This is a genomic window from Dorea acetigenes, assembly GCF_025567385.1.
Lineage (GTDB): Bacteria > Bacillota > Clostridia > Lachnospirales > Lachnospiraceae > Claveliimonas > Claveliimonas acetigenes.
Window position 1 is genome coordinate 1 of sequence record NZ_JAOQJU010000012.1, and the last position, 57,671, is coordinate 57,671.

The window sequence follows — 57,671 nt, forward strand, 5'->3', positions numbered from 1 at the left end:
AACTTACGTTTCTTTTAGACCGTAGGTCTATTAAGGTTACCCTTTTCCAAAAAAATCTTTTTCATTTTCCTCTTGACATATCACCAAATTGCTTTCCGGTTAATATAGCGTATACCTCATCCACATCACCCTTTGCAAGGCGTTCCGCCACTGTGTCATCCAACATTTTCTCAGCAATGATAGAGAGGATTTCCAGATGTTCTTCACCGACGCCTGCGATTCCGATCACTACATTGACCGTACTTCCTTCCCAGTCAACCCCTTCCGGAAATGTCATAACTGCAATCCCGGAAGCCTTGATGTCCTTCTTGGCAGCTTCTACGCCATGAGGAAGCGCAAGACCATTTCCCATAAAGGTAGAAAAGGATTTTTCTCTTTCCACCATTGCATCTACATAAGGTTCATCCACATATCCGGACTTTACCAGCATCTCACCTACCTGACGAATAACCTCCTCTTTGGATGCTGATTTACAATTTACACGGATATTTTCACGGTATAATAATTCTTTTTTTTCTTCTTTCTTTTTGTTCTTAAAAAACATAATCCCATCCTCCTTAAATTGATTTTTTGTCCCGGGTTTTTTATAAGTTTTGATTACTTATCTTCTTTCTGACTTTATTATAAAGCCAGAAAACCAAGGTTTTCAATTCAAAGAAGATGGGATTTGGCATCATCAGATAGCGCCAAAACTACGCACCTTTTTCTTCATTTTTCAGCCGGACAACCGGATATTATCCTGACAGCCCGGACAAATATTTATTGAAATATTTCTTCAGATATCGTGAAAGGCAGTCTTTAATCTCCTCTTTCCTCCCTCCGGATACCACATCCATAAATTCATACTCTTCTATCAGAAGGCTGCTGATATACCCTAATATATCATTATTCACCTTCAGATTCTCATCCTCCGGAACCAGCATAACGAACACAACCTTAATGCCTTTCAGATACGGATCCTGGAACGCTTCCAGATTCTTCGTCATGCACACGCTGAAGCTTGGACGGATTACGCCCTTTGTACGTGTATGCAGAAGGGCGAAGCCGAACTCTGCAAAAACCTGGCTGGCAATCTGCTCCCTGCGCATAATATCTTCCCTTATCATTTCCTGGCGGTCCGAATAGGGAGACAGCTTCTCTCCAATGGCAATCAAAAGTTCTTCAAAGGTAATCCGGTTATCTACTTTAAAAAATTCCATATACTTAATTACTTGGTTAATCTGTGCCGCGACCAGATTAATCTCCTCTAGCTGCACCGAAAATTCATCTGCTTCTTTATTCTTTTCCGGCGTACGCTCATATTGATATACCTTTCTGCGGATTTCCTCCATATCCGAATCATTCAGCAAGGGATTGACGAATACCACCGGTGTTTCCATCTGTTCCAACGGAATACTGGAAACAAAGAAGTCCGTCTTCCCCATAACATAGGGAGTCACATCATTCTTCCCATAAGCGGTAAGCTGCACCCGGTCCCGAAATACCTTCTGAAGCTTGGACGCCATCAGCCGGGAGATTCCGATGCCGCTGGAGCAGACGACACCCACATGAACCTTTCTGATTTCTTCATTCCGGTTTTCCAGGCGGACAAGTGCTGCACCAAAATGCACCGTAAGGAATCCCGTCTCTTCCTCGGGAACTTTCTTCCCTGTATAGGCTTCCAGAACCCCGGCGACATGTCCGCACTTCTCATAAATATCCGCATAATTCTTCTTTATGTCGGAAAGCACCGGATTCTGTATCTGCATCCTGTGAATCAAGCGGATCAGCGTAGGCTGCAGATGGGCTAAAAGCCCCTGGATAAATTCATCGTCCTGCCGCAGCAAGTAAGCGCTGTCCTTATCGAATGCATCAATCATTGCATTCACGAGGCGCTGCATCTCCTGACTCTCTGCCTTCAGCACCGTCTTGCCGTCCCATTGGATTTTCTCATGTTTTGCTCCCTTGATGTGCAGACAGATATAGGAAATCTCTACCTTCGGAATCTGAATTTCAAATTCTTCTTCCAATTCTCTTACGATAGCACAGGCCAAATGATAATCTTCATCCTCCTCTATCTTCTCCTGCCATCCGCCATCCGGCTCAATCACTTCCCCCTTCAGGATTCTGTTAATAGCAATAGACGTGTGGATAATAAGACCTACATAAGAGTTCTCCGTCAATGTCAATACCCTCGTATTCCCCATCCCGGTAATGCAGTCCATTACCCGACGCATAATATCATCATTCAGTATCTTGCCTATATTCCCTCGTTTCAGCACCTCATACCCGGCGCCATTTTCCGGTTCTTCATAAGCCTCTCTCACCACCTGCGTGTCCATATTTTCATTAATGAACGCACGAATTGCTTTCCGGTAATTTTCCTCACTTCCCTCAATCACCGTGCCGCTGCCGGGCTTGCGTCTGACAAAAAGGCCATATTTATTCAGCCATTCCTCAATAGCTTCCAGGTCCGTACTCACCGTCGCTTCACTGACACCAAACTGACTGCTGTAATAAAAAAGTTTCTTTAGACCTTTTTCTTTTAATATTTCCAGAATCAGACGCTTGCGTCTCTCTTCCCGGTTTCCCGCATCGTAGTCTTCTCCCTGTCCGATATCCGCAAACAGCCGTTCTCTTTCTTCTTCACTTCCGGTCAGCCAGACTCCCACTCCGGTTCTGGAATGAAATTGGATGTCATAATCCTTTAAAGAGCCGCTCACATATTCCAGCTCCCGCTGTACCGTACGCTTGCTGACTCCTACCTTTTCTGCCAGGCTTTTCACAGAAATTGCCGTTTTCTCCTGAAGCAGCACTTGAAAAATCTGTTTCATACGCGGTGTAAATTTCATCATCTTCCCTCATTCCTTCTCTGAAGTTGTTCTATCAGTTCCTCATATCCACCTGCACTAACCAGGTTCTCAACGGTATAGACTTCCCTCTCCTGGAATTTCTTCGGCAGCATTACAAAATAATCCCTCTGACAGACAATTAAATCTATCTCCTCCGGAATCAGATCCGAAGCATATGCTTTCACACAGACATCTTCCATTCCTCTTGCTGCAAGCATTCTACGGAAAATCGCCGCGCCCATCGCACTGGACCCCACACCGCCGTCACACACAAATCCGATGTGCCCGATTCTTTTTTCCTCTTTTCCTTCCATCTCTTTTTCTTCCTTTTTTCCTTTCTCTTCTCTATCTTCCTGTTCGGTCTTTTTCCGTTCTTTCAATCGAAGAATCAAAAGGCTTCCTCCAAAAGACACTGCTACGGACACGAAAATCCCGGCCAGTACAGGAATCACCATCCCCCTCCCTGCCATAAGCAGGATAATGAAAATGCTGCCCGGCGACACCATTCCCTTTAAACCGGCATCTAATAAGACAAAGGTAAAATTCCCTGCCATACCTCCCAAAATTAAAGGCGCCAAAAGTCTCAGATCCGACCAGACAAAAGGAAAATAAACCTCATGGATTCCTCCTGCCAGCTCTGCAGCAATTGCCGAAAGATATTCATTCCTACGCTCCTTCTTCACGACAAAAAGCGCCGCAAGCATTCCAAGCCCCGGTCCCGGATTCGTTTCCAGTAAAAATAACACAGAACTCCCGGTCTCCTGCAGCTGCTCCATCCCCAGTGGAACCAAAATGGCAAGATTCACCACATTATTCATAAAAAAGACCTTAAGCGGCTCAATAATAACACTAAGAAGCCCGATTGCACGATACGTAATCAACAGATTCATCATCCTGCCTGCCAACCCTGTCGCCATCGCCAGCACCGGACTTACCAGATAATAAGAAAACACAGCCAGAACGCTTCCGGTAATCCCCATCGCCAGATTCTTTCCCAACATCTGAAATCCTGCTCCGGCATACTTCTCAATCAGGGGTTCTTCTTTCCTCCACAAAAATCCCGCTGCCGGTCCAAGAACCATCGCTCCCAGAATTCCGACAGAACTTTCTGCCGTCAAAAGCCCCGCTGTGGCGAGAACAGCCAATATGCCGCCTCCTGTCTCCCCTACTTTCCGTCCTCCCTCAAATGCAAGTAAAGCAGGAAGCACAACTTCATAGACCAACTGCGAAATGGCATACATATTCTCATTGGGAAACCATCCCTGGTCATGAAAGACCACAAACAGAATCCCTATGAAAATAAATATGCCAATATGTTTCATAATAATCCGGGTATAAAACTTCCCTAGTTTATTTAACTTTTCCATATAATTTCCTCACACTGTTTTGAGAAAATTATATCATCTTTTCTTTAAATTCTCCACTAATTCTTCGTATTGAGGAGCTGCAAGGAAATTCGTAATCAGAATCAGTTCTGCGTTCGGATTACTGTGTGCCGCACGCTCTCCCAGTTCTTCATGGGTCACTACAATCTGCACATCCGCCGGAATAGATGAAACCGGAGTATGGATAACTTCTATCCCTTCTATTCCTGCCGCTGCAATCTTTTTCTTCAGAACGGTTGCTCCCATTGCACTGGAACCCATGCCTGCGTCACAGGCAAATGCGATCTTATGGATCTTACCCGCCGTTCCTTCTATTCCCTTTGCCTGCCGTTTCATGGCATCTTTCTTCTGCTGTGCCTCTTCAAGAGACGTATCCTTACCCATGAATTTCAGAATCGGCACCGCAATCAGGAAAGCAACCGCCGCCGATACTGCAACTCCGATAAATAATCCCAGATAGCAATGGCGCTCTGCCATCATAGTCAATGCGATAATACTTCCCGGCGAAGCAGTAGATGTAAGCCCCACATCAAACAAACTAAAGCAGAATACCCCACTTGCGCCTCCTGCAATAACTGCCAGCAATAAAAATGGATTCATCAGTATATACGGGAAGTAGATTTCATGGATTCCTCCAAAGAAATGGATAATCACTGCTCCCGGCGCCGAACTTTTCGCACTGCCTTTACCTGCGATACAATAAGCAAGAAGAACTCCAAGTCCCGGTCCCGGATTCGATTCCAGCAGGAAGAAAATAGATTTCCCAGCTTCCTCTACCTGCTGTATCCCCATTGGTGAAAAAATACCATGGTTCAACGCATTATTTAAGAACAGCACTTTAGCCGGTTCGATAAAAATACTGGTCAGCGGAAGCAATCCATGATCTACGAAGAATCCTACTCCGGCGCTCATAATACTATTCAGGAGATTCACCAGCGGCGTAATCCCTACCATTGCCAAAAGTGCCAGAATCGCACCGATAATTCCTAATGAAAAATTATTAACCAGCATCTCAAAACCTGGCTTGATATGATTCTTCAGCATTTTATCAAACTTCTTGATGATCCATGCAGACAGCGGTCCTACAATCATGGCTCCGATAAACATCGGCACGTCAGATCCTACAATCACACCCATAGCCGCAATCGTACCAATTACACCGCCTCGTTTTCCGGCTACCGCCTCACCGCCCGTATAGGCAATCAGCAGTGGAAGCAGCATGGATGACATAGGCCCTACCAACTGCGCAAATTTTTCATTCGGAAGCCATCCAGTATCGATAAACAATGCCGCGATAATCCCCCATGCGATAAAAGCGCCGATATTAGGCATTACCATACCACTTAAGAATCTTCCGAATACTTGAACTTTCTCTTTCATTGATTTCACACCTCTTCACTTTCTCTTTTTTATTCTGAGGTATGATTGGCCAATCAATCTCTTCTTTCTATGATTATTATAAGGAAAAAAGCACAAGACTTTCAAGCAATAGAAAAAGAGATTTGGCACTACCGGATAGTGCCAAATCTCACAAAATACATTCTTCTTTAATTTACGGTTCTCTTCACATAGGTCGTATGCAGCGTCTCATGTGCCTTATGGCTTCCCGGTTCGCCCAGATACTCCTCATAGAGTTTCTTAATTGCCGGATTCTCATGGGACTTACGAATCGCTTTTGCCGCGTCATTCCGGTACAGCACACCCGCACGGATTCCCTGCACATCCTTGAAGTTACGCACATCGCCGGATACCTGCGGCTGTCCGCCGCCGTTTACACAGCCTCCCGGGCATCCCATAATCTCAATAAAGTGATAATTAGCCTCACCGGACTTCACTTTGTTCAGCAGGTTTCTCGCATTGTTAAGACCGGAAGCCACCGCAACCTTCACTTCCATGCCCGCCACATTGTATGACGCTTCTTTCACACCTTCCGTTCCGCGGACATCTGTAAATTCCAGACTGGTAAGTTCTTCTCCTGTCAGTACTTCTACCGCCGTACGCAGAGCCGCCTCCATAACGCCTCCGGTAGCGCCGAAAATTACGCCCGCTCCAGTAGATTCTCCCATCGGATCATCAAATCCTTCGTCCGGCAGAGCCGTAAAGTCGATGCCGCAGCGCTTAATCAGCCTTGCCAGCTCTCTGGTTGTAATGGCAATGTCCACGTCCGGTACACCCGCCGCGCTCTGATCGTCTCTTCCGATTTCAAATTTCTTCGCCGTGCAGGGCATAACGCTGACAGACACAATCTTCTTCGGATCAATTCCTTCTTTCTCCGCAAAATAAGTCTTAAGCATTGCGCCGAACATCTGCTGCGGAGACTTGCAGCTTGACAGGTTCTCTGTCATATCTGGGAAATAATGCTCACAATACTTAATCCATCCCGGTGAACAGGAGGTAATCATAGGAAGGACGCCGCCGTTCTTAATGCGATCCAGAAGCTCTGTCGCTTCTTCCATAATCGTAAGGTCTGCCGCCCAATCTGTATCAAACACTTTGTCAAATCCAATTCTTCTGAGGGCTGCTGCCATCTGCCCTTCCACATCCGTTCCCATAGGATAACCAAATTCTTCACCCAGGCCGGCTCTCACAGATGGAGCCGTCTGCACAACCACATATTTTTCCGGGTCTGCAATGGCTTCGATAATCTGATCCGTACAGTCCTTCTCATATAACGCACCGGTAGGACAGACTGCAATACACTGTCCACAGGATACACAACTGGTCTCTCCAAGCCCCATATCAAAAGCAGATCCGATAAATGTATCAAAACCACGGTTATTCGGTCCAATCACGCCAATCCCCTGAGTCTTCTCACAGGCTGCCACACAGCGGCGGCACAGGATACATTTATTATTATCACGCACCATATGGACAGCAGAGTCATCCAGCTCATAGTGGTTACTCTCGCCTTCATAATAATTCTCGTCATCCACACCATATTCCCGGCAGAGCTGCTGCAATTCACAATTCCCGCTTCTTACACAGGAAAGACATTTCTTATCATGGTTGGACAAAAGGAGCTGCAGCGTCCGCTTTCTGGACTGAATCAGCTTCGGCGTGTTGGTGTAAACCTCCATTCCTTCATTTACAGGATGCACGCAGGCTGCCACCAGGTTTCTCGCACCCTTTACTTCTACCACGCACATACGGCAGGCGCCGATCTCATTGATTTCTTTCAAATAACATAAGGTCGGAATCCGGATTCCCGCCAGATGTGCCGCTTCAAGGATAGTAGAACCTGCAGGGGCGGATACATTAAGTCCGTTAATTTTAAGATTAATATTTTCCATATTCTCCATCCTCCATTACTCTTTGTAAATAGCGCCGAAACGACATTTTTCCATACAGGCGCCACATTTCACACATTTATCCTGATTAATCATATGCGGCTCTTTTACCTTGCCGATGATCGCGTCATTCGGGCAAGTTCTTGCACAGAGCGTACAGCCCTTACATTTATCAGCATCAATCTTATACTGAAGCAGGTCTTTACAGACGCCTGCCGGACATTTCTTGTCAACAATATGGGCAATATATTCATCCTTAAAATAGCGAAGCGTTGAAAGAACCGGGTTTGGCGCCGTCTGTCCCAATGCGCACAGAGAGTTGGATTTCAAATGATCCGCCAGCTCTTCCAGCCGGTCTAAATCTTCCATCGTTCCCTGTCCTTTGGTAATCTTATCCAGGATTTCCAGCATACGCCTGGTTCCCACACGGCATGGCGTACATTTACCACAGGATTCATCTACCGTAAATTCCAGGAAGAACTTGGCAATATCTACCATACAGGTATCTTCATCCATAACGATCAAACCGCCGGAGCCCATCATGGAACCAATTGCAATCAGGTTATCATAGTCAATCGGCACGTCAAAGTGCTCTGCAGGGATACATCCGCCGGAAGGTCCGCCTGTCTGTGCAGCCTTGAATTTCTTTCCATTTGGAATACCGCCGCCGATTTCTTCTACGATTTCCCGGAGCGTTGTTCCCATAGGGATTTCTACCAGTCCCGTGTTATTTACCTTACCACCGAGAGCAAATACTTTCGTTCCTTTGGACTTTTCCGTTCCCATGGACGCGAACCACTCGGCCCCGTTCAGGATAATCTGCGGAATATTTGCATAAGTCTCTACATTATTTAAAATTGTCGGCTTCTGGAACAGACCCTTTAACGCCGGGAACGGCGGACGCGGACGCGGCTCGCCTCTGTTTCCTTCAATAGAAGTCATAAGGGCTGTCTCCTCACCGCATACGAAAGCTCCTGCTCCTAATCTGAGTTCAATATCAAAATCAAATCCAGTTCCGAAAATATCTTTACCCAAAAGACCGTACTCTCTTGCCTGTCCAATTGCAATATTCAGACGCTCTACCGCAATCGGATACTCAGCACGCACATAGATATATCCCTGAGAAGCTCCAATTGCATACCCGGCAATCGCCATTGCTTCCAATACTACGTGAGGATCGCCTTCCAATACGGAACGATCCATAAATGCTCCTGGATCGCCTTCATCGGCGTTACAACAGACATACTTCTGATCTGCTGCATTGGCAGCCGCAAATTTCCACTTCAATCCGGTGGGGAATCCCGCACCGCCACGGCCGCGCAGCCCGCTGTCCAGAATGGTCTGGATAACCTCCTCCGGCTTCATCTCCGTCAGCACCTTGCCCAACGCCTCATAACCACGGGTTCCTATGTATTCCTCAATATTCTCCGGGCTGATGACGCCGCAGTTGCGCAGTGCAACTCTGTGCTGCTTCTTATAAAACTTCGTCTCTTGCAGCGGAAGCACCTCATTGCCTCTTACCGTCTCATCATACAGAAGACGGGTAACTACCTTTCCATTTACCAGGTGTTCTTCCACGATTTCCGGAATATCTTCCTCTTTCACCATGGAATAGAATGCTCCTTCCGGATACACAATCATAATCGGTCCCAAGGCACACAGACCAAAGCACCCTGTCTTTATCACATTTACATCATTTTCAATTCCCTGTTTTGCAAGCTCTTCCGCCAACTTCTCACGGATTCTCTGACTTCCCGAAGAAGTACATCCGGTACCTCCGCACACCAGAACATGATAACGATACTTTGTATCAAACTGAAGCTCTTCTGCCTTCTTTAGGCCCTTTATCAATTCCTCGTGTTCAGAACGGAACGCCACTTCTCCCTGCATTTTCTCTCTAATTACACGTAATTCTTCCAGAGATTTCATACTGTCCCTCCATTCAAATATTATTCGTATTTTGCCAGGATATCATCAATATCCTCTACCTTCAACCGTCCATAGACTTCATCATTAATTGTCATAACCGGCGCCAGGCCGCACGCTCCGATACAGCGGCAGGCGTCCAGGGAAAACTTGCCATCAGGGGTACATTCTCCGCCAACGATGCCAAGCTTCTCCATCAGCTTATTATAAATATCTCCGGAACCTTTTACGTAACATGCCGTACCAAGACAGACAGATATTTTGTATTTGCCCTTTGGATTCAGATTGAACTGAGAATAGAATGTAACAACTCCATATATCTTCTCCAATGGTATTCCCGTCTCATCAGAAATAATTTTCTGCACTTCAATCGGGAGATAACCGTAGATGTCCTGAGCCTTCTGCAGGATTGGCATAAGGGCGCCTTTCTCATCCTTCAGCTCGTGAATCACGCCAAGCAGTGCTTTTTCTTGTTCTTCGGTTCCCCGAAATTGAACAGTTGTTTTCTTAGAAAGCATTTTTTAACCTCCTTAAAATATAGTATTCACTTTCCGCTTACTCGCGCTTTAGTACCAGTATATTCTAACATAGAAGTTTCAGAATTACCATGATATTATCTCCTCTTTTCCTTTATTTTTTTACATTTTACAAAAAGATCCCACAATACACTGTGAGATCTCTCTGTCTTTATGAAAGAATCATAAAACTTATACTCCGCGGGAAAATCAAAAGCCAACCACCGAATCAATGGGTAATGACATTACAATCCCTTTAGCATCGCTATGCATCCCGCACTTTTCACCGATACTCTGCATAAGCTTCATCTTATTTTCCGTCTCTGAAAGTATCATTACGATTTCTTTCTCCTTCTGCACGCTAAGCCCCCAAAAATCAACTACTTCCTCATTTTCAATGCGGCGGCTCTGCACCACGGTTCCGCCTTTTGCTCCCACTGCTCTGGCTGCTTCCATTACATCACCGTCAAAGCCCCTGTTTACAATCGCCGCAATCAGAACGTACTTTGTTTCTGCCATTTCATTCTCTTCCTTTCTATCCATGAAATACATAGGTTTCTCTATATTTTGTGTCAACATACGCAGAATCAGATGATTTGCACCGGTAAGCGGTATCGTAAAGGCAACGCCGCTGTTCACAGACTCAAGCCGCAGCTCTGTGTTTAATTTATCAATCAATATATCCGATAAATGCTTTGGTACCATACTAATCAGTACACATTTATCAATTCCTCCAAGCCCTAACATATCCATTATTTCATTGGATGCGGTTCCCCTGGCGCTGAAACGGTACTGTACAGGCAAAGCCCCTTTTTGAAATATTTTCACCGCTTTTTCAGCAAGTTTGGGAGTCGTAATTAACATAAGCAATTGAAAAGACATTTTTTTTGCGTCATTCTTCATTTACTTCATCCTCCTCAAAGTCAACAATCATATCGCTATTATCGTAAAGTCCTGCACTTTGTTCCACATTTTTATGATGTCCGTCCATCTTATGTTTATAAACCAGTCCCATAATCTGCACAGCTATCAATGGTGTGAGTGCGACAAGTGCGACAACACCAAAAGCATCCGTCATGATATTTCCGCCAACTGCCTGACAAACGCCGATACTAAGCGGCAGCAAAAAGGTTGTCGTCATAGGTCCGCTTGCAACGCCGCCGGAGTCAAAGGCAATTCCAACAAAAATATCCGGCACGAATTTCGACAAAACCAAAGCAATCATGTACCCCGGAATAATTATCCATTGAATGGGAATTCCCAGGAGAACTCTGAGCATAGCCAGGCCGACACTGACGGAAACGCCAATCGCCATACACTGATTCATCGTTTTAACGGAAATGGCACCATTGGTAACATTTTCGACCTGGTGGTTCAGCACTTGTATCGCAGGTTCCGCTTTTACAATATAATATCCAATTAACATGCCGATTGGCACAAGCAGCCATTTAAACGACGCACCTGCCAATTCTTTTCCAAGATATGAACCCACCGGAGCGAAGCCTGTATTCACGCCGCAAAGGAATAGTACCAAACCAACGTAAGTATAAACAAAACCTACCATAATCCGTATAATCTGCCGTCTTTGATAGCGGTGGGCCAAAACCTGAAAAACAATAAATACCACCAGGATAGGAAGAAGAGATCGCATTACCTCCCCGGCATATACCGGCATCCCTCTCATAAATTCCCGCACAACATCCCTTGTCGTCACAACATCTGCCACATCAGTCACCGTGTATGTCGCTTCTGAAGGTTTATAAAAACATCCCAGAATAAGCACAGCAAGAATCGGTCCCACACTGGACAATGCAACAAGTCCAAAGCTGTCGCCTAAAGAATTTTTGTCACTGCGCATCGAGGCAAGCCCCACCCCTAACGCCATAATGAACGGCACGGTTATCGGTCCGGTCGTTACACCGCCCGAATCAAATGCAACAGCAAGGAATTCTTCCGGAACAAAAAATGAAATTATAATAAGCGCTATGTAAAAAATAAACAACAACGTCGATAAATGAATCCGGTATCGAATGCGAATGACTGCCAGGGCAAGAAAGATTCCAACACCGACCGCCACTGTCAAAATCAGTACTCTATTCGGAATTGCAGGAACCTGCCGGGCCAGCACCTGCAGATCCGGCTCGGATATTGTAATCATAACTCCCATAACAAAACTGATGAAAATCACAATCCCTGTTTTTCTGGTTCTGGATATTTGTACACCAATACCTTCTCCAAGCGGCGACATTGCCATTTCAGCTCCAAGTTGAAAAAATCCCATCCCCACAATCAGCATAACTGCTCCCGTAAGGAACATGACAACACTTCCCAGTTCCATCGGCACCAGAAAAACGCTGATAAGCAATACGATTCCCGTTATCGGCAGCACTGCTGAAAGAGATTCCTTTATTTTTTCTTTTAATTTAGGATTCATGAAGTCGGAACCTCCTTTCTGCAAATGGTAATTAAACCGGAGTCTACCATCTTCTCACAATGCAGTCAATGTTTTATTTCTCAAATTTTTCTAAAACTTTTATATCCTCTCTTTCTTTAAAAGGTGTAATTTTACTGCCTGTTCTTATTGCCATAAAAAAAATTCCCGGCAATCTCCCAATGTCTTACGATCGTGACAAAGGAATACTGCCAGGAATTCTCTGCTTTATTTACTTCACTTATTTACTTATCAAACTTCTCCATAAATCTCTGGATAATGATTGCGCATTCTGCACGGCTTGTGCCGCCCTGCGGGTCGAGACGGTAGGAACCGTCTGCATTTTCTTTTCCTTCAATGATTCCGTTACCTACCGCCCATTTCATGGCTTTTTCCGCAAATTCCGTTACCTTATCGGCGTCCGTAAATTTGCTGATATCGGTCGGTTCTTCGGATTCATACTTCATGTAATCTGCATAGCGGTACATCATGGTTACCATCTGCTCACGGGTAATCGGATCGTTCGTTCCAAAGTAACCGGAGTCTGTATAACCGGTAACTACGCCTATCTGTGATGCCCAAATGACCGCTTCTGAATAGAACTGTCCCGCCGGTACATCCGGGAATTTCGCCGTATATGTCACATCCGGCTCGCCGTTCATCCGGTAAAGAATGGTTGCAAACTGTGCACGAGGAAGGACAACATATGGTCCAAAATGCGTAGGATCCATACCCGTCATAATCTCTTCGTAGTAATTGTAAGCCACTTCGTTATAGAACCAGTCGCTTTCTTTCACATCTTCGTATGGAAGCTCTTTTCTTTGCAGAGCCTTTGCTGCTTTGTCAAGTGCTGCAGCCGCATCATCAATTTCTTTCTGCGTTGCATCCGCATCCGCCAATACTTCTTTCGCCTGATTCAAAGCTTCTTCGTAAGCTATCCAGCTTTCTTCCGTATACTTAGCTTTCTCGGTATCCGGTACCGCTGCCTTAACCACTGCTTCCAAAGCTGTCTTGTCTGTTTCATTCGGTTTCGCTGCTTCCTTCACTGTAACCTTGAAGGTCGCTGTCTGTCCGCCATATGCTACCGTTACTATCTGTTCGCCAACCTTGGTATTGTCATAGCCGCTTACTTCGCAATCCTTTACTGCAATATCTTTTTTGTCACCGTTACTGTATGTTGCGGTTATCTTTATTCCGGTAAGATCAAGCTCTTCCCCTGCTGTATACTCCGTCTTTTCCGGTGCCGTAACGGCAATGGATGATACTGTAACCGGATCCACAGGTTTTTGGGAATCTTTCACATCATAACTAAAGGACTTTGTCATGATTTTAATTCCTTCTTTATAGGATACCGTGGCTTCCCTTGATCCTGCTGTTGTTGTATAGAATCCGCGCACCGCATATTCATCGGCAGATAACTCCCGCGTTGTTCCGTCGGAATAAACCGCCTTTACTGCCATTCCTTCTGCGTCAAATTCCTCACCTATCTGATATTCTGTCTTACCCGGCGCTGTTACATCTAAATCTGTCAATTCTACGATTTTCTCTTTCGGCTGCGCAATGGAGATATAAGTAAGCTGTATAGTAAGGTTCCGGTTCTCTTCCGGCTTCACGCGAAGATCAATCGTAATATATCCATCTACAGCCTCCACTTCTCCCGTCACTGTTACCGGCGTTCCTCCTGCCACTTCCAGTCCGTCTGCCGAAAGCTGTTCTCTGCCGTCCGTATCATAGTTTGCATAGACAACAGGATTGAATGCATTAGACCACGTATTATTCAGACCAATCTCAACAGGATATTTTACGCCGTCTTCTGCTTCCGGCATCTGGAATTTATAAGAGATATACATCTCTTCTTCATTCAGAGAGCCGCCTAAGATAGCGCTGTCCTGCCCTTCTGCAAATACAAGGCTTTCTGTTACCGGGCATCCATCCTGCGCATCCGCTTTGGAATTTATCCACTTTGTAGCCACGGCATTCCCCTGCTCATATCCATCTCTGTCGCCATTTTTGTCATATAATCCCCAGCTATACTCTGTATCAATGCCTTTTGCAAATACCTGATCTGTCAAGCTTCCCTGTAAGGTTCCCTTTACCACGCCCTCAGAGGCCGTTGCCGGGTTCCTGTCGCCACAATCCACGAAATACAGTAGATTGCTGTCTGCTGACGCAGTTGTTTTCAAATTGTTAAAAGCATTCCCCAATGTTCTCTCGCAGCTGTCTACCTCTGCCTGTTCAGAAGCCGGAACATTTTCCCTGTCCAGATATACTTTTGCTGCGCTCTTTGCTGTTTGAAGAGCCTTCCATGAATTTTCTTCATACATACTTTCTTCATTTGAAAGCGAATCCACAACCTTATACAACTGTTCCAATTTACTTAAATCAGCGGAAGTGCTTTCAACCTTCGTAATTTTAATATAGCTTATATAGAAAGTTCCGCCGTTTACATCTCTCTCATAGCTTAAAGCAAGCTCATTTCCATCGGCTTCACCAACTTCAGCCTGAACCGTCCTGGAAATAAATTTATCCGTATATCCGGTTGCCTCTCCCATATTGAAAGTCTCAATCTCATTTCCGTTGGCTTTTACCGTTACATCTCCGCCCCAGCAGCTTCCCCATTTGTTACAATATCCGGTCTCTATCTGGTAATCACCCGGTTCCAACTCAAACGCATAACGGATATATTTATGGCTTCCTTCAAAATTATTATCCTTCGTCTGGTATGCCGTCGAACGGAAGGTTTTACTCTTGTCACTCTCATCCTGATTATTCCAGTCTGTCGTAGTCTGCCATTTTGTCCAAAGTCCCGCACTTCCATCTGACGAATCTATCGGATAATCTTCCTCTGTTGTCACAACACCCCATTTATATCCGGTCTGTCCGTCCATTCCATAATACCGGTCTGTTGTACTGTTTCTCGTTCCAAAAAGCTCTCCATCCGGAAGTGTTGTTTCATTGTTATCACCACAATCCACAAAGTACAGCACAGAACTGTCAACCTTGGAAGTATCCCTTGCAGGGATTGTTTGTATACTGAAATCATCTACATATACGGTTCCCTTTGTCAGCGAACCGGTATCAATCTCTATTTCAACATCCATACCCTCCGCAATCCAGAAATCAATAATCGTCTGCAGATACGCGTCCCCAAGATTGATTTCTCTCTCAGAAATACTTACCACATCTTTTCCTGATTTCACGGTAGCTCTTACTTTTACCTTGCCCGCCGCATCATCACTTCCTTTAGAATATACGCCGAGATAATAATTTCCGGTCGGGATTCCACTAATGTTCTGGCGAAGCGTACTGCCTTTTGTCATATCAGCGTGATAGCCATCATAACTGTCTGCGACCACCTTATTAACATCTGCTTTCTCAGCTTCCCAGCCTGCAGTATCGCCTGTTCCGAATCCCGGATTCACAATATAATCATCTACCGACTCTGTATTAACACCTTCAAAATAAACCTCAACCGATACGTCTGCCTTCACATTCTTAACTGCAAGTGCATAAGTTCCATCTCCACGCTTCACAGCCGCATCTGTACTATCCTTTCCATTTACAAGGATACGGTCAATGCCGGTCTTTGGAACTATGGTTACATCAAATGTTCCGCCCTCTTCCACCGTATTCTGTGCAGAAACTGCATATCCGCCTGCCGTTGTGCGAATCGCAATTGCATACTCTGTCTTCGGCTCTACAGCCTTTTCCAGCGACTCCGGTGTAATCACAAATCTGTCAAGATTCGGCGTTGTATTCGCCAGCACCTTCGTACCGGCCACACTCTGGGAACCGCCATAGAGGATTGTGATACCATCATCATTGTAGAATCGAAGGGTATTTTCACCCTTTGACAAATGTATCCTTATTGTTTTTTCCTTAAAGGTATCTCTGGAATATGTATTGATGAAATAATAACGCTCGTCGCTCGTTTCTTTCCCATCTTTATTCATCACAGATACTGACATATACTTATCAATAATCTTCGTATTATAGCTATGAGAACCGCAAAGTTCGTCATTGGACTGGAATACCTGCATCTGATAGTAACCGTCTGCAGGCGCCGTATAAGTAAATTCAAGATATTTACCCACTGTTGTCTTCGCATCCTGCGCCCCGGCCAGCTCGGCAACATACTGATTTCCCGAAGCTCCATTGCTTGTCTTTACTTCAATATCCGCTCCGTTTGGAATGCAGTTCTCCGCCTCAACCGTCCAGATAAGGTCTTCTGTATCTTCCTCACTTAATTGCTTCACATCCAGATAATCCAGCGCAATATCTGCTGTGGCATCCAGATCCACAATATTAATTCCTTTCTGGAGATAAACGGTGGCAACGGCAGTCTGCCATTTTCCGTCTGTCTGGCCTACAGATACCGTTTTCGCAAGATTTTTAAGTGATGCGTCCGTATTTCCCACGTAAATGTCAGCTTCCCCGGATTTCTCAGACTGATAACGAAGCTCCATATTATACAATCCACTTTCCTCAACTACAACTGTCCAGCGGATTCCACCTCCATCCTCCACGGATACGTCAGAAAGTCCTGTCACATAACCGCTTCCGGAATAATCCTCCAGATTCGTCTGCTTTTTCACACTTGACGTACGATTCACTTTATAAGTATTGTTGCTGACTAACGTATTAAAATCTGCATCTTCTGCCTCATATCTATCCCGCAGCCCGGTACCGCCTTCGCCATATGCACTGTCATAAGAGACAACCAGCACATCCTGTAATACCTCGCCGTTTTCTGTCGTATCGGCAGATGTTACCGTAATCGTATGGCTGCCTGCTGCCAGATCCACATACTCTGCATGGTTTCCGGTATTATTCGTCAGCAATGTATTCTTCATTGTCATTTCTACCGGAGTTCCGCCATCTACACTCATCGTCTGAACCTGGTTGATTCCAATGCTGTTTTCCGCGTCATTTCTCTGGGTTCCTGTTCCGTTTCCATATACATAAGTCAATTTATACCGGCCGTCTACCGGCACCTGCACCGTATAGGTTAAAGTGCCGCCCTGTTTCATCAGAACTCCGCCATCATTGGAAAGATATTTTGTAGGTCCGTAATATTTTCCTGCATCCGACCATAATCCGGTAACACTCGCATTGCCTGACGTTTGCGCATTTTCAGCTTCATAATAATTCATATATGCGCAAGTAAGATAATCTCTTTCCTCAGCCTCATCTGCCTCCGTAACGGTCAGGCAATATGCGGTAGAGAACTTCATATTCTGCATACTGACAGACACATTTCCATCTTTATCAACCTTAAAATTACCGTCAATAATTGTCGGCGGGTCATACTCAGCACCTTCCATGCCTACAAAGTTTGCCGCTTCCACCTTTATATGGACATATTCTGCGTTCTTGAACAAATCTGTTTTATTAAGATTCTTCAACTGAATACTGGAGGAACCATCCTGACCGCCGAAAAGTACCTTCGCACTTCCCTTTTCATCGTCGATTGCTGCCAGGCCATACAGTTCGTCATAATACGCACTGGAACTTACCGCCAGACGCTCTCCTGACATATCGCCATACCACTTAAATGTCCACCATGCTCCATTTCCTTCATTCGCCTCTGCCGCCAGGTCATTCAAATCATTCGCCTGGTGCCAGAACGGAAGACATCCATACAACCCGTTATCCTCCAGCCTTGCTACCCAGTTCACAAGGCGTCCCGGGATACCGCAGTCATATCCGGTCGCATACTCATTAATGACAATCTGTGGTACTTCCGGTACTTTTGTCACCTTACCAGCTTTATGGCTGTCAATTGCTTCCTGCCAATATTTATTCCATTTGGATACAAAATCAGCTTTATGGTCCGCCATCTTAACCAATGCATCCTCATCCAGCTCATGTCAAGTAATAATATCCGGCATACAGCCATTTTCTATACAATAGGGAAGAAATTTGTCCAGATCATAGGCGATTTCGTTTCCATCGCTATCCTTCGCACGCGCCGCTGCTTCTGCTGCGTTGATTCTCTCCACAATCGCCGCCTGTTCTTCTGTTGTTGCCGTCTCAGGAATATTCTCTACCTCATAGTCATCTTCGTGAACAAAACCAAACGCTCTGTTATAATACCAATCATTCGTGCCTGCAATTGTTGCATCTTTATCAGCACTCTTAATCGCCTCATAATAAGCTTCCCATGCCACTCCAAAATCTCTGGCTCCCCAATTCGGAGTCCCCTCATTGACCGGGACATAAATAATTGCTTTGTCAATATCTACCCTGGCGCCAATCGCATCTTTGGGCGCATCCGGAGTACCATGATCCTTTTTCCATGCCTGCTTCCATTCAGAAACTGCAGGCGCAATAATTTCCTTCAGATCCTTTGCATAAATCTTATAATCTGTCATAACACCAAATACACCATAGTAATTGCTGTTATACATCATTACCTGTTCGCCGCCGGACTCCAGAAAAGTCTTCGCCACATCCAACGCATCGCCATATGGATGCTCTGTTCCCAATGCTCCTTTTGTCGCCAGCACTTTTGCATTCAAAGGTACAATGGTATTGGTCGTCGGAACATCTTCATTACTCACTCCATACAAAAATCCTGCAGCTCCGTGCGTAACTTCTCCCTGCCGCTTTGATAGGTCCACAGATAACGCCTCCACGGAATTAACTGTAGAACTATTTGCTGCCTGTACGATAAGCAATGGGGAAAATGGCAATACGCCAACCGCCAGCAATACCGCCATACACCCACACAACGCTTTTTTCCACAACTTTTTGTGCATAATTATCCTCCTTCTACATAACTATTTGCTTGTATTATACTTCTGTTTTCAACAGAAAAAGGGGGACTTTTCTTTAAAAGGTGTAATTTTACTGCCCGTTCTTATCGCCGATAAAAAACAAAGGGGACAAGTTCGCCTCGAACTCCCTACATCATAAAAAAATTCCCGGCAATCTTCCAATGTCTTATAATCGTGACAAAGGAATACCGCCAGGAATTCTCTGCTTCATTTACTTCACTTATTTACTCTTATTCACCTAACACACCATCTATCGTTGTCTGTGCTTCTTTCGCCGCATCCTCCGGTGTTGCGTCTCCCGTTATTGACTTGTTGAATGCCAGTGAGATTGCATCGGAAATATCCGGCCAACTCTCATGAGGTCCTCTTGCCTTGGCATAAGCGAGCTGCTCCGTGAATACCTTATACGCCTCATTATCCTCACCTGTAAACTGTGTTGCAGCAATATCTTCCTGTGCTGCAATATACCCGAATGCAGACATCAGATATTTCACGCTCTCTTCAGAAGTCGCATATTCAAGGAATGCAACTGCTCCATCTTCATTTCCGCCGGAAATAACCGCATAATTCTCACCACCGATGTCAGAAGAATATTCCTGATCCTTCGGAATCAACGTCACCTTCCAGTTCAGATCCGGCGCTTCTTCTTCCATGGTAGGAATCTGCCATGGCCCGTTAATCATCATTGCCACATTACCGGAAATAAACTGGTTCATAACATCGCTCTGCGTCCAGTTGATGCATTCTTTGGACATTGCTCCGGATTCTGTCAGATCCTTGAATAAAGTAAGCGCTCTTATTCCGCCTTCGCTGTTAATCGTCTCATAGGATTCTCCTGTAGACCATACAAATGGCATAAATCCAAAGGTTCCCTCTTCATTCTGTACACTGCAGATTGCAAATCCGGTCACATCGCCTTGAGAAAGAGCCGCCGCGGCAGATTTCAGATCATCCCACGTCTCCGGCACTTCCACACCTGCCTCATTCAGCATCTCTTCATTGTAGTAAAGTCCCAGGCAGTTACATCCGAACGGAACGCCATACAGCGTATCATCCAGTGTACAGGAAGATACCGGAGCTTCGTAATAACCACTGACATCAAATTTATCTGTCAGATCTGCAAAAATTCCCATCGCCGCATAAGAAGCATGATCCGGTGAATCAATAATTACCATATCCGGAAGTTCATCTGCTGAAGCACCGATAGACAATTGCTTCTTAAAGTCTGCAAATGGTACATACTTTGACTCCACCTCATATTCATCCTGGGATTTATTGTATTCATCAATGATCTTGTTCAATGCAACCTGATGTCCCTCCGTCTCCCAGTAATACCATATCTCCACTTCTTCTGTTTTTTCCGCTTCTGTTGTTTCCTGTTCCGCATTATCTGAGGTTTCAAAATTACCGCATCCCGCTAAAAAACCGGCTGCCATTGCCACACATAACAGAGCACACACTACCGTTTTTTTCATAAAACCTTTCATCCTTTCTCTGTGTTTTCTGTTCTTTTGATCTACTTTCTAATATTATTTATTCGCTTTTCTAAATTCCGCCGGGGATAAACCGACCGTTTCTTTAAAAACTCTCCCAAAATATTTGGAATCAGAATACCCCACCTGTTCCGCAATTTCATATTGTTTCATATTGCTTCCAATCAGAAGCTCTTTTGCTTTGGCAATCCTTAAGTCCCGGATAAAAATGCTGAAATTTACCCCTGTCTCCCTGCGGAACTGGGTTCCCAGGTATTCTGCGGTCAGATTCAATTTCTTAGCAATTTCCTCCAATGTGATACCGGTATGATAGAATTCCAGCGCCACATTCTTCGCCCGCATAACAGACAGGCTTAACTCCTGTTCACCATTTTCTTTCTGCATCATCTTCAGAAGTTTCCTGCTGACCCCTTCCAGCTCTTCTATACTCCGGGCATCCATAATTTCCTCCAGGAGCTTCTGCTGATTAATCTCTTTCAGAACATCTCCCCGTATTTCTTTGACTACACTGATGACATTCCACAGAAAACGCACGAAGCATTCCTTTACCTCCTTCGGCGCATATACCTTTCCACTCCTGAAATACTCAAAAAACTGCTCCAGCCCCTTCTCCATCCTGTCATAATCGGATGCGCAGACTGCCGCCTTCATAGCTCCCTCCAGTTCTACCGGGTAGACGCAGAAAACAGTCTGAATCTTAAGTACTTTCGGCCAGGATATCAGAACTCTGTCACCCAGCACAATATTCCAATCCATGTACTGCAATAATGTATGGTATGCTTCACGGAGCGCTCCGGCATTCTCTGCCCGTATCAGCCCGTAACTCAAAATATACCGGCTTTTCTCCCTTTCATCCAGAAGTATCCGGTTCTGAAACCGTCGTTCAAGCCCTGCCTCGTCTTCATATTGATATAAGATAACTACCAGACTCTTTTCCTTCTCCACCTCCAGTATTTCATACTCCAGCTCCATTCTTTCCGAAAGCAGGAACCGGAGTTCCTTTCTTGCCCCTTTTACCCTTTCTTCATAATTCTTTCCCAGATAGCAGTTCAGAACAAGAAGCGGCTTTTCTTTCGTAATTCCGAATTTGTTGGACAGATAGCGCTCTTTTTCTGCGTCATATTCCATCGTTCCATAAAGAAAAGCAGACAGCAGATACGCAAGGCTCCCGATTTCTCCAGGAGCTTCTTTCTGCCGTTCTTCTATTTCTTCTTCCATGCGCTTCATGATTTTCATAAATTCGCCCACAACGATCGGCTTAATCAGATAGTCCATCACCCCAAGCCGCATTGCCTGCTGTGCATATTTAAATTCTGTATAAGCGCTCAGAATCACCGTCTTCGCCTGAATTCCCTCTTCTTCCATCTTCTCCAGCATTTCCAGCCCATCCATCACCGGCATACGGATATCCGTAAACACCAGATCCGGCTTAATCCTGCGGATGCATTCCAATCCTTCCTTCCCATTGTCCGCCATTGCCGCCACTTCACAGTCTGGATACAGTTTCTTTATCAGATTACTGAGTCCTTCTTTAATCCGCATCTCATCTTCCACAATCACTATCTTCATTCTTCTTCTCCTTCATCTACCGGAAACAAAAGAGTTACAACCGTCCCTTTGTCTACTTCACTCTCTATTCGTATTTTCGCTTTTTCTCCGTAATACATCCGCATCCGCATAATTGCATTCTCCATTCCGATATGGTTCTTCTCCGATGTCTTCGGCAGATTCCCCTCCCGAATTTTTTCCAGTACATCTTCCGGAATCCCCTTTCCATTATCTTCAATCCGCACGCACAGTTCTTTCTCTTCCTTCCGGATAGACACCAGAAGCCGATGGGCACGGCCTACATTTTCAAATCCATGTAAAATCGCATTTTCTACAAAAGGCTGCAGCAATAATTTATGAATCTTCACCATCCGGCAATCCGGTTCCACATGCACTTCACAGGTAAATGTATTCTTCAGCCTGGTCTGCTGCAGAAAAATATACTGTTTCAGCCATTCCGCTTCTTCCTGAACCGTCACAATCCCATTACTGTTATTAATACCATAGCGCAGAATATACGCCAGCGAGCCAATGGCGTTACTGACATCATAAGCTTCCCGGTCAATTGCCATCCAGTTAATCGTATCCAGTGTATTATACAGAAAATGCGGATTAATCTGCGCTTCCAGTGCCTTAATCTCAGCGTTCCGCATCTGCTCCTGCGCTTCTTTTTCCTTCTTCACAGACTTCTGCAGCTCACCCATCATCTGATTAAAAGAATCCCCAATGATTCGGATCTCTGTCGGCATTTTCTCAATCTGGTTCACCCGCACATCCAAAGAACCTTTGCCCGCTTCCTCCATCACACCTGCCACTTTCCTGATGGAACCGGTCAGATGTCTCGTCATAACAATAATGACGGCAACCAGCAAAAGTACGGACAGAAAACTCACGCCAAATAACAGATTCTGCTGCGATTTCAGCATTTCCACAGATTTTGCCTGGTTGGTAGCATGGACAATCTCCCACTCCATACCTTCATCATACTGGGTATAAATGGACACACTGTCTCCGGCAAGCATGCCTGTCCTGCTTACAAAATCCCGATAAGCTTCCCTCCTTTTCTCCACCGGAAGCTCCATATCTACAACCTTCTCCGCCAGCTCTTCATCCCTCACATAAGAGACAATCCGCCCTTTCTTATCTACAATAAAATTAAAACTGTTATATCCATTCTGGCCGTCTTCCTGCAGAGACAGGCAAATTTCCCGAAGCAGATTTTCATCAATGCTGATAACAATAATCCCTACCTGCTTCGTCGTGTCCCTGTAATCAATAATCCGATGCCCCACGTGGAACAAATAATGCACCTCCCCCGCAAACAACGAAGCCTCCTGTGTAGACAGCAGATGGGTCCTGTTATCGCCGGAAATCAGCTCATACAACTCATCCTGCGTATATTCACAGTTATTCTGCCAGGAATTTTCACTGGTAGAAGCAGTCAGATTATCATAAAAAGCGATGGTTCCATTGTCCGTAATCAACGTCATAGACTGAATATAATCCTTCGTATAAAACAATCCCCGTAAATATCTCCGGATAGCATTCCTATTTACCGCCACATTCTGTCCTGCATTAATCTCATCCACCATGCGGACAATCTCATCATTCGTATAAATCTGGAACAACACATCCTCATAAGAATCCAGCCATACATTTAAATTCACCTGCGTCTGCTGCAGATTCGCCTGCGTCATCTCATCCACACTGCTTTCCACTACTTTCGTACTATTATAATATGAAAAAAGTATCATGAAAAGCACCGGCAGGACGCTCGTCAATAAAAACGCAAGAATCAGCCTGTTCCGAAAACTCTTCTTTTGTATGGAAATTTTCATCTTTTCGCACCTTTCTCTCACCTTATGCTTACAATTATAGTAATAATTAAAAAAATTGTAAATATAGAAAAAATCTGCCGATGCATACACACCGACAGATAAAATAATTTCTTTGATTTTCTTATTCTTCCACTTCTACGATTAGATAAAACCCTTTTTCCGTCTCCTGGATTTCTCTTATAATCCCTTTCCGCGCCTTAATCCTCTCCACTGTTCGGTAAATCCCTGACATGGCAACCGAAGGCTCCACCAGATAAGTGTACCGTCCCGTGCTGGGGCTTCTTTCGCTGATTTCGACTTCCTGCCCTTCCGTAACCAGCCCCTGTCGCTCCATCTTGAACCGTTCCAGTCTCATACTATCATCTCCATCCTACCGTCCGCCAGCAGGCGGACCTTCTCATATACCTGCATATATTATAACGAAGGTATTTTCCACAGACAAGTACATTTTTAATAATGATATTTCTTCCGCTTTATCTGCAAAAAGAACGCCGTCACAATAACAGCCATCACTTCTGCCGCAACAACAGAGATCCATATGCCGTCCACACCCCATAATAACGGAAAAATCAACACCGCTGCAATCTGAAACAACAGCGTCCGTAAAAAGGATATGGCGGCAGATGTCACACCATCGTTTAACGCTGTAAAGAACGAAGAACCAAAAATCGCAAACCCTGAAAACAGGAAGGAAAAAGAGAAGATTGAAAAAGCATGAACCGTCAGCTCCAACAATTCCTCATCATAACCTACAAACAGGAAAGATAATGGTCTCGCCAGCGCCAGAGCGGCAGCAAACATAATAACTGCAAATACTCCGACTAAAACAAAGCTCTTTTTTAACAGCCCCTTCAATTCTCTGTGATTACCCGCGCCATATTGGTAGGAAACAATCGGCGCAGTTCCGACAGAGTACCCGATAAATACTGCCTGAAACACCAAACTGACATACATCAGAATCCCATAAGCGGCAACCCCATCCTCTCCGGCGTATTTCAGCAATTGCACATTATATAGCATACTTACAACCGACATGGAAATATTACTCATAAGTTCCGAAGAACCATTGACACAGGTTTTTATCAGGGATTTCTTATCAAATTCTGTTCTCCCAAGCCGTAAAAGACTATTGTTCGGACACGCAAAATAAACAAGCGGTACAATACCTCCCACACACTGACTGATGGCAGTTGCTGCCGCAGCCCCTTCCAGGCCCCAGGAAAATACGGCAACAAACAGGGCGTCTAAAATCATGTTTGTCAATCCTGCCGCAATCGTTACATAGAGGCCAAGCGTCGGCTTGCCTGCTGTTGCAAATAGGCATTGGAACTCATATTGCAGAATATATGCCGGAATCGCCAGCAAAATAATGCGTCCATAGGTCACGCTGTCTTCCAACAGGCGCCCTTCTGCACCAAGCACGGTAGCGAAAGGACGAATAAACAACATTCCCAGCAAGGCAAGCACAATACCGCATATTGCAGATGTATAAACAATCAGCGAAAACATCTGCCTTGCTTTTTCTATTTTCCCTTCTCCCATCGTCTTCGCAATGAGCGCACCGCCGCCCGTCCCGAACATGAACCCCAGCGAACCAAGTATCATCAAAAACGGCATAATAAAGTTGACTGCCGTAAATGGTGTCTTTCCAACAAAATTAGACACAAAGAAACCATCTACCACCCCATAAACAGAAGTAAATACCAGCATAACGATGGACGGAAATGTAAATTTTAACAGCTTTGCATAATTAAAATGATCTGAAAGTTGAATGTGCATAATTATAACTCCTTCACTTTTTTCCGGAACTCTACTTGATAGCGCTGTGTCAGCTCTACATAGGTACTCTTCTCTTCCTCCGACCAGCCGTCAAATATCTCATTCTCAATCTCAATTACACGAAGAACCGTATCTTTCACAAGCCGGCGTCCTTTATCCGTAAGGTATACTTTCTTTTTTCTCCCTTCAAACGCCTTCAGATATACAATATCATCCGCTTCCAGCTTGCGCAGCGCAGAATTTATGGTCTGCTTACTTGCGCCAGCCGTAATATCATTGAGCAGACATTCACCATCAAAACAGCAAAGGGTATAGAGAATTAACATCACACTGTCCGACAGTCCCAGTTTAACCGCTGCCTCATGGTAAGCTTCTTCTGTCTGGGACATTAATAGATTGAATTGTTTCATTTGTGCATTTACAATATACTCCATAGCATCCTCCAAAGTACGATTTCGTACGAAAACTAATATAGTACGATTTCGTACATTTGTCAAGAGCATATTAAAAGTGGTATCGCATACCAGTCTGCAATACCACCATTCTACATCTTTATTTTATAAACATAGCATCCCCAAAGCTAAAGAACCGATACCGTTCTTTCACCGCTTCTTCATAGGCCGCCAGCACATGCTCCCTTCCTGCCAACGCAGATACCAGCATAATCAGCGTAGACTCCGGCAAATGAAAATTCGTAAGCAGACAATCCAATACCTTAAACTGATAGCCGGGATAAATAAATATCTCCGTCCAGCCGCTGCATTCTCTCAACTTTCCATTTTCATCTGCCGCTGATTCAATGGTACGGCAGCTTGTCGTTCCCACACAGATAACCCGGTGTCCCGTCTCTTTTGCCCGGTTAATCTTATCCGCTTCTGACTGTTCAATCCGGTAAAATTCTGAATGCATATGATGCTCCAGAATATCATCCACCTTTACCGGGCGGAAGGTTCCCAGTCCTACGTGAAGCGTTACCTTCGCAATATCAATGCCCTTCTTTTCAATCTTTTCCAAAAGCTCCGGTGTAAAATGCAGCCCTGCCGTGGGCGCTGCCGCGGAGCCGCTGTGTTTCGCATAGACCGTCTGATACCGGTTCTTATCTTCAAGCTGATGGGTAATATACGGGGGAAGGGGCATCTGTCCAAGCTGATCTAAAATCTCTTCAAAAATTCCTTCATAATGGAACTTTACCAGTCTGTTTCCTTCCTCCACAATATCAACCACTTCTCCCACCAAAAGGCCGTCTCCAAAACTGATTTTCGTCCCCGGCTTCGCTTTCTTCCCCGGTTTCACCAATGTCTCCCAGATATCGTTCTCCTTTCGCTTAAGCAAAAGTATCTCTATCTTCGCGTCTGTCCCGATTTTAGAGCCGATCAGCCGCGCCGGAATCACTTTCGTATCATTTAACACAAGACAATCTCCCGGTTCCAGATAATCTACAATCTCACGGAAGGTATGGTGCGAGACATCTCCCGACTCCTTGTCAAGAACAAGGAGCCTGGAACCGGACCGATCCTCCAGTGGGTCCTGCGCAATTAACTCCTGCGGCAAATCAAAATAAAAATCCTGTCGTTTCATAATCTTTTCCCCGTTTCTTACTCCGATTACCCGACGCTCTCCTTACTTACGAAGCTCGATTCCCATATCCTCAAGAGCTTTCAGAATCTTCTCCATCGCCTTGGTAATGTCTGCCTCTTCCAGCGTCTTATCCTTAGCGCGGAACACAATAGAATATGCGACAGATTTGAATCCTGCTTTAATCTGCGCTCCTTCATACAAATCAAACAATGCATAGCTCTCCAGATAAGCGCCGCCTTTCTTCTCTATTACATCCTCAATCTGTCCAACCATAACGGATTTCGGTACAACCATACTGATATCACGGGTAACCGCCGGGAATTTTGCAATTCCCTCATATTTTCTGTCAAATGTAGCACGCGCTACGATTTCCGGCATATCAATCACCGCAATATATGCTTTCTCGCCAATACCATAGGTGTCTGCAACATCCGGATGCACTTCGCCAAGATAGCCTACAACCACTCCGTCATAAATGATATTTGCCTGACGGCCCGGATGGAGATACGGCTTGCCTGCATTCGGATCGTAAGTTTCTTTTTTATGAAGCCCTACTTTATCAAAAAATTCTTCTACCACGCCTTTCATACTGAAGAAATCTCCGTCACCGTACATTCCCAGTGTGAACTGCATCCGTTCCTCCGGAAGTTCCGTAAGCGGAAGTGCTTTCGGCAGATAGACATTTCCCAACTCATAGAGCCTTACATTTTTATTTCTTCTATTATAATTGGTTGCAAGAGAAGTCAGCATTCCATTCAGAGATGTCGTTCTCATAATACTATAATCCTCTCCCAACGGATTCATAATCTCCACAGCCCTTCTAAGTGGAGAGTCAGCCGCAATCTTCAGCTTGTCAAATACTTTCGGACTCTCGAAAGAATAGGTCATACCCTGGCTGAATCCGCAGAATTCCGCAATATCTCTTGCCACTTCCTCAATCCTGAGCTTGTAAGAAAGCTTACCTGTAGTAGCCTCTCCTTTCGGAAGGGTAGTCGGAATATTGTCATACCCGTAGAATCTTGCCACTTCTTCTGCTAAATCAGCAAGACGGAACAAATCATGACGGAAGGTAGGCGCAATTACTTCATTCGTCTCCTCATCATATTCCAATTCAATCTTCTTAAAATATCCTAACATCTCTTCCTTGGAAATATCGGTTCCCAGAAGTGCATTTATCTCATCTGCGTCAAACGGCACTCTTACCGGCTCTTTCTTCTTACCATACACATCTACCATGCCGCCTACCACTTCTCCGGCGCCCATCTCTTCTACAAGCTGGCAGGCACGGTCAATTGCTGCCTGGGCATTGTTCGGATCCAGCCCTTTTTCAAACTTGCCGGAAGCATCGGTACGAAGACCTACCTTCTTGCTGGATTTACGGATATTTGTCCCATCAAAACATGCTGCTTCAAATAACATCGTCTGTACATCATCTGTAATCATGGAGTTTTCTCCGCCCATGATTCCCGCAATACCGACGGACTTCTCTCCGTCACAAATCATAAGTACGGAATCATCCATCTGGCGTTCCTGCCCGTCAAGCGTTACAAATTTCTCACCCTTCTCTGCCCTGCGGACAATAATCTCGTGACCTGCAATCGTGTCTAAGTCATAAGCATGCATTGGCTGACCGTATTCTTCCATCACATAGTTTGTAATATCTACCAGATTATTGATCGGGCGGATACCTACGGACGCAAGTCGTCTCTGCATCCATTCCGGGGATGGTCCGATTTTAATATTTTTAACAACTCTTGCACAATATCTCGGGCAAAGGTCTGCATCCTTTACCGTTACCTTAATATAATCATTCACATCTTCACTATTGCCTGTCGGCGTCACCACCGGAGGGCGGAATTCCTTGCGGAAAGTTGCCGCAGCCTCCCTTGCAATGCCTACAACACTATAGCAATCTACACGGTTGGATGTAATCTCATATTCAAACACCACATCATCCAGCCCTAACGCTTTTACGGCACTTTCTCCAACAACTGCCGTCTCCGGGAAAATATAAATTCCCTCTTCCGGCGCTTCCGGGTACATGTCTCTGTTAGAACCCAGCTCTTCGATGGAGCACATCATACCGCAGCTTTCCACACCGCGAAGTTTTCCTTTTTTAATCTTGATTCCGCCTGCCACACGGCTTCCCGGCTCATGGCCTCCTGCCACACGGCCGCCGTCAAGAACCACCGGAACCTTATCTCCTTCCTTTACGTTAGGAGCGCCGGTAACAATCTGCACACTCTCTGTACCAATATTTACCTGACAGATAATCAACTTATCTGCATTCGGATGTTTTTCAATCTTATCAATCTGTCCAATCACAATTTTATCTAAATCTGCGTCCAGCACTTCATAGCCTTCTACCTTCGTACCGGAAAGTGTCATTGCATCTGTATATTCCTGGGCCGTAACATCGAGGTCAGGAACATATGCTTTTATCCATGATAATGATGTATTCATTTTAATCTCCTTTCTTGTGCTCGCACCGCTCATGCTTCCTTTTTGTTGTGTGCTCTTTCCTGGCTCCAGATTCCTGTCGCTTCGCTCCCGCCGCATCCCTCCGGCATGCTCTCCTGAATCTGTCGCGCCGCTCGCACACGGAAGTAAATACTCGCTTCGCTCGTGCTTCCTTTTTGTTGTGTGCTCTTTCCTGGCTCCAGATTCCTGTCGCTTCGCTCCCGCCGCATCCCTCCGGCATGCTCTCCTGAATCTGTCGCGCCGCTCGCACACGGAAGTAAATACTCGCTTCGCTCGTGCTTCCTTCCGTTGTGTGCTCGCTAGAACTGTTTCAGGAATCTGATGTCGTTCTCATATAATAATCTCATGTCGTCGATTTCGTATTTCAGAAGTGCAATACGCTCCAAGCCTACGCCAAATGCGAATCCTGTATACTCTTCCGGATCGATTCCGCACATTTCCAGCACGTGTGGATGAACCATACCGCATCCGAGAATTTCAATCCAGCCGGAGCCTTTACAGAAACGGCATCCTTTGCCGCCGCATTTAAAACAGGTTACGTCCACCTCCGCGCTTGGCTCAGTAAACGGGAAATGATGCGGACGGAATTTTGTCTTTGTTTCTGGTCCGAACAGTTCCTTTGCAAATACTTCCAGTGTTCCTTTCAAATCGGCAAAGGAAATATTTTTATCAATGACAAGACCTTCAATCTGATGGAAGGACGGAGAGTGGGTTGCATCTACCTCGTCAGAGCGGAATACTCTTCCCGGGGCAATCATACGAATCGGAAGTTTTCCCTGCTCCATCACACGTGCCTGCACCGGGGATGTCTGCGTACGCAGTACGATTTCTTTATTAATATAAAACGTATCCTGCTCATCTTTTGCCGGATGGTCTGCAGGAATATTTAATTTTTCAAAGTTATACAGATCATACTCTACTTCAGGACCTTCCACTACCTCATAGCCCATGCCCACGAAGATTCTCTCGACCTCTTCCAGAGCAATGGTATTCGGATGCCGGTGTCCTACCATGTTCTTCTTAGCAGGAAGAGTAACATCAATGACTTCTTTTTTCATTTTCTCTTCCCTGAGCTTTTTCTCCATATTCTTCTTGCTTTCTTCTAACAGCTCTTCAATTGCTGCGCGGGTTTCATTTACCATCTGCCCAACCTTCGGGCGCTCCTCCGGCGCAACGTCTTTCATACTCTTTAATACTGCGGTGAGTTCTCCCTTTTTTCCAAGAAACTTCACACGCACATCATTCAATTTCTCCGGCATATCGGCTGCTTCAATTGCCTTCAACGCTTCATTTTTGATGTTCTGCAGTCTGTCTTTCATCATTCTTCCCCTTTCATTCTAATACAAAAAGATTGCGCAATCGCGCAATCGCCGCGCGCGAACGGTTCGCATAGCGATAATTACTCCTCCGCGGGCTGCGCATCCCGCGGAGCGTTTTATGATATAGGAAATTCGAAGGAATTCCCTATATCATAAAAAAACCCGTCCCTTCAAAAGGGACGAGTAAAACCCGTGATACCACCCTGATTCCCATATAAAATATGGGCGCTCATTACAGCGTAACGTGCATATACGGCATAACTTACTATCAATTCAGAAATGCAGCTCACGTGGGAAATTCGATTGCCATCTGAACCTAAAGGAACTTTCAGCCGGGGATTCCCTCTCTCTGATGGAAAATGGTTCTCTACTTACACGGTCATTGCTTTTTCATTCATTTTATTCTTAACTATTTTAACACAACTGAATTCCTTGTCAAGTACAAAAACCTGCCCACAGGCAGGTTTTTGTTACGATTTTTCTTATATTTACCGAAATAACTTCCCCCGCAGCATATCATTTGCCACTGCTCCCAGAAGAATACTGTACATACAGAAATACAGCCACAGCATAATCAGCACAATTGTTGTAAGACTTCCGTACATATCGGAAAATCCTTGAAAGATATCCAAATATACCGAAAATATCCATGACAGAACCAGCCACGCAATTGCAGTAAAAACTGCGCCCGGAATCTGGTTTTTAAAGGAATCCTTTCTGTTCGGAAGAAATTTATACAACAGCAGGGAAAATCCCACCAGCACAATAGGAGAAATAATAATTCTCTTATCCATCAGCCATTCAGCCAACGACTCCAGGATTTTAATATGACTGCTGATAAACAAGCTGAGACTATTGCCGAATACTGACAACAGAAGCAGCATAATAATTACCACGATAAACAAAACGGTATAGATCGTTGCGCGCAGACGCAGATACACATAATTACGAGTCTCTGAGCATCTATAAACACAATTCAGCCCCGATGTCATAGCGAGAACTCCTTTCCCGGCAGACCAAAGAGCCACAACAACCGTAATTGGAATGACTGTCGTTGACTGGTTATATACCTGGTTCACAATCGACACAATCAGGGAATCCACCGTCGACGGAAACACCTGCACCACCGCCGTCATAACATCCGCTTTTGTTACCGGAGTATACTGAACCATCGTCAGAAGCAGCAAAATAATCGGAATCATACACAGCATAAAAAAGTACGCTGATTGTGCCGCATACGCCCCAACATGGGCTTTCCCGACTTCATCTGTTATTTCAGTCGCTTTATCGTAAATCTTCTTAAGCATATCACTACCCCTTAAATTTTATAGAGCAATCATACCACTTGCCCGGTAATTATTCAAGCTCGAAAGGGGTGGATTATCGTCCATACACGTCTATAAAACGATTCATAATTGTTGCTGTAACCGCCCTGTTAGCAGTTCCCTGCGGATTCAGCATTCCCTGATCGCCGCTGATAAGCCCGCGGTTTACCGCCCACTGCATCGCCGTCTCAGCAAAAGCCGTTACCTGACCTGCATCCGGGAAGGCATAGAATGTATCCTGACTGCCGCTTATGTTCACATCATATCCCTTATAGCAGGCATACCGGTACATCATTGTGGCAAACTGTTCTCTTGTCATTGCATCATCCGGTCCGAAATATCCGTTAGAATAGCCTCCCACAACTCCTGTCTCCTTCGCCCAGGCAATTGCGTCCGAATAATACAGGCCGCCCGCCACGTCCGGGAACGTATGTGCATCAAATGAAACCGCCGGTTCTCCTTCATAACGATATAAAATAATTGCAAACTGTCCTCTTGTAATATTATCCGCCGGACCGAATTGCCCGTTGGAATATCCACTCATCAGATTTTCAATATAGGCTTTATTTAAATAGTTGTAATACCAGTCTGTCGTTTGAACATCTGTGTAAACCTTCTCTGTTCCATATACCTTCACTGTACACACGGCAGTTTTTCCGTTCAGCTCTGCTGTAACCTGTGCCTGTCCCGGCCACAGTGCCGTAATCGTTCCATCTTTATCCACACGAAGAACATTGCTGTCCGAACTCTTCCATGTAACATCTCCGGCATAGCCCGCCGGTTCGACAGTCACATGCAGTTTTATGCTTTCCTTGATAACCATCTCCCGGTCAGGTTCCTCAAAAGAAATCCTTACCTGTGGTTCTGATGGTTCTTGTGGATCCGATGGCTCTTGTGGCTCTGATGGATCCGACGGCTCTTGTGGCTCTGATGGATCCGACGGCTCTTGCGGATCTTCTTCCTCTTTTCCAACAGACAGAATAGCAGACGCCTGAAAATATCCTTCCTTTGTTGACGCATCAATCGTTGTCTGACCGGACTTTGACAGAGATTTCAGCTTTCCATTCTCCACGGTTACAAGGTCCATGTCACCACTCTTCCAGTTCACGCCTGCCGCAGTCAGTTTCGTTTTCCCATTTGTTCCGGGATTCACAATGTAAGCATATAACTCAGCCGAAGAATTTTCTTCCATTTTCTGGTTATCCGGAGCGATTCCAAATTCATACTGGTAAGATTCCGGTTCTCCCCAGATTATACCGGTCGAATTATTAGCTTCGTCAAAGGTTTCCATAGCAATTGCAATTTCTTCTGTCACCTCACGGTCAGCAGGCTGGCTGCAATCTGCCGAAGCTTCATTTTCTCCAAAGCACTGTACCCAATAATACTGTCCGTCTATCTGGAAACACCCAATACCGATCGTTGTAAAGCTTTCTGTTAAAATATTTTCCCTATGTCCGTCAGAATTCATCCATGAATCCATTGCCGCCGCCGGAGACGTCTGCCAGGCCGCCACATTCTCTGCATGCATAAGCTGATTCAGATCAAAGCAGCTGGAACTGTCAGGCCTGGTATGTGCGAATAGAACAGAGATTTCTGCTGCCCTCGTCATTGCCGTTTCCAGCAGCGACTCATCCATAATAAGCGCTCCCATGCCATTTTCCGCACGTTTTTCGTTGACAATCTTCAACACTTCGTATGCAAACCCATACTTTCGCGTGCCTGAAACAGCCACCTCATCCAACCGGCGATATCCATTTATACCAAATGCATCCATTTCCGGATTCAGACAAGTAATTTCTGTTGCTTTCGGAAATGCTATAGGATGAATAAATGTCACCGTTTTGGGAACAGTAATTGCTTCCAATACCGTACATCCATAAAAAGAAACCCTGCTTATAGATGTTACTCCTTCATTCAAACTAACAGAAGACAATGCTCTGTCATTGAGAAACGCCTGATATGGAATTAATTTCAATCCTTTGCTGGTAAAAGATGTTAATGCAAAACATTCTCCAAAACATCCATTCCCTATCTCCTCAATATTCTCCGGAAGTTCTACCTCTGACAGTGAATAACACCTTGCAAATGTCCGGGCATACAGTTTACGAAGTTCCCTGCTAAAAGTAATGTCCGTCAAAGAACTGCATTCCTCGAACATTTGATAAGAAGTACTCTCCAATCCCCCGCCAAAAGCTACAGATTCCAGATTTTCGCACCCAAAAAAGGTAAAATATCCCACTTCTGTCACGCTGTCGGGAATCACAACAGAACGCAGACTATAACACTCCTGAAATGCAGATTCTCCCAGTTCTGTCACCGTATCCCCCAATGAAACAGACTGCAGGGATTGATTTCTAGCAAATGCCATCGTTGCGATTTTTGTTACTTTCTCCGGAACAATATATGCCGTCCGGGATGCTCCCGCCGGATAGGCAAACAGGGTTTTCCCCTGATCCGAAAAGAGCACGCCTTCCTCTGCTGAAAATATTTCATTTCCTTCTTCTACCTGAAAAGCCGCTATTTTTGTAGCAAAAAACGCATAGCCACCAATAGAGGTCACTTCGCTTCCTATGGTAAATTCTGTTAAAGCAGTATTCTGAAATGCATAATTTGCAATCTTCGTTACTCCTTCTGCCGTTATTGCACGTAAATTCCCGCATTCTGCAAAAAGCCCCGACGGAAGCGCTGTAATTTTTACAGGAAGTGTAATATTTTCCAGTGAACTGCAGCCATAAAAAGCTGCTTCTCCCAACGCGGAAACCGAATCCGCAATCCTAATATCCGTAAGATTGGTACAATTATAAAATGCCATTTTGCCAATAGACGTAATCCCGTCTTCGATCACAATTGATTTGACAGACAACCTGTCGCTGTACCATCCGGGATCATTACTCGTGCTATAATCTGACATGTCACCTGAACCAGAGATCGTAAGTACTCCATTATCCAGTATCCATGACGCACTATCACCGCACGTTCCTTCTACCTCCATACACGTAATTTCTTCCCCTGTTTCTTCTTCCGAAATCACATATCCCTCAGGTACTTTCGCTTCCTCTTCATTGCACAGCTTTTCGCTCTCCGCCCTTACAGACGCAGCCGGAAACAGCAAAAGCGCCGCAAATAAAACGAAGCCGAAGCCTTTCCATATTTTTTTATAAATCTCCTGCATCTTTTCTCCTCCCTTCTTTTTCATGAGTAATGCTATATTCATATTATAACCCTGCATAATAATATTTTCAATAAGCCGAAAGCTCCGTCCCCGGATAGAACAGCCCCAATATCTCCTGATATCCTTTCCCTTGTTTTGCCATCTCATTGGCTCCGTTCTGGCTCATACCGATCCCGTGTCCGTATCCGCCCCCTTCTATTACAAACATCTCCCCGCTCTTCTCAATTGTAAAAAAGGCGCTGGGAAGAAGTTCTGTACTGCCCACTGCCGTCCCATCGTTTTTTACAATCGTATATCCGCTGCCGCCAAGCGCTCTGCGGATTTTATTTTCTGTATCTACCGTTACACTTCCCTTATCCCCGGATGCCACAATCTGAAGCGCCACATCTCCGGCTCCCCGCCGGGTTACTTCTACAGAAGTAAGGGTTCCTACATCCACCCCTGTGTTCAGACCCACGAGGTTGGACAGTGTAGTTACCGGAACCTGCGCCGTCCAGTGATACCACGGCAGCTCTTTTTCATAGTCCCCCTCATCTCCGCAGACTGCCACGCTCTGCAGGTAGGCATTACTTTCATTTACCGCATCTCCCCACGCTTCCATATCGGTTGTCCTTCCACAGGAAGTAGAATAGTAATAAGTAACTGCAATCTGTCCCTGATACAGCAATACCTGTCCTGCCGTCTCCCTGACCGCCGCTGCTGCGGTATCCTGAGGCTGGCTGTTATTGTAGACCTGATAATCCGTACTGTCATTCATATGGGCCTCATACTCCGGATAACCATAAGAAGCTGCCTGACGGTATGCATAACTTCTGGCACAAACTGCCTGCGCCTTCAGTGCCTCCATCTCATAAGAAGCCGGCATCTCGCTGGGAACCACCTTGCAAAGATAATCTTCCAGAGGAAGCTCATTAATCATCACAATACCTTCTGCCGTTGTCCGAAGCTCCAACGTCCCTGCATAACAGGGATTTCCGTACCCCCGCTCTATCTGGTACACCTGAATCTCATCGCCCTGCCCTGCTGCTGTAACCCGGATATTTCCGGCGGCAAACCTGGCGTCATCCGGCCGGACTGTCAGCACCTCCCCGGCCTGCCACTCTTCCGTCTGTCCGCCGTATGTAATATGAAGCCCGGACGATGCAGCTATCCGTACTTCCGGATGCACAATCTCCTGATATCCGGTAGACATCAAGACCACTCTGACCGTAGGATTTACAGATGTCTGTGTCCCTGCATTTCCCCCGGCTGTCCCGTCCGGATTCCCATTCTCCCCGGAACTTCCATCCGTTCTGCCGCTGTCCGTCTTTTCATTTCCCACAATAGAATCCCGGCTTTCTTCTCCTCCTTGGAGCATATGCATCAGCCCCACACTCAAAATAGCAACAACAAGAATCGTCACAAGATAACTTCCATATACTTCCCCGTTTTTCACCCAAACACCTCTTGTCCGTCTTTGTCTCTAATCTATGTATTGTTCTGTTAAATAGAACCGAAATGAACCTTGACGGAGCAAATTTCCGCCTTCGTTCCCACTCTCATATTCGGTCCGAACAATCCTATCCCTGACGTCACAATATTGTGCATCTCCCCCTTCTTCAGATAACCGCAGGAATTCTCCCAGAACAGCTTCGTCACCAGATTTCCCGGGAACATCTGTCCATCATGAGTATGTCCGCACAGATCTATATCCACTCCCGCTTCAGACAATTCTTTCAATTCGCTTGGCTCGTGATCCAGCACAATTACCGGCTTTCTGCTGTCCAGCTTTTCCATAATCTCCTTCGGAGTCTTCCTTATGTCAATCCCTCTTCCCGGCTTTTTGGCATCCGGACGTCCATATAAATAAAAGCTGTCATCAATCAACACATATTCATCCTGTAAAAGCCGGATATTGGCATCTTCCAGAAATTCATCCATTCTTACGTCGCTGACTTTTTTCTCATTCTTATTTCCAAATGTGAATCCTGCCAGTATTTTTTCCTGTATGTCATGATTGCCGTAGCAGGCGTACACCCCGTATTTACTTTTAATTCCTCTTAAAATAGACGCCAGTCTGTCCGGATTGTCGAGAGCCTCATATTCATTATCAAAAATATCTCCGGCAATCACCACCAAATCCGGTTCCTGTCTATTGATCTTATCTACCATCTTCTTCATCTGATAGCATCCCACGTTATAGCCCAGATGCAGATCCGCCGCCAAAACGATATGTAAATTTTCTACCTTACCTGCATCCTTATCTACCGTTACTTCATATTTTGTCGTATGTATCCTCCCTGCATGAACCACACCCCAGATACTGACTGCCATAATAATCACAATACAAATTGCCCCGGTAACAACAAATGTCCTCTCAGCACGCAGAATTCCCTGATTCACCCATTTGCAATGGCGCAAAAGAATCCTTCCCAAATCCACAACCACTACCGTTAAAACCACGTACAGCATGACGCCGAGCCAATAGTTGCCGATTAATTTCATAATACGCCGCGCTTTCCCTTCCGGCAGTAAAAATCCCACCAGTATCGCACTGGCAAAAAATGTATACAGAACCACCACCGATACCTGTGTCCATATTTTTTGAAAAAGATGGCTGCATGTTCCCATCCATCTTATCATCCACCGGATAATATAGATATTTACCAGAATGTATACTGGCGATAAATAAAATGCAATCATAAGCCCTCCTGCATATAGGTAAAACAAAGGCAGCCATCTCAGGCTGCCCTTTATCTTTTGTTGATACCCGAAAATGCCGGTTCCTGTATTTTGACTCCTAGCCGTAGCCAGGTGGGTGTCCGCATCTGCTTTTCTGTCTTCCCCTGCGTAACTCGGAGGCCTGACATATTACAGAGATATAGGAGTCCCGTTTAAAGTTTTGTAGGTTCAAAATTACAGGAGTTGTCGTACATCTCAGGTTTTCTAAAACTTATTATACCCTATTATGCCACGTTTTTCAACAAAAATGTGCCATTCTTAAGAATGGCACATTTCTCCAGAATTTTATATAAAACTAATCTAATTCTGCAACCAGCTTCTTCAGCGCTTCTACAGCCTCGTCCGGAAGTTTGTCATATCCGCCTTTTTCTACAGCGAATGCTTCTACTTCATTTACACGATCCTGCATACGAGCCTTTAACTGAGAAGTATATTCTGCATCGTTCATATCCGGAACAAATCCTTCCCAATCCATGATCTCGATATCAGAGAACGGTCCCCACTGATGGAAATCTGCTCTCTTCTCAACAATTGCTTCCAGAACGCCAAGCGTATCCTTTGGCTGAACCTTCTTGCCCATGAAATCACCTGTATTAACGATATAGCAGTCTACATTCTTCTCTTCAACCAGCTTTTTGAACTTCTCATAGTCATTTGCCAGAGGATAGGTTCTGAATGGATTTGCATAAGGAACAACAACCAGTTTGTTCGGGTCTACACCAGGAGCAAGTCTCTCTGCGGAAGAACGCTTGGTAGCAAGTGTCGCTCCCATAACAGATGCAAGTGCAGCTCCTTTCAGTTTAACTACCGGCGGAATGGTAGGATCTTTCATAATCCAGAAGATAGCATTTACAGGAGCGTCAATCTTATCTACACGGTTCGGAGACCATAATTTAGACTTGATAGCACGTCCGTTACCATTTCTGATATCCTCTGTTACTAACTGAACCTTGCCGTCCTCATCCAGTGTAGCAGAGCAGTTCTGAGCTGTCAGCAGATACTGATTGTCCGGGCATCCTGTCGGATAATCAGCCGTCTTATCGAAATAAGTAGGCTCAATTGCAATAGATGCACAAGTATCCGTATTAATGATAAATGCATCGTCATGAAGCACTTTAATCTCATATTTTCCGCCATGTTTTGCATGTGTAAGAGTAGATTTACCGGAACCGGAAAGTCCGTATACAGATGCAACATATTTTGTTCCGTCTGGCAGTAAGTACTCTTTCTGTCCGCCATGGCAGGAAGCATATCCGTTACGGTTAGCAATTGCCCATACCATAGTAAGAGTTCCCTTTTTGTGCTCTCCGAAGTATCTCATACCAAGGATGCATGCACAGTTCGTTTCTGTATTGAAATAGCAAAGAGTCTTCTTTGCCGGATCACTTAAGCAGTCAAAGCTTACTCCCGGAGCTTCTTCCGGAATCCACTGCGGATCAGAGAAGATATAGATATCTGCCTCTTTTCCATCTCCAACCGGCTGAGATTCCTTATACATCTTTACATATTCATCAGACATATACTGGAAATTCAGCATCCAGTTATACATAATATTTTCTTCACCTTCCGGAATTAACAGATGGCACTTAACCATAAATTCCGGATCAAGTCCTGCAAATACTGTTGCGTGGTACATCTTTTTCCAGCGTGACTTATAAACAGCATCCATCGCAACCTTGTCAAGAGCGTCGCAGTCTACTCCCGGCTCTCCTGCAATACGGCGTGCCGTAGCATAACGTCCTGTGATAGCACCGTCATTAAATAACAGAACCTTCGCATCAGCATCCAGTCCAAATTCTTCTCCTCTATATACAGGCATATCTGTTACAATCGTACCCGGAGAATTCTTTGCCAGGTTATATGCCTCTTTTAAAGTTTCTACCTTAACAACATTGTTTCCATAAAACGCCGCTTCAATAATGGAACGAGTTTTTGAAAATCCTGGTTTGCCTTTTCCAATTTCGCTGATTGGATAATTCGCTTTTGTTGACATGCTTATTCCTCCTTAAAATCCGAATTTGGTTTATTATCTCATTTTTCCTGTCAAAAGTCAATACTTTAACAATTTTTTAACCAGCTTCCCGGCACATAAAAATGCAGGATTAAAAACCTAATCCTGCATTTTGAAACCTTTCGGCAGTAATTCACTTAAACGAAATATTTCCAGGCACTCCCTGTCTTCTCCACATATAATTAAGAACCGTTCCGGGTCACAAAATTCCGCCATCACTTGACGGCACACGCCGCAGGGATAACACTTCTCTAATCTCTTCCTGCCTCCGGCAATAGCAATCGCCGCAAAATTCCTGCATCCTGCCGCCACGGCCGTAAAAAAAGCGGTACGTTCTGCACAGTTGGTCGGTCCAAAAGCGCTGTTTTCTATATTACATCCGCCAAAGACCTGACCGTCGTCACATAATAGCGCAGCTCCCACCTGATATCCGGAATAAGGGCTATAGGACTGTTCTCTTGCCTTCACCGCCTGCTCCCAAAGCGCTTTTGCCTCTTCTGCGCCCATCTCCACGGCTGCTTTCCTTTCATTCATTACAGCGCTCCTCAAATCCCATAGTGCTTCCGATTAATCTTCCTGGCCACATATGCGTACAGAAGGAGCGTCACAATCACAATCAGATTCATAATAAAAATAAGAATTCCAAGCGGCATATAATAAGCATTTATCACCTCACACACACCGGAGAGTAAAAGAACAATCGTCAAAAGAAGAAGCGGCATCGACATCTCCTTCACATATCCGTCAATGTCTTTGCATTGCTTATACTCTGCCCCCTTCGGCATAATAATGGTACTGTCAATCTTATGCTTCGTCACCATCATAATAAAAGAAGAAAGGCAATAAACCCCTGCTCCAATCCCTATAAAGGCAAATAAACTTCCCGTTTCCATAGACATCCTCCCTTATTTTATCTTCAGAATACCTTTTACCGTTTCTTCCATTTTATCCACATCGCATTCCAAAGTATGCAGAACTTCTGCGTGAAGGATTTCTCTCACTGCATTCGGCATCTCTGTCCCGGACACACGCTGCAGTTCAGGCAGCAGATCAAATTCACCTGCATCCGCATATTTCTCATCAACAGCCGTCATAACACTCTTTACGAACTTGTACGGACTTGCCGTAGATGCAATCACACACTTTGTCTCATCGCCGCTCGTTCTGCGGTATTCCTCACAGACATAGGATGCCACCGCCGTATGGGTATCCATTACATACCCTGTCTTATGGTACGTATCATGGATTGCCTGTGCTGTCTGCGCTTCTGTCGCATAACCCGCCGCAAAATCCGCAAGTCTTTCTCTCATATCTTCTGTAATCTCATATGTTCCATCCGTCTTCAGCGCCTGCATCAGCTCTGCCGTCTTCCCGGCGTCGCAGCCGGAAATAAGATAAATCAAACGCTCCAGATTACTGGATATCAGAATATCCATAGATGGGGAAGTAGTAAGCACAAATTCGCGGTTCTTATCATAAGTTCCTGTCTCAAAGAAATCAAAAAGCACTTTATTTTCATTCGACGCACAGATTAATTTCTGAATCGGCACTCCCATATGCTTCGCATAATATGCAGCCAGAATATTCCCAAAGTTGCCGGTCGGAACTACTACATTCATCTTCTCGCCATTCTCAATCTCGCCGTTCTTCAGAAGTTTCGCATAAGCGTATACATAGTATGCCACCTGCGGAACCAGACGCCCGATATTAATAGAATTGGCAGAAGAGAACTGATATCCATGTTCCGCCAGCTCTTTCGCCAGCTCTTTATTCTCAAACATTGCTTTCACGCCGCTCTGCGCATTGTCAAAGTTCCCGTGAATGGCAACCACATCTACATTCTTTCCTTTCTGCGTCACCATCTGCAGTTCCTGCACTCTGCTGACGCCATCCTTGGGATAGAATACAATAATTCTGGTCCCTTCTACATCAGCAAAGCCTGCCAGGGCAGCTTTGCCCGTATCGCCGGATGTAGCAGTAAGAATCACAATCTCGTTCTCTGCATGGTTCTTCTTTGCAGAAGTGGTAAGAAGATGGGGCAGAATGGACAACGCCATATCCTTAAATGCAATCGTCGCTCCGTGGAACAATTCCAGATAATAGGTGTTATCTACCTTCACAAGGGGAGCGATCTCTTCGGTATCGAACTTACTGTCATACGCCTTTTCTATACACTCTTTTAATTCTTCTTCCGTAAAATCCGTAAAAAGCTCCTTCATAACCGCATAGGCAGTCTCCTGATAGTTCATATCTTTCAGTTCCTCCAGAGATACGGAAAGCTTTGGCAGGCTCACCGGCACAAATAATCCTCCGTCATCCGCAAGCCCTTTTAATATAGCTTCAGACGCTGTTACCGTTACATTATCATTTCTTGTACTTTTATACTGCAGATTCATCTTCTTCACCTTTCTATTCCTGATTATAGTCTGGAATTATACCACAAACTTCCTTCATATTCAATGGCATCTACTTTCTCCTGCGGAACAAAATGAATAAAACGGCGCTGATTGCCATCAAAACCGGATAAAACAGATAAGGAAGTATGTTAAATGGCGTAAGTCCCGTAAGACTGGCCGCCGAAAGAAGCTGTGCACCATAGGGTATCATCCCCTGCCCTACAGATGTAAAAATATCCAGAAGCGACGCTGTTCGCTTCGGATCAACCTTATATTCATCACTGATTTCCTTTGCGATAGGTCCTGCCATTACAATCGCCACCGTATTATTAGCCGTACATGCATCTACCAGAAGCGACAGGCCTGCAATTCCCAGTTCAGCTCCCCGCTGGCTGTTAATCTTCCTGCGGATCAGATCCAGTACAAACTGAATTCCTCCATACTCTTTTACCAAAGATACAATACAAGCCACAATAATAGAAATTACAGTGATGTCATACATTCCCGTAACACCGCCAACACTTGTCCCGTTGATTTCTCCGCCGCCGACCGCCAAAAACATCTGATTCAGCGCTATGCTTCCGGTTGCCACGCCAACAATCAGCGAGAGAATGGTTCCTCCAATCAAAACCACAAATACATTAATTCCAACCAGCGCTCCGATCAAAACAAGGAGATAGGGGAGCACTTTCCAGAAATTCCATGTCAGCTCCGACGCCTCTGTATAATTGCCGCCATTCCTTGTAATAAAGAAGAAAATCAAAACTGTAATCACAGCCGCCGGAAGCACGATAAAAAAGTTCTCCCTGAACTTATCCTTCATCTCACATCCCTGGGTCTTTACAGCCGCAATGGTGGTATCTGAAATCATAGACAAGTTATCGCCGAACATGGCGCCGCATACCACCGCTCCGATACAAATTGGCAGTGCAAATCCCGTCTTCTCACTGATCCCCACCGCAATCGGTGCCAGCGCTGCAATGGTTCCCATGGAAGTTCCCATAGATACGGAAATAAAGCATCCAATCACAAAAAGCCCCACCACAGCCACATGAGACGGCAGAATGGACAGTCCCAGGTTTACCGTACTCTCCACTCCGCCTGCCGCCGTCACTGCACCGGAGAAACCTCCGGCACACAGGAAGATCAGACTCATGGTGATAATATTCTCGTCCCCCACGCCCTTCGCAATAATAGAAATCTTCTCCTCAAAAGACACAGATCTGTTCTGAAGAAACGCTACACACAGGGCAATCAGAAACGCCACAATCGCCGGCATCGCATAGAAATCTCCCGTAACAATTCCTGAACCCAGAAAAATAATTAAAAATACACCTATCGGGAGCAACGCTATGGCTCTTCCCTTCTTCCTCTCATTCCCCATCTTTCCTGACACACCTTTTATCTTTATTTTTTACTATTTGTATAGTTCACCAGACCGCCCGCTGCAATAATCTTCTGCATAAATTCCGGGAACGCCTGGCCTTTAAACTGGGTTCCCTTTGTTTTGTTATAAATCATTCCGCTGTCGAAATCCACTTCTACTTCGTCTCCCGCCTCGATTCCTCTTGCCGCTTCCGGACATTCAATAATCGGAAGTCCGATGTTAATTGCATTCCGATAAAAAATCCTTGCAAATGTCTCTGCAATCACGCAGCTTACTCCCGCCGTCTTCAGGCAAAGGGGCGCATGCTCCCTGGATGAACCACACCCGAAGTTCTTATTCGCCACAATCAAATCTCCCGGCTGAACCTTCTTCACAAATTCCGGGTCAATATCCACCATCGCATGACTTGCCAGTTCCTGCGGGTCAAAAGAATTCAGGTATCTTGCCGGAATAATAACATCCGTATCTACATTGTCTCCATATTTAAAAACTTTTCCAAGCGCTTTCATTATCTGTCACCTACTTTCTCCGGGTTCGCAATATATCCTGCGATTGCACTTGCCGCCGCCACTTCAGGAGAGGCAAGATAGATCAGGGAATCCACATGTCCCATTCGTCCTACGAAGTTACGGTTCGTTGTGGACACGCATTTCTCACCTGCAGCCATAACACCCATGTGGCCGCCCATACATGGTCCGCAGCTCGGCGTGTTAAACGCACATCCCGCATCAATAAAAATATCCACCAGTCCTTCTTTGATACACTGCTTGTATATCTGCTGCGTAGCCGGAACCACCATTACACGCACGTCCGGATGTACCGTATGCCCTTTCAGCACAGCCGCGGCTCTTCTCAGGTCAGAAATTCTTCCATTGGTACAAGATCCAATCACTACCTGATCAATCTTAATCGGCTCCATAACCTCAATCTCATCAATCGTCTTCGCATTACCGGGAAGATGCGGGAAAGCTACCGTCGGGCGTACTTCGGCAAGGTCAATCTCGATAACCTCTTCATACTCCGCATCTTCATCCGCCGTATAGATTTTATACTCTTTTTCACCATGCTCCTTCAGATATTCTTCTGTCAGTTCATCCACCGGGAAAATTCCATTCTTAGCTCCCGCCTCAATTGCCATATTCGCCATGGTAAAGCGGTCATCCATCGTCAGGTTCTGAATACCGTCTCCCACAAATTCCATTGATTTATAAAGAGCGCCATCCACTCCGATTCTGCCAATGATATGGATAATAATATCCTTACCGCTGACATATCTGGACGGTTTCCCCTTCAGCACAAACTTCATCGCACCCGGCACCTTGAACCACAGTTCACCCGTTGCCATCCCGGTAGCAATATCGGTTGTTCCCACTCCCGTTGAAAATGCTCCCAGAGCACCATATGTACAGGTATGGGAGTCCGCTCCGATAATACATTCTCCCGCAGTAACAACTCCGGCCTCCGGCAAAATTGCGTGTTCCACGCCGGATTTTCCCTGTTCAAAATACCACTTCAGTCCCTGTGCCTTCGCGAACTCACGGATTGCCTTAGAGTTCTCCGCCGACTTAATATCTTTATTCGGCGTAAAATGATCCGGCACAAACACCACCTTATCCTTATCAAATACATTATCAGCCATCTGTTTTAATACAGGCAGGGCCATCGGTCCTGTAATGTCATTCGCCATCACCACATCCAGCTTCGCCATAATCAGCTGTCCGGCCTCCACACTGTCAAGTCCCGCATGTGCCGCCAGAATCTTCTGTGTCATTGTCATGCCCATGATACATGCCTCCTTCTTTCCTCATATTAACTGCTATTCTATCATAACCTGCATTTATTCTGCAATTTATTTTCCCTTTTTCCTTTTTTCTTCCAGACCTTTCTTTAATTCTTCCAGAATATCCTTATGATTTCTGGATTCCATCTTCGGGAACGCCTTTACCAGACGTTCACTGACTTTTGTACTGGATTTTGCAAGCTGTGCGTAGCGCTCCTTAAGCTGCACATAGTATTCCCTGAGCTGAACAGCCCGTTCCTTCTGCTGCGCCGCACGCTCCTTCTGCTCTCCGCCAAACTCTTCCAATTTCCCTTTGATGTCATCCGTCACCTCATCCAGTTTCTTGCCGACTTCTTCCTGCTTCTCCATAGTATCCATCACGTTTTCGTAAATATTGCTTCCCATCTTATCCGAAATATCCCGAAGCTCTGACGCTATCCGCTCCATCATTTCCAAGCGTTTGTTGAACTTCAGAATTCCTGATGCCGTTACATACAGATCGGCAAAAGTCACAATACTAAGAACCACGATCAAAGCAACTCCCAAAGCATGAGGAAGCGCTTCTGCCACACGATAAACAAGCGGCTGAAATACTTTCACGATAAAAATGCAGGCAACACCCCACACCAATGAAAAAATCGGGCAGACGTAACCGCCTATATTGAAAGGCTGCCCGGAATAATCCCACCACTTATGGTGGAAAATCTTATCCAAAGCAAATCCTGTCAGCCCCTCTATCAATGTTACGATAATAACGGAAGCAACATATAAAATCACCAGATTATTTTCAAAAGGCTCCAGCAAAAGAAGCACTGCGCTCACTCCCACACCATAGACCGGGCAAATCGGTCCATTCAAAAACCCTCTGTTTACAAATCTCTTTTCTTTTACCGCCGCATAGGCAACTTCCGCGCACCATCCCAAAAAACCATACGTAAAAAAATAAAGTATTAAATAATAAATGTCCACTCCTTCTAATTCCTCTCTTCCCTCGAATGTTAATCGCAAGCGCCAATAGTTGTATTATACTTCACGTTGTCACGCTCGTCAATCAGTGTTATAATACTCGAATAATAGATAATAATTATCAATAACAGCAAAGGAGTCTTCCATTATGATACTAAAGAAAGGAAAGAACCATCACACATATATTGTAGATTCTATCCATATTGAACTACAGTTAGAACGCCGTCTCGAAGCGCTGGGACTGACCGAGGGAACCGCAATTACCATCATGAACAACGATAAAAAAGGATCCCTCACCGTAAAATTCCGCGGTACACGGTTCGCAATCGGAAAAAGGATTGCCGACAATATTGAAGTAACGGAGGCGGTTTCTCATGAGTGATATCATTAACGTAGGTTTTATCGGAAATCCCAACTGCGGGAAAACCACTCTGTTCAATGCATTTACCGGTGCAAACCTGAAAGTCGCCAACTGGCCCGGCGTTACGGTTGAAAAGAAAGAGGGAAAAGCAACTTACGAAGGACAGACCTTTAAACTGATTGATCTTCCGGGAATTTACAGCCTCACTTCCTATACAATGGAAGAAACGGTATCCCGGGAATGTATCATGAGCGATGAAGTAGACGTGATTGTAGATGTCATTGACGCATCCAGCCTGGAGCGCAACCTCTATCTCACACTGCAGTTAATCGAACTGGGCAAACCTGTCGTACTGGCATTGAATATGATGGACATCGTAGAAGACCGGGGCATGGAAATTGATCTTCACCGTCTGCCGGAAATGCTGGGCGTCCCTGCCATCCCCGTTTCTGCCAGGAAGAAGACCGGGCTTTCCATCCTCATCCACGCAGTTGCGCACCACAAGGATTATACGGCACAAGGCCCATTCATCCATCACCATCCCGGAATGCATTCTTCCCACCGGCATAACCATCACGACGAATATGCCATGGTGTACGAAGACTACATCGAAGATAAAATTGATATTATCATAGATGCCCTGCAGCAAAAATATCCGGAACTTCCCAACAAAAGATGGCATGCTATCAAGCTGCTGGAGCGAGACAAAGCTGTTACTGACGCCTGTCCGCTGGAACTTGAGAATGTCATTGACCGAAGCTATGAAAAAGACATTATAAACCAGAAATATAACTTTATCGAAGAAATCATCAGCGAGACACTGGTGAATAAATCCAGGAAAGAAGCCAGCACCGACAAGATTGACCGCTATCTGACCAACAGGTGGCTGGGACTTCCTATCTTTCTGGGCATTATGGCACTGGTCTTCTTCCTGACCTTTACCGTCGGCGACTTTTTAAAGGGATATTTCGAGATAGGACTGGAACAATTTTCCGCACTGGTGCAGAATGGACTCATCGCTATCCATACCAATGAAATGTTAATCTCGTTGGTGGTGGACGGAATTATCTCCGGCGTTGGCGGAATTCTTACTTTTCTTCCGAATATTTTCATCCTGTTCCTGGCGCTGGCCTTCCTGGAAGACAGCGGCTACATGGCAAGAGTCGCCTTTGTTATGGATGATATTATGAGCCGGCTCGGACTGTCCGGGCGCGCTTTTATTCCGCTGCTGCTGGGATTTGGCTGCTCCGTTCCCGCCATAATGGCGTCCCGCGCCCTGGAAAACCGCAAAGACAGGCTGAAGACCATATTAATTACACCATTTATGTCCTGCAGCGCAAGACTCCCGATATATGTACTCTTTTCCTCCTTGTTTTTTGAAAAACATGCTATGCTTGTATGCTATTCCATGTATCTGCTGGGAATTATTGTCGCCATCGGAACAGCATTCTTCATTTCAAAAATTGATGGGAGCAAAGCCGAGCACGCTTTACTAATTGAATTGCCGGAGTATAAATCACCAAATGCGCACACCATCGCCATCTACGTATGGGAGAAGGTAAAAGATTATTTAAGCAAAGCAGGTACGGTTATTTTCCTCGCTTCTGTGATTATGTGGCTGCTCCTGAACTTCGGTCCGTCAGGTTATGTAACAGATATTACCGCAAGCTTCGGTTCCTACATAGGCAAAGCAATTGTACCATTTTTCAAACCTATCGGCCTTGGTTACTGGCAGATTGTAGTTGCCCTCATTGCCGGTATTGCCGCCAAAGAAGTGGTCGTTTCCAGCTGCAGCGTATTATTTGGCGTACAGAATATTACCGGTGCACATGGGATGAACAGCCTCGCCGTGCTTCTCGGTTCTATGGGCTTCGGCGCCGCCAATGCTTATGCCCTGATGGTGTTCTGTCTGCTGTACATCCCCTGCACGGCAACAATTGCCACCATCCACAGGGAAACCGGAAGCAAAAAAATCACCGCTTCCTTTGTCCTGTTCCAACTGGCAGTTGCATGGATCATGAGTTTTCTTGTGTACCATATAGCAGGAATAATTTTGTAAAACAAAGAAGGATTCCAATAGCAGCACGGAATCCTTCTTTGTTATTTCATCAGTTTCTTAATAATATCCAGTTTATCTCCAAACGGTGCATATCGTATCGGTACGTCAATGAACCTTGATTTCTTCAAAATGCTCTTTTCATGCGTAAATGTATCAAAACTTGCTTTTCCATGGTAGCCGCCCATCCCGCTGCTGCCGACGCCGCCAAACGGCATATGTGACGTAGCCAGATGCACGACCGTATCATTGATGCAGCCGCCCCCGTAAGATATATTTTCCAGAATATAGTCTTCCCTCTTCTTATCTCCGGTAAAAAGATATAACGCCAACGGTCTGGGTCTTGCATTCACCATGGCCGCTGCCTCTTTTAGACTATAAAATGTAAGCACAGGCAATATCGGCCCGAAAATCTCTTCCTGCATCACCGGGCTGTCCCATGTAACTTCATCCAGCACCGTAGGTTCAATCTGCAAGGAGCCTCTCCGGCTTCCTCCTCCGCATACAACATGTGCGCCATCCATAAGCCCCAGAATTCTTTCATAATGCTTTGCATTCACTATTCTGGGATATTCCGGATTCTCGCACGGTTCTTTTCCATACATCTTTTTTATATATTTTTCAATCTGTCTGAGCAGCTTCTCTTTCACAGTCTTCTGCACAAGGATATAGTCCGGTGCCACACAAGTCTGCCCGCAATTTAAAAACTTTCCCCACACAATCCTCTTTGCCGCAAGCCTGATGTCCGCCGTCTCATCCACAATGCACGGACTCTTGCCGCCAAGTTCCAGTGTAACAGGAGTCAGATTCCGGGAAGCCTTCTCCATCACATACTTTCCAACATTTACACTTCCCGTAAAAAAAATATAATCAAAACGCTCATTCAGGAGAGCTTCATTTTCCGCTCTTCCACCTTCTATCACCGCCACATATTTTTCCGGGAAAAGCTCCTTCACCATCTTCGCTATCACTCCCGACGTGTGGGGCGAATAGGCAGATGGCTTTATAACCGCACAATTTCCTGCACAGATTGCTCCCACCAGCGGTACTACCGTCAGCTGGAACGGATAATTCCAGGGCGACATGATTAATACAACCCCATAAGGTTCTTTATAAACATATGCTCTTGACGGAAATTGCGTAATTGGTGCCGGAACCTTCCGCGGCTTGGCCCACTTCCGAAGATGCTTTACAATATACCTGATTTCTTCTTTTACGATTCCAATCTCCGTTGCATAAGACTCAAAAGAAGATTTATGCAGATCCTTTCTAAGCCCATCCATAATCAAATCTTCGTTCTTACATATCCATCTGTACATGCGGACAAGCTGCTTTGTTCGGAATTCTATATCCCGGCTCTCTCCTCCGCTCCAGTACTCTCTTTGCTTATGCAATACTATCTTATAATCTCTCATAGCTTCCTTCTATCTTTGCTGGATCTCTTCTAGATACGGTATCTCAATCGGATCAATGGGATCCATCGGGTTCTCCGACTGTCCTTTAATCTTACGGCTGTGGCGCTTCAATAATTCCCCGCCCTTGTTGTAAAACCAGAAAGAGTAGGTCAATATTTTATTCATCTTTCCCATCTTGTCCTTCGCCGTCTTACCATAAATTGTACCACCCGCTTCAATTCCCGTCTTATTCCTGATTACGGAAATAAGTTCCGTCTCACAAGTCACATATTCCGGCAGAATCGTATATCCCTTGCCAATACAATCCGGTCTGTGGGAATCACTTCCGCCAATGCCTACCTTCTGGTATTTTTTTGTAAGCTTCCGGGCTCCTTCGTTTGATTCTGCCGATTCACAGGCATTAAACGCCTCAATAAAATCAAAACGCTTAATAATCTCCGGTGACTTAAAATATTTTTTCGTATTCGTAAAACTTAAATACTTCTCACCACATGGGTGTGCCGGTCCCAAAATTCCGCCATGACGGTGCACAAAATCAATCAAAATCTGTACCGGAAGTCCCCGAAGCTCCAAAAGCCGCATCCGAACCCCTTCCGGCATAATACAGATAATATGCCCCGCATCTGCCGTGTCATACTCAATCCCTTTCAGGACAACAAAATCCTCATGTGCCTTACCTTTCATCGTATTTTTCCAATGACGGTAGCCGTTATACGTATCATGATCTGTAATAAGCATACCGTCAAAACCTTCTTCTTTCAGTTTTGTAATATATTCATCCAGACTTACTTTGCTGTCAATGGATCCTTCCTTTACATGACAATGCATATCCAGCTTCACAGGCAAGCCTCCTCCCCGATTTTGTGTTCGTTGCTATATAAACATTATATCACAAAACGGTTAAATTACAATAACCTCATCTTTCCAGAACATGCTGTACATCTGTCATCTGCCGAAAGCAACTATCTATAACTGCTATACAGAGGAGGCAAAGGAGCATGCATACAATTCCCGGAATTTCCAAATCAGTAAAGCCAAATAAAAATCCAATAATCAACAGCAATATAAAACTAACAATTATCAGTGCAATTCTTCCTATTTTATGCATTTTAAAACCCCCTTTAATCTCTCAGATATTCCCTGTAATCTTCTTCACTGGAAAATAACATATAGCTGCCATCTACGTATCCCATATATCCTGCCTGTGTAAAATATCCCTTCATTTATCCGTCCCTCCATTTTGAAAAAAAGTAATAAAAAATAGAACCCGGTTCCGGGATTCCTCCCTAACCTGGTTCTATTATCTTTCACTTTCTGTCCCAAAATACGGACTTATAAATTATTCTTCTAAAATTTTTATATCGTCATCCGTGTCTTCATCGGAACTGTCCTCTTCCATCTCTTCATCGTCCTCTAATAAATGCCTTGCCTTCTCCACTTCTGTTTCCATAGAAGCATTTTTTTTGAATTTCTCTGAGTAAACGCGCTCTTTCTTACTGACTTCTCTGGATTTCATCATAAACTGTATCACCAATCCGAGCAGCACAAGCACTGCACAGACTGCCATCATAATCCACGGATTATCCTCAAAAGGTGTCATCCTGACAATTGCAGCACCAGCCGTTATTCCTCCCCACACAGCGGACAAAATAATAACCATCGGTTTCCAGAATATTGCAGTAATAATCGCAAGCACCAGTCCAATTCCCAGACAAATAAGGAGCATAACTATCGAATCGGAAAGAACAAATGTCTCTCCAATAGAAATGCTGATTACCAACGCCCAGAAAAACAAACCTATCCTATAGAAAATACCAAACAAAACAGCAAGCACTATGCTGCAGGCAAGTATCACGCCGGCGACGGCTGCTCCCGAGACTTCTGCTGCAAGCACAACCACGACACCAACAACCGCTCCAAACACAATTCCTGACACAACCGCAAACAGCCGGTATATCTTCACTCCAAAAAAACATATGATTAACCCGATTACAGCCGTAACAGCCAGTACAATCAACAACTGTTGCTCAGAAATCTGCGGAATCCCACCATCAGACAACTGTTTTATACTTGTCATAATTTCTTCCATATTCATCACCTTTCGTACCCTTCAAACATATTGTTAATTCATTATAGCAGAAATGTTTGATAAATGCAAAAGAACAGTAAGAATGGGCATCAATTTTATTCAACTGACACCCACCCTTACTCTGATGATTCAATCATTCTTTCTTACCTCTTTCTCCTGTTTTCCTACAGGCGGTAATTTTTCTTGTACTGATTATCCTTAATTTCATCTTCTGGCTTTACACCTTCTGTCATAACCTTCACGATACTGCATTCTCTGCTGTCTCCGTTACTCTGACTTCGGATATTTACCTTCCTCAACTTCCTTAAATCTAATCAGGATTTCTAGTTTAATTGTTTGGCGGTCTATACCTTCCTTTCTTAAACTATTTTTGATAATAAACTAATTCCAAACTTACTTTTTCTTGTTTTTTCTGTTTGTTTTCTTTTATTTATTATCTATGTCATTATATTACCACCGTTTTTCATATTTGTCAATATGTTTTTTAATTATTTTTATATTTTCTGGCAACTATTCAGCCATGCGGCAAATAACGAAAAAGATTGCGCTCTCGCGCAATCTTCCTGCTGTTATGTCTTTCAATTATATATGTTATTGTTCCTGATACAGCACGACTGATCCTGCGTTTGTTCCGTTAATCACATAATAAACCGCATTCTCTTCAGGCTTGATATAAAGATCCATCGTCTTAATGTCTCCTACTTTCTTTCCTGATTTGGTCCATGCTTTCTTCACACTTGCAACAATCTCTTTCTCTTCCGTCTGCTTGCCATAGAATTCCACAAAAGCATTCACTTTCATTTCCTTCTTTACAGCGGCTCTCTTTACCGGCTCTTTCTTGGCAACGGGTTTCTTCTCAACCGTCTTCTTCTCTTCTGCAACTTTATCTTCCGTAACCTTCTCATCCACAGCCAGAGATGACACAGCCTGTTTCACTTCTTCAGCCTTCTTTTCAGCCTCTGCTTTCACTGCTGCCGCCGTCTCCTTCACAGCTGCTTCAACCTTCTTTGTTACATTATTTACTTTTTTCGTAGCCATTCTAACTCCTCCTACTACCTTCAAAACCTGTTTTTCGTAGTCGTGACTTTAACAGTGTTACTTGTTAATTATATCACAATTTTTTTAAATTGCAATCAGATTATGAACCAGAGGGAAGATAGGGTCTTAAAACCCCCGCCACATTGCTGATCGGCATGGTCTGCAGCCAGACCTTACCAGGGCCGCTGATGACCGTATTAAAGAGTCCTTCTCCGCCAAATAACATATTTTTCACACCGGGAACATTTTTAATTTCCATGGTACAGGTTGTCTCCATCGCTGCAAGATGGCCGGTATCTACCACAATCTGCTGACCGGGCTGAAGCTCATACTGCACCACATGCCCATCAAACTCAGCAAATACGATTCCCTGCCCACTTATTTTCTGCATGATAAATCCCTCTCCTCCAAATAATCCGGATGAGAATTTTTTATTGAAAAATACAGATATCTGAACTCCCGCTTCTCCGGCAAGAAACGCACTCTTCTGGAAAATCATTTCCCTTCCCGGGGTGATTTCAAACGCCTCGATGGAACCCGGAAAACTGGACGCAAATGCAATCATCCCATTCCCGCCCTGAGCAGTGTAAATATTCTGGAACATCCGCTCGCCGGCAAACATTCTTCCGAACGCCTTGCCAAGTCCGCCGTTCGTCGTTGTCTCCATCAACATATTCGGAGACATCCATGCCATACCGCCGCCTTCCGTAATCATCCTTTCGCCGCCTTCCAGGTAGCATACCACTACCGGCAAGGTCTCTCCCTGTATCTTATACCTCATACGACACCTCTTTCTCTCTCATTTTCCTTATTTTACTCTTTTCCGTCAAAGCAATACGTACACACTTTACATGGCTCAATGCCAATTGACGCCAGCAGGTCATCCAAACGGTGGTACCTGAGTGTCGTAAAATTCTGCTGCCTGCGTATTGCCTCAATCATCTCTGCATAACGACAACTGCACGGATTTGCATAATCATCCAGCACCTCCTGTGGACACTCATCTCCTTCACGCTCCTTAATAATCCTCCTGGTAATCAGATCAAGCTCTGATTTAGAACGTGAAAAATTCAAATATTTACATCCATATAAAATTGGAGGGCATGCCGGGCGGACATGTACTTCTTTGGCACCGCTCTGATATAGAAATTCTGTCGTCTCCCGGAGCTGCGTCCCACGGACAATCGAATCATCTATCAACAGAAGCTTCTTATCCTCAATCAATGCATGTACCGGAATCAGTTTCATTCTGGCAATCAGATTCCTCTGGCTTTGGTTTGTCGGCATGAAAGACCTGGGCCAGGTAGGCGTATATTTAATAAACGGTCTTGCATATGGGATTCCCGATTCATTTGCATAACCAATCGCATGAGCAATGCCAGAATCCGGCACACCGGCAACTACATCCGGATGAACGCTGTCCCCGTCTCTTTTCGCCAGCATACTTCCGCACCGATAACGCATCTCTTCCACATTGACTCCCTCATAGGAAGAAGTCGGATAACCATAATATACCCACAGGAAGGAACAGATTTTCATCTCTTCCCGGGGAGCACTCACCGTCTCTACCCCTTCCGGCGTAATGAATACAACCTCTCCCGCTCCCAGCTCCTTATAATCCGTGTAGCCAAGATTAATATAGGCAAAACTCTCAAAAGATGCACAGAAAGCGTCCTTTTTCCTTCCTATTACCAGCGGAGTCCTTCCATAACGGTCTCTTGCGGCATACAGTCCTTCTGCAGTCATAAGAAGCATCGTCATAGAGCCATCTATAATATCCTGTACATACCGGATTCCTTCCACAATGCTGTCTTTCTTGCAAATCAAAGAAGCCACAAGCTCCGTCGCATTAATCTGTCCGCTGCTCATTTCCTGAAAATGCGCATTTCCATTATTATATACGATGTCCAGAAGTTCTTTCATGTTATTAATCTTTCCGACTGTTGTAATCGCAAAGCTGCCCAGATGAGACTGAATCAGCAATGGCTGCGGCTCATAATCCGAAATACAGCCAATTCCCAGATTCCCCTTCATCTCTTCTACGTCCCGTTCAAACTTGGTCCGGAAGGGGGAGTTCTGTATGTTATGGATTGCTCTGTTAAATCCATCCTCTCCATGTGTCGCCATCCCACCTCTTCTGGTTCCAAGATGAGAATGATAATCTACTCCATAAAACAATTCTAACGTACAGTCCGTCTTTGATGCAACGCCAAAAAAGCCACCCATTTTTTAATCTCCTTTTTCTATTCTATCTCTTACTACGGTAAATTGCTTCCAACGTATCCACAACTCCGTTTACCCCAAGAAGACTTGCATTAAAAAGCATCTGGTGAGCCTCAATACTGCCCCAGGCACGTCCCGTATGTGCTTCATAATACAGCTTTCTCTCCTTGTCCGTCTTTTTTATCTTATCCCATGCCTGTTTCTCCGTCAACTTATAAATTCTCATAATCCGCCGGATCCGGTCTTCTTTGTACGCATAGATAAACGCATTGATACAATTGCTGTAATCGCCAACAATATAGTCCGCACATCTTCCCACAATGACGCAGGAGCTTCTCTGTGCAAGCTTCTCAATAATTGCAGTCTGGCAGCGGAACACTTGGTCGCTTAAGGGTTCACCCATTTCCTGGCCGCTCATAAATGCAGTATAATCACCAAGATTTACCACATAAGCCGACAAAAATCTTCCCAGTATCGTCTCGTCAACATTCTGCGCTGTCTCCGCACTGATTCCAAGCTCATTTGCCGCCATTCGAATCAAATTATAATCATAAAGAGGAATATCCAGCCGTTCTGCCAGCCGATTCCCTATCTCATGTCCGCCGCTTCCAAATTGTCTTCCAATCGTAATAATCGTATTCTTCGTCATACAAATCACTCTCCTCCGCGAAAAAATTTTTGCTATTAACTATCTATATTATACCTTCCTTTCTCCATATAAGCAAACATTTATGAAATCCGCCATTGTGCCTTGCTTCCTTTCTTAGTCTTCGTTACGACAAGCTGCCTGTCAATGCTTTCCGCAAGTTCCGCCACATGAGATATGATGCCAATCATCCTCCCGTTTCCCGCCAACTGTGCAAGTACACGAATTGCCTGTTCTCTTGCATATTCATCCAAAGAACCGAATCCTTCGTCCACAAACATGGTGTTCAACCGGATTCCGCCTGACATACTCTGGATTACATCTGCAAGTCCCAGTGCCATAGCAAGCGCCGCCATGAAAGACTCGCCGCCCGAAAGCGTCTTTACATCTCTCACCGTTCCGGTTACCATACTGTATACATCCAAATCAAGACCTGCATTTCCTCTCCCGCCCAGCGCATCCAGTGCACGGCAGCGGAGCTGGAACTGATTTCCCGTCATTTCAGCCAATCGCCGGTTCGCGTGCTGGATTACCTGACGGAAATACTGCCGTTGGACATAAGATTCAAAATCTATCTTGGCGCTTCCCGCCAGATTTCCATTAGCAGTCTGATTTAGATTCTGCAAAAGAGCATATTGTTCCTGCAGCGTCTCTGTCTCTCTGTAAATCTGCTCCAGCCGTTCCCGTACATTCCGATTGTTTTCTCTCTGCCTGTACAATTGCTTCTGCTGAAGCTCTATCTCTTCCTTTTGATGCCAAAGCAGACGTTTTTCTGCCTCCATCTCTTCTGTAGCGGTCGGCTCTCTTCCCTCTGCTTCTTTTTCAAGGGTCTGCCATCTTGCCGTCTCACGGATTTTCTGCTCTTTGAACCTCTCGCACCACTGCTTTAATTCTT

Annotated in this window: 44 protein-coding genes, 1 other RNA gene and 1 other annotated feature (1 of these 46 running past the window's edge); of the genes, 2 read left to right on the top strand and 43 right to left on the bottom strand. The window is 45.0% G+C overall.

Translation table 11 applies throughout. From position 1 onward, the window contains the following. Window positions 1-61: 61 nt before the first annotated feature. The 34 genes from OCV99_RS10480 to OCV99_RS10645 all read right to left on the bottom strand — a co-directional run bounded on the left by OCV99_RS10480 (window position 62) and on the right by OCV99_RS10645 (window position 46,951). Complete coding sequence (locus OCV99_RS10480; RefSeq protein WP_158370433.1) at window positions 62-544, bottom strand: PTS mannitol transporter subunit IIA; 483 nt, start codon at window positions 542-544, stop codon at window positions 62-64. A 190-nt stretch (window positions 545-734) separates the two neighbouring features. Continuing rightward, window positions 735-2,834, bottom strand: a complete 2,100-nt coding sequence (locus OCV99_RS10485) for a BglG family transcription antiterminator (protein ID WP_262575401.1) — start codon at window positions 2,832-2,834, stop codon at window positions 735-737. Next, window positions 2,831-4,198 (bottom strand): PTS sugar transporter subunit IIBC family protein, encoded by a 1,368-nt coding sequence (locus OCV99_RS10490; RefSeq protein WP_158370435.1) that lies wholly within the window; start codon window positions 4,196-4,198, stop codon window positions 2,831-2,833. Before OCV99_RS10490 ends, OCV99_RS10485 begins: the two co-directional genes overlap by 4 nt. Window positions 4,199-4,231: 33 nt before the next feature. Beyond that, the gene (locus tag OCV99_RS10495) at window positions 4,232-5,596 is read right to left on the bottom strand and encodes a PTS mannitol transporter subunit IIBC (RefSeq protein ID WP_158370437.1); all 1,365 of its coding nucleotides are present in this window, start codon (window positions 5,594-5,596) and stop codon (window positions 4,232-4,234) included. 167 nt (window positions 5,597-5,763) lie between these two features. Beyond that, window positions 5,764-7,506, bottom strand: coding sequence for an NADH-dependent [FeFe] hydrogenase, group A6 (locus tag OCV99_RS10500; RefSeq protein WP_158370439.1), 1,743 nt, complete (start codon window positions 7,504-7,506; stop codon window positions 5,764-5,766). 15 nt (window positions 7,507-7,521) lie between these two features. Further along, window positions 7,522-9,432: an NADH-quinone oxidoreductase subunit NuoF gene (nuoF, locus tag OCV99_RS10505; RefSeq protein ID WP_158370442.1), complete on the bottom strand. Its 1,911-nt coding sequence runs from the start codon at window positions 9,430-9,432 to the stop codon at window positions 7,522-7,524. Between the two features lie 20 nt (window positions 9,433-9,452). Then, window positions 9,453-9,947 (bottom strand): NADH-quinone oxidoreductase subunit NuoE family protein, encoded by a 495-nt coding sequence (locus OCV99_RS10510; protein ID WP_158370443.1) that lies wholly within the window; start codon window positions 9,945-9,947, stop codon window positions 9,453-9,455. Between the two features lie 207 nt (window positions 9,948-10,154). Continuing rightward, a complete protein-coding gene (locus OCV99_RS10515) occupies window positions 10,155-10,847 on the bottom strand; it encodes a transposase (RefSeq protein WP_158370445.1) in 693 nt (230 codons plus the stop codon). Then, window positions 10,837-12,378, bottom strand: a complete 1,542-nt coding sequence (locus OCV99_RS10520) for a DUF1538 domain-containing protein (protein ID WP_158370447.1) — start codon at window positions 12,376-12,378, stop codon at window positions 10,837-10,839. Before OCV99_RS10520 ends, OCV99_RS10515 begins: the two co-directional genes overlap by 11 nt. 242 nt (window positions 12,379-12,620) lie before the next feature. After that, entirely contained in the window at window positions 12,621-18,215 is a 5,595-nt protein-coding gene (locus tag OCV99_RS10525) for a bacterial Ig-like domain-containing protein (RefSeq protein WP_158370448.1), read from the bottom strand. 30 nt (window positions 18,216-18,245) lie between these two features. Continuing rightward, window positions 18,246-19,136 carry a hypothetical protein gene (locus tag OCV99_RS10530; protein ID WP_262575405.1) on the bottom strand — a complete coding sequence of 297 codons (891 nt, stop codon included), beginning with the start codon at window positions 19,134-19,136 and terminating at the stop codon, window positions 18,246-18,248. A gap of 248 nt (window positions 19,137-19,384) precedes the next feature. Continuing rightward, window positions 19,385-20,629: a sugar ABC transporter substrate-binding protein gene (locus OCV99_RS10535; RefSeq protein WP_158370450.1), complete on the bottom strand. Its 1,245-nt coding sequence runs from the start codon at window positions 20,627-20,629 to the stop codon at window positions 19,385-19,387. A gap of 54 nt (window positions 20,630-20,683) precedes the next feature. Then, the gene (locus OCV99_RS10540) at window positions 20,684-22,216 is read right to left on the bottom strand and encodes a response regulator (RefSeq protein ID WP_158370452.1); all 1,533 of its coding nucleotides are present in this window, start codon (window positions 22,214-22,216) and stop codon (window positions 20,684-20,686) included. Continuing rightward, window positions 22,213-24,033 carry a cache domain-containing sensor histidine kinase gene (locus tag OCV99_RS10545; RefSeq protein ID WP_158370453.1) on the bottom strand — a complete coding sequence of 607 codons (1,821 nt, stop codon included), beginning with the start codon at window positions 24,031-24,033 and terminating at the stop codon, window positions 22,213-22,215. The genes OCV99_RS10540 and OCV99_RS10545 overlap by 4 nt, the downstream gene beginning before the upstream one ends. Before the next feature lie 121 nt (window positions 24,034-24,154). Further along, the gene (locus tag OCV99_RS10550; RefSeq protein ID WP_158370455.1) at window positions 24,155-24,388 is read right to left on the bottom strand and encodes a hypothetical protein; all 234 of its coding nucleotides are present in this window, start codon (window positions 24,386-24,388) and stop codon (window positions 24,155-24,157) included. A gap of 95 nt (window positions 24,389-24,483) precedes the next feature. Continuing rightward, complete coding sequence (locus tag OCV99_RS10555) at window positions 24,484-25,812, bottom strand: MATE family efflux transporter (protein WP_158370457.1); 1,329 nt, start codon at window positions 25,810-25,812, stop codon at window positions 24,484-24,486. A gap of 2 nt (window positions 25,813-25,814) precedes the next feature. Continuing rightward, entirely contained in the window at window positions 25,815-26,246 is a 432-nt protein-coding gene (locus tag OCV99_RS10560) for a MarR family winged helix-turn-helix transcriptional regulator (protein WP_158370459.1), read from the bottom strand. 118 nt (window positions 26,247-26,364) lie between these two features. Continuing rightward, window positions 26,365-27,390: a tRNA preQ1(34) S-adenosylmethionine ribosyltransferase-isomerase QueA gene (queA, locus tag OCV99_RS10565; RefSeq protein WP_158370461.1), complete on the bottom strand. Its 1,026-nt coding sequence runs from the start codon at window positions 27,388-27,390 to the stop codon at window positions 26,365-26,367. A 42-nt stretch (window positions 27,391-27,432) separates the two neighbouring features. After that, window positions 27,433-29,853: a phenylalanine--tRNA ligase subunit beta gene (gene pheT / locus OCV99_RS10570; RefSeq protein WP_158370463.1), complete on the bottom strand. Its 2,421-nt coding sequence runs from the start codon at window positions 29,851-29,853 to the stop codon at window positions 27,433-27,435. A gap of 1 nt (window position 29,854) precedes the next feature. Next, entirely contained in the window at window positions 29,855-30,091 is a 237-nt protein-coding gene (locus OCV99_RS10575) for a hypothetical protein (RefSeq protein WP_262575408.1), read from the bottom strand. A gap of 79 nt (window positions 30,092-30,170) precedes the next feature. Continuing rightward, complete coding sequence (pheS, locus tag OCV99_RS10580) at window positions 30,171-31,190, bottom strand: phenylalanine--tRNA ligase subunit alpha (protein ID WP_158370467.1); 1,020 nt, start codon at window positions 31,188-31,190, stop codon at window positions 30,171-30,173. A gap of 172 nt (window positions 31,191-31,362) precedes the next feature. After that, window positions 31,363-31,582 (bottom strand) — a binding site (T-box leader). Between the two features lie 96 nt (window positions 31,583-31,678). Continuing rightward, entirely contained in the window at window positions 31,679-32,497 is an 819-nt protein-coding gene (locus OCV99_RS10585) for a YihY/virulence factor BrkB family protein (protein WP_158370468.1), read from the bottom strand. Window positions 32,498-32,570: 73 nt separating this feature from the next. Continuing rightward, entirely contained in the window at window positions 32,571-35,687 is a 3,117-nt protein-coding gene (locus OCV99_RS10590; protein WP_262575411.1) for a leucine-rich repeat protein, read from the bottom strand. Window positions 35,688-35,754: 67 nt separating this feature from the next. Beyond that, complete coding sequence (locus OCV99_RS10595; protein ID WP_262575413.1) at window positions 35,755-37,122, bottom strand: SpoIID/LytB domain-containing protein; 1,368 nt, start codon at window positions 37,120-37,122, stop codon at window positions 35,755-35,757. A 47-nt stretch (window positions 37,123-37,169) separates the two neighbouring features. After that, window positions 37,170-38,369 carry a metallophosphoesterase gene (locus OCV99_RS10600; RefSeq protein WP_158370471.1) on the bottom strand — a complete coding sequence of 400 codons (1,200 nt, stop codon included), beginning with the start codon at window positions 38,367-38,369 and terminating at the stop codon, window positions 37,170-37,172. Window positions 38,370-38,429: 60 nt separating this feature from the next. Further along, a non-coding RNA gene (gene ssrS / locus OCV99_RS10605) (6S RNA) lies at window positions 38,430-38,613 on the bottom strand. Window positions 38,614-38,703: 90 nt separating this feature from the next. Then, a complete protein-coding gene (locus tag OCV99_RS10610) occupies window positions 38,704-40,401 on the bottom strand; it encodes a phosphoenolpyruvate carboxykinase (ATP) (RefSeq protein WP_158370472.1) in 1,698 nt (565 codons plus the stop codon). Between the two features lie 117 nt (window positions 40,402-40,518). Further along, entirely contained in the window at window positions 40,519-40,953 is a 435-nt protein-coding gene (gene cdd / locus OCV99_RS10615; protein ID WP_158370473.1) for a cytidine deaminase, read from the bottom strand. A gap of 11 nt (window positions 40,954-40,964) precedes the next feature. Continuing rightward, a complete protein-coding gene (locus tag OCV99_RS10620; RefSeq protein ID WP_158370475.1) occupies window positions 40,965-41,312 on the bottom strand; it encodes a hypothetical protein in 348 nt (115 codons plus the stop codon). 12 nt (window positions 41,313-41,324) lie between these two features. Further along, window positions 41,325-42,815 carry a threonine synthase gene (gene thrC, locus OCV99_RS10625; protein WP_158370547.1) on the bottom strand — a complete coding sequence of 497 codons (1,491 nt, stop codon included), beginning with the start codon at window positions 42,813-42,815 and terminating at the stop codon, window positions 41,325-41,327. 70 nt (window positions 42,816-42,885) lie between these two features. After that, window positions 42,886-44,199 (bottom strand): Na+/H+ antiporter NhaC family protein, encoded by a 1,314-nt coding sequence (locus OCV99_RS10630; protein WP_158370476.1) that lies wholly within the window; start codon window positions 44,197-44,199, stop codon window positions 42,886-42,888. 23 nt (window positions 44,200-44,222) lie between these two features. Then, complete coding sequence (gene leuD, locus OCV99_RS10635) at window positions 44,223-44,711, bottom strand: 3-isopropylmalate dehydratase small subunit (RefSeq protein ID WP_158370477.1); 489 nt, start codon at window positions 44,709-44,711, stop codon at window positions 44,223-44,225. Then, a complete protein-coding gene (leuC, locus tag OCV99_RS10640; RefSeq protein WP_158370479.1) occupies window positions 44,711-45,985 on the bottom strand; it encodes a 3-isopropylmalate dehydratase large subunit in 1,275 nt (424 codons plus the stop codon). The genes leuD and leuC overlap by 1 nt, the downstream gene beginning before the upstream one ends. Window positions 45,986-46,051: 66 nt before the next feature. Then, window positions 46,052-46,951 (bottom strand): putative ABC transporter permease, encoded by a 900-nt coding sequence (locus OCV99_RS10645; RefSeq protein WP_158370480.1) that lies wholly within the window; start codon window positions 46,949-46,951, stop codon window positions 46,052-46,054. Window positions 46,952-47,096: 145 nt separating this feature from the next. On the opposite strand from OCV99_RS10645, the gene OCV99_RS10650 reads away from it, so the two are divergent. Both OCV99_RS10650 and feoB read left to right on the top strand, forming a co-directional pair. Beyond that, complete coding sequence (locus OCV99_RS10650) at window positions 47,097-47,330, top strand: FeoA family protein (RefSeq protein ID WP_158370482.1); 234 nt, start codon at window positions 47,097-47,099, stop codon at window positions 47,328-47,330. Then, on the top strand, window positions 47,323-49,368 hold the full coding sequence (gene feoB / locus OCV99_RS10655) for a ferrous iron transport protein B (protein ID WP_158370483.1): 2,046 nt from the start codon (window positions 47,323-47,325) through the stop codon (window positions 49,366-49,368). The genes OCV99_RS10650 and feoB overlap by 8 nt, the downstream gene beginning before the upstream one ends. 41 nt (window positions 49,369-49,409) lie before the next feature. Here the strand turns inward: feoB and OCV99_RS10660 are convergent, their stop codons facing one another. The 9 genes from OCV99_RS10660 to OCV99_RS10700 form a co-directional block, all read right to left on the bottom strand. Further along, entirely contained in the window at window positions 49,410-50,780 is a 1,371-nt protein-coding gene (locus OCV99_RS10660; RefSeq protein WP_158370484.1) for an aldehyde dehydrogenase, read from the bottom strand. Window positions 50,781-50,789: 9 nt separating this feature from the next. Further along, window positions 50,790-51,620, bottom strand: a complete 831-nt coding sequence (locus OCV99_RS10665) for a PHP domain-containing protein (RefSeq protein ID WP_158370485.1) — start codon at window positions 51,618-51,620, stop codon at window positions 50,790-50,792. A gap of 499 nt (window positions 51,621-52,119) precedes the next feature. Further along, window positions 52,120-52,857 (bottom strand): TMEM198/TM7SF3 family protein, encoded by a 738-nt coding sequence (locus OCV99_RS10670; protein ID WP_262575419.1) that lies wholly within the window; start codon window positions 52,855-52,857, stop codon window positions 52,120-52,122. Window positions 52,858-53,033: 176 nt separating this feature from the next. Continuing rightward, the gene (locus tag OCV99_RS10675) at window positions 53,034-53,168 is read right to left on the bottom strand and encodes a hypothetical protein (protein WP_262575421.1); all 135 of its coding nucleotides are present in this window, start codon (window positions 53,166-53,168) and stop codon (window positions 53,034-53,036) included. Between the two features lie 292 nt (window positions 53,169-53,460). After that, on the bottom strand, window positions 53,461-53,907 hold the full coding sequence (locus tag OCV99_RS10680) for a DUF6465 family protein (RefSeq protein ID WP_158370487.1): 447 nt from the start codon (window positions 53,905-53,907) through the stop codon (window positions 53,461-53,463). Between the two features lie 100 nt (window positions 53,908-54,007). Further along, window positions 54,008-54,688, bottom strand: coding sequence for a TIGR00266 family protein (locus tag OCV99_RS10685; protein ID WP_158370488.1), 681 nt, complete (start codon window positions 54,686-54,688; stop codon window positions 54,008-54,010). Between the two features lie 32 nt (window positions 54,689-54,720). Beyond that, window positions 54,721-56,133: an amidophosphoribosyltransferase gene (locus tag OCV99_RS10690; protein ID WP_158370490.1), complete on the bottom strand. Its 1,413-nt coding sequence runs from the start codon at window positions 56,131-56,133 to the stop codon at window positions 54,721-54,723. Window positions 56,134-56,155: 22 nt separating this feature from the next. Next, complete coding sequence (locus OCV99_RS10695; protein WP_158370492.1) at window positions 56,156-56,779, bottom strand: cytidylate kinase-like family protein; 624 nt, start codon at window positions 56,777-56,779, stop codon at window positions 56,156-56,158. Window positions 56,780-56,859: 80 nt separating this feature from the next. After that, window positions 56,860-57,671, bottom strand: partial view of an AAA family ATPase gene (locus OCV99_RS10700; protein ID WP_158370493.1) — the 3' portion only. 1,990 nt of this gene lie beyond the right edge of the window; 812 of the gene's 2,802 nt are visible here — the last part of the coding sequence; the start codon falls outside the window, past its right edge; its stop codon occupies window positions 56,860-56,862.

Excerpts from the sequence above, each read along its gene's own strand:
- OCV99_RS10510 (WP_158370443.1), bottom strand. The coding sequence starts at position 9,947 with ATGCTTTCTAAGAAAACAACTGTTCAATTTCGGGGAACCGAAGAACAA.
- OCV99_RS10695 (WP_158370492.1), bottom strand. The coding sequence starts at position 56,779 with ATGACGAAGAATACGATTATTACGATTGGAAGACAATTTGGAAGCGGC.
- OCV99_RS10520 (WP_158370447.1), bottom strand. The coding sequence starts at position 12,378 with ATGAATCCTAAATTAAAAGAAAAAATAAAGGAATCTCTTTCAGCAGTG.
- cdd (WP_158370473.1), bottom strand. The coding sequence starts at position 40,953 with ATGAATGAAAGGAAAGCAGCCGTGGAGATGGGCGCAGAAGAGGCAAAA.
- OCV99_RS10560 (WP_158370459.1), bottom strand. The coding sequence starts at position 26,246 with ATGGAGTATATTGTAAATGCACAAATGAAACAATTCAATCTATTAATG.
- OCV99_RS10600 (WP_158370471.1), bottom strand. The coding sequence starts at position 38,369 with ATGATTGCATTTTATTTATCGCCAGTATACATTCTGGTAAATATCTAT.
- feoB (WP_158370483.1), top strand. The coding sequence starts at position 47,323 with ATGAGTGATATCATTAACGTAGGTTTTATCGGAAATCCCAACTGCGGG.
- OCV99_RS10550 (WP_158370455.1), bottom strand. The coding sequence starts at position 24,388 with ATGAGACTGGAACGGTTCAAGATGGAGCGACAGGGGCTGGTTACGGAA.
- OCV99_RS10590 (WP_262575411.1), bottom strand. The coding sequence starts at position 35,687 with ATGCAGGAGATTTATAAAAAAATATGGAAAGGCTTCGGCTTCGTTTTA.
- OCV99_RS10545 (WP_158370453.1), bottom strand. The coding sequence starts at position 24,033 with ATGAAAATTTCCATACAAAAGAAGAGTTTTCGGAACAGGCTGATTCTT.
- OCV99_RS10670 (WP_262575419.1), bottom strand. The coding sequence starts at position 52,857 with ATGACAAGTATAAAACAGTTGTCTGATGGTGGGATTCCGCAGATTTCT.
- pheS (WP_158370467.1), bottom strand. The coding sequence starts at position 31,190 with ATGAAAGACAGACTGCAGAACATCAAAAATGAAGCGTTGAAGGCAATT.
- OCV99_RS10480 (WP_158370433.1), bottom strand. The coding sequence starts at position 544 with ATGTTTTTTAAGAACAAAAAGAAAGAAGAAAAAAAAGAATTATTATAC.
- OCV99_RS10680 (WP_158370487.1), bottom strand. The coding sequence starts at position 53,907 with ATGGCTACGAAAAAAGTAAATAATGTAACAAAGAAGGTTGAAGCAGCT.
- OCV99_RS10685 (WP_158370488.1), bottom strand. The coding sequence starts at position 54,688 with ATGAGGTATAAGATACAGGGAGAGACCTTGCCGGTAGTGGTATGCTAC.
- leuD (WP_158370477.1), bottom strand. The coding sequence starts at position 44,711 with ATGAAAGCGCTTGGAAAAGTTTTTAAATATGGAGACAATGTAGATACG.
- OCV99_RS10530 (WP_262575405.1), bottom strand. The coding sequence starts at position 19,136 with ATGCACAAAAAGTTGTGGAAAAAAGCGTTGTGTGGGTGTATGGCGGTA.
- OCV99_RS10690 (WP_158370490.1), bottom strand. The coding sequence starts at position 56,133 with ATGGGTGGCTTTTTTGGCGTTGCATCAAAGACGGACTGTACGTTAGAA.
- OCV99_RS10490 (WP_158370435.1), bottom strand. The coding sequence starts at position 4,198 with ATGGAAAAGTTAAATAAACTAGGGAAGTTTTATACCCGGATTATTATG.
- leuC (WP_158370479.1), bottom strand. The coding sequence starts at position 45,985 with ATGGGCATGACAATGACACAGAAGATTCTGGCGGCACATGCGGGACTT.
- OCV99_RS10515 (WP_158370445.1), bottom strand. The coding sequence starts at position 10,847 with ATGAAGAATGACGCAAAAAAAATGTCTTTTCAATTGCTTATGTTAATT.
- OCV99_RS10540 (WP_158370452.1), bottom strand. The coding sequence starts at position 22,216 with ATGAAGATAGTGATTGTGGAAGATGAGATGCGGATTAAAGAAGGACTC.
- OCV99_RS10495 (WP_158370437.1), bottom strand. The coding sequence starts at position 5,596 with ATGAAAGAGAAAGTTCAAGTATTCGGAAGATTCTTAAGTGGTATGGTA.
- OCV99_RS10535 (WP_158370450.1), bottom strand. The coding sequence starts at position 20,629 with ATGAAAAAAACGGTAGTGTGTGCTCTGTTATGTGTGGCAATGGCAGCC.
- queA (WP_158370461.1), bottom strand. The coding sequence starts at position 27,390 with ATGAAACGACAGGATTTTTATTTTGATTTGCCGCAGGAGTTAATTGCG.
- OCV99_RS10660 (WP_158370484.1), bottom strand. The coding sequence starts at position 50,780 with ATGAGAGATTATAAGATAGTATTGCATAAGCAAAGAGAGTACTGGAGC.
- OCV99_RS10585 (WP_158370468.1), bottom strand. The coding sequence starts at position 32,497 with ATGCTTAAGAAGATTTACGATAAAGCGACTGAAATAACAGATGAAGTC.
- OCV99_RS10500 (WP_158370439.1), bottom strand. The coding sequence starts at position 7,506 with ATGGAAAATATTAATCTTAAAATTAACGGACTTAATGTATCCGCCCCT.
- OCV99_RS10485 (WP_262575401.1), bottom strand. The coding sequence starts at position 2,834 with ATGATGAAATTTACACCGCGTATGAAACAGATTTTTCAAGTGCTGCTT.
- OCV99_RS10620 (WP_158370475.1), bottom strand. The coding sequence starts at position 41,312 with ATGGAAACGGGAAGTTTATTTGCCTTTATAGGGATTGGAGCAGGGGTT.
- OCV99_RS10525 (WP_158370448.1), bottom strand. The coding sequence starts at position 18,215 with ATGGCGGACCATAAAGCTGATTTTGTATCCAAATGGAATAAATATTGG.
- nuoF (WP_158370442.1), bottom strand. The coding sequence starts at position 9,432 with ATGAAATCTCTGGAAGAATTACGTGTAATTAGAGAGAAAATGCAGGGA.
- OCV99_RS10630 (WP_158370476.1), bottom strand. The coding sequence starts at position 44,199 with ATGGGGAATGAGAGGAAGAAGGGAAGAGCCATAGCGTTGCTCCCGATA.
- OCV99_RS10575 (WP_262575408.1), bottom strand. The coding sequence starts at position 30,091 with ATGCCGGAGGGATGCGGCGGGAGCGAAGCGACAGGAATCTGGAGCCAG.
- thrC (WP_158370547.1), bottom strand. The coding sequence starts at position 42,815 with ATGAATCTGCAGTATAAAAGTACAAGAAATGATAATGTAACGGTAACA.
- pheT (WP_158370463.1), bottom strand. The coding sequence starts at position 29,853 with ATGAATACATCATTATCATGGATAAAAGCATATGTTCCTGACCTCGAT.
- OCV99_RS10555 (WP_158370457.1), bottom strand. The coding sequence starts at position 25,812 with ATGCACATTCAACTTTCAGATCATTTTAATTATGCAAAGCTGTTAAAA.
- OCV99_RS10650 (WP_158370482.1), top strand. The coding sequence starts at position 47,097 with ATGATACTAAAGAAAGGAAAGAACCATCACACATATATTGTAGATTCT.
- OCV99_RS10610 (WP_158370472.1), bottom strand. The coding sequence starts at position 40,401 with ATGTCAACAAAAGCGAATTATCCAATCAGCGAAATTGGAAAAGGCAAA.